This window comes from Xanthomonas sp. AM6, from assembly GCF_025665335.1.
Lineage (GTDB): Bacteria > Pseudomonadota > Gammaproteobacteria > Xanthomonadales > Xanthomonadaceae > Xanthomonas_A.
On sequence record NZ_CP106869.1, the window covers coordinates 3,531,927 to 3,589,250 of the forward strand.

Annotated in this window: 48 protein-coding genes and 1 pseudogene (2 of these 49 running past the window's edge); 20 read left to right on the forward strand and 29 right to left on the reverse strand. The window is 66.8% G+C overall.

The genetic code is table 11. From position 1 onward, the window contains the following. From OCJ37_RS14970 to OCJ37_RS14990, 5 genes are all read left to right on the forward strand, one after another. On the forward strand, positions 1-112 hold the 3' portion of the coding sequence (locus OCJ37_RS14970) for an NAD(P)-dependent alcohol dehydrogenase (protein WP_263113701.1). It extends 902 nt beyond the left edge of the window; only the last 112 of its 1,014 coding nucleotides appear in the window; its start codon lies off the left edge, out of view; it ends in the stop codon at positions 110-112. A 162-nt stretch (positions 113-274) separates the two neighbouring features. Further along, positions 275-556 (forward strand): hypothetical protein, encoded by a 282-nt coding sequence (locus tag OCJ37_RS14975; RefSeq protein WP_263110513.1) that lies wholly within the window; start codon positions 275-277, stop codon positions 554-556. 41 nt (positions 557-597) lie between these two features. Beyond that, positions 598-957 (forward strand): TonB family protein, encoded by a 360-nt coding sequence (locus tag OCJ37_RS14980; RefSeq protein WP_263110514.1) that lies wholly within the window; start codon positions 598-600, stop codon positions 955-957. 211 nt (positions 958-1,168) lie between these two features. Further along, complete coding sequence (locus OCJ37_RS14985) at positions 1,169-1,768, forward strand: hypothetical protein (protein ID WP_263110516.1); 600 nt, start codon at positions 1,169-1,171, stop codon at positions 1,766-1,768. Positions 1,769-2,025: 257 nt separating this feature from the next. Then, complete coding sequence (locus tag OCJ37_RS14990) at positions 2,026-4,311, forward strand: glycoside hydrolase family 3 N-terminal domain-containing protein (RefSeq protein ID WP_263110517.1); 2,286 nt, start codon at positions 2,026-2,028, stop codon at positions 4,309-4,311. 629 nt (positions 4,312-4,940) lie between these two features. On the opposite strand, the gene OCJ37_RS14995 is transcribed toward OCJ37_RS14990, so the two are convergent. From OCJ37_RS14995 to OCJ37_RS15005, 3 genes are all read right to left on the reverse strand, one after another. Next, positions 4,941-7,457 carry an excinuclease ABC subunit UvrA gene (locus tag OCJ37_RS14995; RefSeq protein ID WP_263110519.1) on the reverse strand — a complete coding sequence of 839 codons (2,517 nt, stop codon included), beginning with the start codon at positions 7,455-7,457 and terminating at the stop codon, positions 4,941-4,943. A gap of 626 nt (positions 7,458-8,083) precedes the next feature. Continuing rightward, positions 8,084-8,389, reverse strand: a complete 306-nt coding sequence (locus OCJ37_RS15000) for a UBP-type zinc finger domain-containing protein (RefSeq protein ID WP_263110521.1) — start codon at positions 8,387-8,389, stop codon at positions 8,084-8,086. Further along, positions 8,386-10,092 (reverse strand): FAD-dependent oxidoreductase, encoded by a 1,707-nt coding sequence (locus OCJ37_RS15005; protein ID WP_263110522.1) that lies wholly within the window; start codon positions 10,090-10,092, stop codon positions 8,386-8,388. The genes OCJ37_RS15000 and OCJ37_RS15005 overlap by 4 nt, the downstream gene beginning before the upstream one ends. 493 nt (positions 10,093-10,585) lie before the next feature. On the opposite strand from OCJ37_RS15005, the gene OCJ37_RS15010 reads away from it, so the two are divergent. Then, complete coding sequence (locus tag OCJ37_RS15010; RefSeq protein WP_263110523.1) at positions 10,586-11,116, forward strand: DUF1993 domain-containing protein; 531 nt, start codon at positions 10,586-10,588, stop codon at positions 11,114-11,116. Between the two features lie 411 nt (positions 11,117-11,527). On the opposite strand, the gene OCJ37_RS15015 is transcribed toward OCJ37_RS15010, so the two are convergent. Then, complete coding sequence (locus OCJ37_RS15015; RefSeq protein WP_263110524.1) at positions 11,528-12,178, reverse strand: HD domain-containing protein; 651 nt, start codon at positions 12,176-12,178, stop codon at positions 11,528-11,530. Between the two features lie 65 nt (positions 12,179-12,243). Then, a complete protein-coding gene (locus OCJ37_RS15020; RefSeq protein WP_263110526.1) occupies positions 12,244-12,828 on the reverse strand; it encodes an alpha-ketoglutarate-dependent dioxygenase AlkB in 585 nt (194 codons plus the stop codon). Positions 12,829-13,032: 204 nt separating this feature from the next. Between OCJ37_RS15020 and OCJ37_RS15025 the strand changes: the two genes are divergently transcribed. After that, the gene (locus tag OCJ37_RS15025; protein ID WP_263110528.1) at positions 13,033-13,311 is read left to right on the forward strand and encodes a hypothetical protein; all 279 of its coding nucleotides are present in this window, start codon (positions 13,033-13,035) and stop codon (positions 13,309-13,311) included. A 286-nt stretch (positions 13,312-13,597) separates the two neighbouring features. On the opposite strand, the gene OCJ37_RS15030 is transcribed toward OCJ37_RS15025, so the two are convergent. Beyond that, on the reverse strand, positions 13,598-14,110 hold the full coding sequence (locus tag OCJ37_RS15030) for a hypothetical protein (RefSeq protein WP_263110529.1): 513 nt from the start codon (positions 14,108-14,110) through the stop codon (positions 13,598-13,600). A 68-nt stretch (positions 14,111-14,178) separates the two neighbouring features. Between OCJ37_RS15030 and OCJ37_RS15035 the strand changes: the two genes are divergently transcribed. The 4 genes from OCJ37_RS15035 (at position 14,179) to OCJ37_RS15050 (ending at position 17,686) form a co-directional block, all read left to right on the forward strand. Continuing rightward, on the forward strand, positions 14,179-15,282 hold the full coding sequence (locus tag OCJ37_RS15035) for a sensor histidine kinase (RefSeq protein WP_263110530.1): 1,104 nt from the start codon (positions 14,179-14,181) through the stop codon (positions 15,280-15,282). Then, the gene (locus OCJ37_RS15040; protein WP_263110531.1) at positions 15,279-16,046 is read left to right on the forward strand and encodes a LytR/AlgR family response regulator transcription factor; all 768 of its coding nucleotides are present in this window, start codon (positions 15,279-15,281) and stop codon (positions 16,044-16,046) included. Before OCJ37_RS15035 ends, OCJ37_RS15040 begins: the two co-directional genes overlap by 4 nt. 254 nt (positions 16,047-16,300) lie before the next feature. Then, positions 16,301-16,660 carry a hypothetical protein gene (locus tag OCJ37_RS15045; protein WP_263110532.1) on the forward strand — a complete coding sequence of 120 codons (360 nt, stop codon included), beginning with the start codon at positions 16,301-16,303 and terminating at the stop codon, positions 16,658-16,660. A 27-nt stretch (positions 16,661-16,687) separates the two neighbouring features. Continuing rightward, entirely contained in the window at positions 16,688-17,686 is a 999-nt protein-coding gene (locus OCJ37_RS15050; RefSeq protein WP_263110533.1) for an XVIPCD domain-containing protein, read from the forward strand. Between the two features lie 205 nt (positions 17,687-17,891). Here OCJ37_RS15050 and OCJ37_RS15055 read toward each other — a convergent pair whose 3' ends face one another. Next, positions 17,892-18,761 carry a LysR family transcriptional regulator gene (locus OCJ37_RS15055; RefSeq protein ID WP_263110535.1) on the reverse strand — a complete coding sequence of 290 codons (870 nt, stop codon included), beginning with the start codon at positions 18,759-18,761 and terminating at the stop codon, positions 17,892-17,894. Between the two features lie 359 nt (positions 18,762-19,120). Between OCJ37_RS15055 and OCJ37_RS15060 the strand changes: the two genes are divergently transcribed. Together OCJ37_RS15060 and OCJ37_RS15065 are read left to right on the forward strand one after the other, a co-directional pair. After that, the gene (locus OCJ37_RS15060; protein ID WP_263110536.1) at positions 19,121-20,470 is read left to right on the forward strand and encodes an MFS transporter; all 1,350 of its coding nucleotides are present in this window, start codon (positions 19,121-19,123) and stop codon (positions 20,468-20,470) included. Positions 20,471-20,516: 46 nt separating this feature from the next. Then, a complete protein-coding gene (locus OCJ37_RS15065) occupies positions 20,517-21,281 on the forward strand; it encodes an SDR family oxidoreductase (protein ID WP_263110538.1) in 765 nt (254 codons plus the stop codon). A 338-nt stretch (positions 21,282-21,619) separates the two neighbouring features. On the opposite strand, the pseudogene OCJ37_RS15070 reads toward OCJ37_RS15065, so the two are convergent. Beyond that, positions 21,620-21,835, reverse strand: a pseudogene (locus OCJ37_RS15070) (transposase); the annotation flags it as partial. A 159-nt stretch (positions 21,836-21,994) separates the two neighbouring features. Continuing rightward, a complete protein-coding gene (locus OCJ37_RS15075; protein WP_263110539.1) occupies positions 21,995-23,206 on the reverse strand; it encodes a hypothetical protein in 1,212 nt (403 codons plus the stop codon). Between the two features lie 418 nt (positions 23,207-23,624). On the opposite strand from OCJ37_RS15075, the gene OCJ37_RS15080 reads away from it, so the two are divergent. From OCJ37_RS15080 to OCJ37_RS15090, 3 genes are all read left to right on the forward strand, one after another. Then, positions 23,625-24,194, forward strand: a complete 570-nt coding sequence (locus OCJ37_RS15080) for a hypothetical protein (protein ID WP_263110540.1) — start codon at positions 23,625-23,627, stop codon at positions 24,192-24,194. A 461-nt stretch (positions 24,195-24,655) separates the two neighbouring features. Further along, positions 24,656-25,153, forward strand: a complete 498-nt coding sequence (locus tag OCJ37_RS15085; RefSeq protein ID WP_263110542.1) for a hypothetical protein — start codon at positions 24,656-24,658, stop codon at positions 25,151-25,153. 5 nt (positions 25,154-25,158) lie between these two features. Next, a complete protein-coding gene (locus tag OCJ37_RS15090; RefSeq protein ID WP_263110543.1) occupies positions 25,159-26,979 on the forward strand; it encodes an XVIPCD domain-containing protein in 1,821 nt (606 codons plus the stop codon). Positions 26,980-27,129: 150 nt separating this feature from the next. Here the strand turns inward: OCJ37_RS15090 and OCJ37_RS15095 are convergent, their stop codons facing one another. The 15 genes from OCJ37_RS15095 to hflK all read right to left on the reverse strand — a co-directional run bounded on the left by OCJ37_RS15095 (position 27,130) and on the right by hflK (position 47,286). Beyond that, positions 27,130-27,426 (reverse strand): XAC0095 family protein, encoded by a 297-nt coding sequence (locus OCJ37_RS15095; RefSeq protein WP_263110544.1) that lies wholly within the window; start codon positions 27,424-27,426, stop codon positions 27,130-27,132. Positions 27,427-27,594: 168 nt separating this feature from the next. After that, entirely contained in the window at positions 27,595-30,708 is a 3,114-nt protein-coding gene (locus OCJ37_RS15100) for a type I restriction endonuclease subunit R (RefSeq protein WP_263110545.1), read from the reverse strand. 32 nt (positions 30,709-30,740) lie between these two features. Further along, entirely contained in the window at positions 30,741-31,262 is a 522-nt protein-coding gene (locus tag OCJ37_RS15105; protein ID WP_263110547.1) for a DUF4411 family protein, read from the reverse strand. Continuing rightward, a complete protein-coding gene (locus tag OCJ37_RS15110) occupies positions 31,262-32,425 on the reverse strand; it encodes an ImmA/IrrE family metallo-endopeptidase (protein WP_263110548.1) in 1,164 nt (387 codons plus the stop codon). The genes OCJ37_RS15105 and OCJ37_RS15110 overlap by 1 nt, the downstream gene beginning before the upstream one ends. A gap of 145 nt (positions 32,426-32,570) precedes the next feature. Further along, positions 32,571-33,485: a GIY-YIG nuclease family protein gene (locus tag OCJ37_RS15115; RefSeq protein WP_263110549.1), complete on the reverse strand. Its 915-nt coding sequence runs from the start codon at positions 33,483-33,485 to the stop codon at positions 32,571-32,573. Then, positions 33,482-34,837, reverse strand: coding sequence for a restriction endonuclease subunit S (locus tag OCJ37_RS15120; RefSeq protein ID WP_263110550.1), 1,356 nt, complete (start codon positions 34,835-34,837; stop codon positions 33,482-33,484). The genes OCJ37_RS15115 and OCJ37_RS15120 overlap by 4 nt, the downstream gene beginning before the upstream one ends. Continuing rightward, the gene (locus OCJ37_RS15125; RefSeq protein ID WP_263110551.1) at positions 34,834-36,675 is read right to left on the reverse strand and encodes a type I restriction-modification system subunit M; all 1,842 of its coding nucleotides are present in this window, start codon (positions 36,673-36,675) and stop codon (positions 34,834-34,836) included. The genes OCJ37_RS15120 and OCJ37_RS15125 overlap by 4 nt, the downstream gene beginning before the upstream one ends. A 61-nt stretch (positions 36,676-36,736) precedes the next feature. Next, positions 36,737-37,045, reverse strand: coding sequence for a type II toxin-antitoxin system RelE/ParE family toxin (locus tag OCJ37_RS15130; RefSeq protein WP_263110552.1), 309 nt, complete (start codon positions 37,043-37,045; stop codon positions 36,737-36,739). A 6-nt stretch (positions 37,046-37,051) separates the two neighbouring features. After that, entirely contained in the window at positions 37,052-37,315 is a 264-nt protein-coding gene (locus OCJ37_RS15135; RefSeq protein ID WP_263110553.1) for a YlcI/YnfO family protein, read from the reverse strand. Between the two features lie 239 nt (positions 37,316-37,554). Continuing rightward, complete coding sequence (locus OCJ37_RS15140) at positions 37,555-40,212, reverse strand: M1 family metallopeptidase (protein WP_263110554.1); 2,658 nt, start codon at positions 40,210-40,212, stop codon at positions 37,555-37,557. A 285-nt stretch (positions 40,213-40,497) separates the two neighbouring features. After that, entirely contained in the window at positions 40,498-42,729 is a 2,232-nt protein-coding gene (locus OCJ37_RS15145) for a diguanylate cyclase (RefSeq protein ID WP_263110555.1), read from the reverse strand. Positions 42,730-43,324: 595 nt separating this feature from the next. Further along, a complete protein-coding gene (locus OCJ37_RS15150; RefSeq protein WP_263110556.1) occupies positions 43,325-44,617 on the reverse strand; it encodes an adenylosuccinate synthase in 1,293 nt (430 codons plus the stop codon). Between the two features lie 252 nt (positions 44,618-44,869). After that, entirely contained in the window at positions 44,870-45,055 is a 186-nt protein-coding gene (locus OCJ37_RS15155; RefSeq protein ID WP_263110557.1) for a DUF2065 domain-containing protein, read from the reverse strand. A 219-nt stretch (positions 45,056-45,274) separates the two neighbouring features. Beyond that, positions 45,275-46,138, reverse strand: a complete 864-nt coding sequence (locus tag OCJ37_RS15160) for a protease modulator HflC (RefSeq protein WP_263110558.1) — start codon at positions 46,136-46,138, stop codon at positions 45,275-45,277. Then, entirely contained in the window at positions 46,135-47,286 is a 1,152-nt protein-coding gene (gene hflK, locus OCJ37_RS15165) for an FtsH protease activity modulator HflK (protein WP_263110560.1), read from the reverse strand. The genes OCJ37_RS15160 and hflK overlap by 4 nt, the downstream gene beginning before the upstream one ends. A gap of 144 nt (positions 47,287-47,430) precedes the next feature. Between hflK and OCJ37_RS15170 the strand changes: the two genes are divergently transcribed. Beyond that, entirely contained in the window at positions 47,431-48,435 is a 1,005-nt protein-coding gene (locus OCJ37_RS15170; protein ID WP_263110561.1) for an acrylyl-CoA reductase family protein, read from the forward strand. 82 nt (positions 48,436-48,517) lie between these two features. Further along, positions 48,518-48,892 (forward strand): twitching motility response regulator PilH, encoded by a 375-nt coding sequence (gene pilH / locus OCJ37_RS15175; RefSeq protein ID WP_263110562.1) that lies wholly within the window; start codon positions 48,518-48,520, stop codon positions 48,890-48,892. A gap of 189 nt (positions 48,893-49,081) precedes the next feature. Here the strand turns inward: pilH and OCJ37_RS15180 are convergent, their stop codons facing one another. Next, complete coding sequence (locus OCJ37_RS15180) at positions 49,082-49,966, reverse strand: DnaJ C-terminal domain-containing protein (RefSeq protein WP_263110563.1); 885 nt, start codon at positions 49,964-49,966, stop codon at positions 49,082-49,084. A gap of 136 nt (positions 49,967-50,102) precedes the next feature. After that, positions 50,103-50,570: an Hsp20/alpha crystallin family protein gene (locus tag OCJ37_RS15185; RefSeq protein WP_263110564.1), complete on the reverse strand. Its 468-nt coding sequence runs from the start codon at positions 50,568-50,570 to the stop codon at positions 50,103-50,105. A gap of 167 nt (positions 50,571-50,737) precedes the next feature. Between OCJ37_RS15185 and OCJ37_RS15190 the strand changes: the two genes are divergently transcribed. Together OCJ37_RS15190 and OCJ37_RS15195 are read left to right on the forward strand one after the other, a co-directional pair. After that, positions 50,738-51,220, forward strand: coding sequence for a peroxiredoxin (locus OCJ37_RS15190; RefSeq protein WP_263110565.1), 483 nt, complete (start codon positions 50,738-50,740; stop codon positions 51,218-51,220). Between the two features lie 35 nt (positions 51,221-51,255). Beyond that, entirely contained in the window at positions 51,256-51,831 is a 576-nt protein-coding gene (locus OCJ37_RS15195; RefSeq protein ID WP_263110566.1) for a ferritin-like domain-containing protein, read from the forward strand. Positions 51,832-52,233: 402 nt separating this feature from the next. Here OCJ37_RS15195 and pbpC read toward each other — a convergent pair whose 3' ends face one another. The 3 genes from pbpC to OCJ37_RS15210 form a co-directional block, all read right to left on the reverse strand. Beyond that, positions 52,234-54,672, reverse strand: a complete 2,439-nt coding sequence (gene pbpC / locus OCJ37_RS15200) for a penicillin-binding protein 1C (protein WP_263110567.1) — start codon at positions 54,670-54,672, stop codon at positions 52,234-52,236. A 352-nt stretch (positions 54,673-55,024) separates the two neighbouring features. Further along, entirely contained in the window at positions 55,025-55,531 is a 507-nt protein-coding gene (locus OCJ37_RS15205) for an ATP-binding protein (RefSeq protein WP_263113702.1), read from the reverse strand. 805 nt (positions 55,532-56,336) lie between these two features. Next, positions 56,337-57,324, reverse strand: partial view of a sigma-54-dependent transcriptional regulator gene (locus OCJ37_RS15210; RefSeq protein WP_263110568.1) — the 3' portion only. Its footprint extends 407 nt past the window's final position; 988 of the gene's 1,395 nt are visible here — the last part of the coding sequence; the start codon falls outside the window, past its right edge — the gene reads right to left on this strand; its stop codon occupies positions 56,337-56,339.

The following is a 57,324-nucleotide window of genomic DNA, read 5'->3' on the forward strand; positions in this document are numbered from 1 at the left end:
CGCCGACGTGGAAGTGATCGCCATGGAGCAGATCAACGACGCCTTCGCGCGCCTGGCCAAGGGCGACGTGCACTACCGCTTCGTGATCGACATGGCGCGCTCGGCGCTGTAGCCGGGGCCGGCCCGCACGCCCCCGGGGGCGAGGACAGCTTGACTGGCCCAGACGCGCGGGCAATGCTCAGTGGAAGCCGGCTGTCACCATGCCCCTGCCGGCCTGTAGCCGTGGCCCTGATGGCCGCACGACCGTCCTGGACAATGCAAAGGGAGAGCAACCATGTCCGTCGGCAAACACGTAACACCCGCTGCCTTGTTGTTCTGCGTCAGCAGCCTGTTCGTGGTCCTTGGCGTGCTTGCCAATCCGCTTTACTTCGGGGCGGCATTCGCGTGCCTCGCGGCCAGCGCGGCCATGCGCGGCGACGCGCGCCAGCGCGGCATGTTCGCCGCGCTGGCAATCGTCTTCCTGCTCGTCGTCCTCGGTTACGGCATGGGCAAGGACCTGGCGCAGCGCGACAATCTGCGCGACGCGCAAGCCGCCGCCAGCATCGGCCAACAGTAGATCCGCGACCGCGGCAAGCCAACGGAAGCCAACCGACGTCGATGCAAACGCCGCTGATAGCGCTGGTGCTGGCATTGGCTGGCACACCGCAGCAACAACCTGCCCCCGCGCGTGCAACGCCGCCGGAACCCTTGTCCGCCACGCCACTGCGGATTCCCGCCGACTTTTGCTTCGGCGCGTCCGCCACGGACAAAAGCTGCACTGCCGCGGTGTCATTCGAGGTCCTCGACAGCGGCGCCGTCGGCAAACTCAAGGTCATCCGCTCGTCCAGAGACCGTATCTGCGATCGAGCCGTGATGGAAACCGTCCGCAGTCGCCGCTATCCATCCGGAAAGCCGTTCGCTGTCGTCCATGAAACGCTGCGCAGCCCGAGTTGCAAGGCGGACGGGCTGAAGCGCTGAGTTCACCGCACACGGGCGCACGCACAGCCGTCGGCAGACGGTGCGGCTTGGCACGGTTCGACCCGATAGTGGACTGTATGGCGACAACCAGGTCGCCCAGCGTGCGACTGCCTGCTGCTGTTTGCGCGTGGGTGGCATTGCGCAGCGGCGCGCGACATTTGCATGCGTCGCACGTACAGTGCCGAGCACATTGATTGCCGCAAGGACGCCGATGCACTACGCCGCGCTTCGCACGCTGCTGGAACCCTGGGGCGAGCTACGCCCGCAACCGGCCTCCGATTGGCAGGGTGCGATCCCGTTGCCGGCGGCGCTCGCCGAGTTCTATGCGCAGGTGGGGCCGTGGGGCGAGACCCACCATGCGCAGGTGGGTCCGACCGGCGTGTCGCTCGACATCGGCGGCAATCCGGTCGACATCCCGCCGCTGCACAAGCTGTGGCAGCGCCAGGCCGGCTATCGCTGGAATGCGGTCAGCGGCGAGCGGATTGCGGACTGGTGCGAGCAATGGCTGGTGGTCGCGGACCAGGGCGCGGACCCTTTCATCCTGGACACCGCCAGCGGCGAAGTCCTCTTCGCGTTCCACGGCGCCGGCACGTGGCAGCCCAAATTGCTGGCCGCTACGCTGGAAACCGCATTCGGCGGCCTGGCGACCATGGCCAATGCCATGGCCGAGCTGGGGGATGACGCGTTCGACGACACCGGCGAACTGCTCGCAACGGCGCGCGCCGCGGTCGCGGCGTCCCTGGCCTCGTATCTGGGCAGTGCCACCCAGGCCGCGCAGTTCCTGGACGTCCTGGAGTGGTATCAGGCCTGAGTTCGAAAGGTCTCGTCGGATCGGCTTCGCCCATCGCCGGGGCTGTGCCGATCCCGGCATGGCTCACCTGCCGGCGTCGCCCAGGCTGTTCGCTAGGAAAGGCGCGCTGCGCGCGCTCACGGGGTTACGCCCAGCCTTCCCGCCAGCCCTGGCAGCAGCGGGGACATCCCTCATGCATGCAGAACATCGTGCACCGCATCACAGCTTTTGCCGGTCGATCCGTTAGCGTTTGCGCCTGGACCGACGGGGGCTCACACATGGGGATACGCACCACGCGGCGCGGGCTGTTGCTCGGCGCCGGTTCGTTCGCATTGCTGTCGCAGGTGCCGGTGGGCTTCGCGCTGCCGCGCGGCGCGGCGGCGAAGACGCCGGCCTTCATCGATGCGCTGATCGCGCGCATGACGGTGGAGGAGAAGGCCGGCCAGCTGACCCTGTCCGGCTCGGCGCAGCAGACCGATGCCGCGGCGGCCGCCAATCCGGTCAACGTGCGCCCCACCGCCGAGGGCCAACTGGCCGCCGCGCGCGCCGGGCGCCTGACCGGCATCTTCAACGGCTCCAACGTGCGCTGGCACCAGCAGCTGCAACAGGCGGCGTTGCAGAGCCGGCTGCAGATCCCGCTGCTGTTCGCCGCCGACGTGATCCACGGCTTCACCACCGTGTTTCCGGTGCCGCTGGCCGAAGCGGCCAGCTTCGAGCCGGAACTGGCGCAGCGCACCGCCCGCGCGGCGGCGCTGGAAGCAAGCGCAGTGGGCATCGACTGGACCTTCGCGCCAATGGTGGACATCGCCCGCGACGCGCGCTGGGGCCGCGGCGTGGAAGGCAGCGGCGAGGACGTGCTGCTCGGCCGCCGCTTCGCGCAGGCGCGGGTGCGCGGCTTCCAGGGCGAGGGCATCGGCCATGCCGATGCGATGGCCGCCTGCCCCAAGCATTTCGCCGCCTACGGCGCGGCCGAGGCCGGGCTGGACTACAACACCGTCGACATCTCCGAGCGGACCCTGCGCGAGGTGTACTTCCCGCCGTTCCAGGCCGCGTTCGACGCCGGCGCGGTGACCACGATGGCCGCGTTCAACGAGATCGCCGGCATCCCGGCCACCGCCAACCCGTGGCTGCTGCGCGAGGTGCTGCGGGGCGAATGGGGCTATCGCGGGCTGGTGGTGTCCGACTACACCGGCGACCAGGAGCTGATCGCGCACGGCGTCGCCCGCGATGCGCGCGACGCGGCGCGGCTGGCGTTCCTGGCCGGCGTGGACATCAGCATGCAGAGCGGGCTGTACCTGCAGCACCTGCCGGGCCTGGTCGCCGACGGCGCGGTGACGATGGCGCAACTGGACGCCTCGGTACGCCGCGTGCTGCGGTTCAAGGCCGACCTGGGCCTGTTCGACGACCCGTTCCTGCGCATCGTGCCCGAACGCGCGCAGGCGCGGCAGCGGCGCCCGCAGACGCTGACGCTGGCGCGCGAGGCGGCGCGCAAGTCGGTGGTGCTGCTGAAGAACGAGGGCGAACTGCTGCCGCTCAAACGCCAGGGCCAGCGCATCGCGCTGATCGGGCCGATGGCCGCCAACTGGGTGGACAGCGCCGGCCCGTGGACGCTGTTCGGCGGCGACGACAGCGGCAACGACCTGGCCACCGCGCTGCGCGCGCAACTGGCCGATCCGCACGCATTGCAGGTGGTGGAAGGCTGCGCGTTCGAACACAGCCTGCCCGGCGGCGTGCAGGCCGCGGTCGCCGCCGCGGCCAGCGCCGACGTGGCGGTGCTGGCGATCGGCGAGCCGCTGCGCTATTCCGGCGAAGCGCAGTCGCGCACCGAGATCGTCATTCCGCCGGCGCAACAATCGCTGCTGGCCGCGGTGGCGGCGACCGGCACGCCGGTGGTGGTGGTGCTCAGCAACGGCCGCGCGCTGGTGCTCGACGGCGCGGTGCTGGAAGCGCCGGCGATCCTGGTGGGCTGGTTCCTGGGCTCGGCGTCCGGCGCGGCGCTGGCCGACATCCTGCTCGGCGCGCACGGTCCGTCCGGGCGCCTGCCGGTGAGTTTCCCGCACGAGGCCGGGCAAGTGCCGTACAGCTACGCGCACAAGCCCAGCGGCCGCCCCGACCCGCGTCCGGACGCGCTGCAGCCGTACAAGACCCACTACCGCACCACGCCCAATGCCGCGCTGTTCCCGTTCGGTCACGGCCTGACCTACGGGCGCATCGAGTATGGCGAACTGGCACTGAGCGAGGCGCGGCTGGCGCCCGGCGGCACGCTGCGGATCGGCGCGCGCATCCACAACCGCGGCACGCGCGACGCGGAGGAAGTGGTGCAGCTGTACGTGCGCGACCGCAGCGCCAGCGTCACCCGCCCGGTGCGCGAACTGAAGGATTTCCGCAAGGTCGCGGTGCCGGCCGGCGCCAGCGTCGGCGTGGAGTTCGTGCTGCGTCGCGAGGATCTGCTGTTCGTCGGGCAGGCGCTCAAGCCGACCGTGGAGCCCGGTGTGTTCGACCTGTGGGTGGCGCCGTCGGCCGAGGCGGCGGGTGTGTCCGCCAGCTTCGAACTGACCGGCTGAGCAGCGAAACAGTTTTCCCCGCGGGCCCGCAAGCAATGCCCCCTGTAGGAGCGGCTTCAGCCGCGACAGACCCCATCGGTAAAGCCCGTCGCGGCTGAAGCCGCTCCTACAGAGTTCAAACAGATGAGTGGAAGAACGCGCCAACCCTGCAGCGCCTGCCCCAGGAACGGCGCAGTGCGTTGCCGGCATGCACCCAACCACCGTCGGTTGTGCATGTCGGCAGCCGTCGCATCGGCGACGCGATGCGCTTGCGGGCGCCATCTGCGGCACACAAACCAGTGTGGGAGCGACTTCAGTCGCGACGGGCTCTACCGGTAACGCCCGTCGCGACTGAAGTCGCTCCCACAAGGTTCACCGCCTGCAAATAGATTAGAGAGAAGGCGCCAGCCCTGCAGCGCCTGCGCCAAGAACGGAGCAGTTCGGCTGCCGGCATGCACCCAACCACCGTCGGTTGTGCATGTCGGCAGCCGTCGCATCGGCGATGCGATGCGCTTGCGGGCACCATCCGCGGCAGACAAACCAGTGTGGGAGCGACTTCAGTCGCGACGGCCTCTACCGGTAACGCCCGTCGCGACTGAAGTCGCTCCCACAAGTTCGCCGACTGCCGCCGAATGAAAGGGAAAGGCGCGCTAGCCTTGCATCGCCTCAGCAAGAAACGGCGCAGTCCGGCTGCCGGCATGCCGTGCCACTGCCTGCGGCACGCCGGCGGCGACCACCGCGCCGCCTGCGTCGCCGGCGCCCGGCCCCATGTCGATGATCCAGTCGCTGGCCGCGGCCACGCGCATGTCGTGCTCGACTGCCACCACGCTGTTGCCCGCCTCCACCAGGCCGTGCAGCTGGCGCAGCAGCGTGTCCACGTCGGCCGGGTGTAGGCCGGTGGTCGGTTCGTCGAGCACGTACACGGTGTCGCGGCGCTGCGCGCGCTGCAGTTCGGTCGCCAGCTTGATGCGCTGTGCCTCGCCGCCGGACAGCTCGGTGGCCGGCTGGCCCAGCCGCAGATAACCGAGTCCCACCTCGCCCAGCACCTGCAGCGGGCGCGCGATCGCCGCGTCGTCGGCGAAGAAGTCCGCCGCCTGCGCCACGGTCATGCGCAGCACCTGCGCGATGTTGTGCCCGCGCAGTTCGATCTCCAGGGTCTTGGCGTTGTAGCGCGCGCCGTGGCAGGTCGGGCACGGCGCGTACACGCTGGGCATGAACAGCAGTTCCACGCACACCGCGCCCTCGCCCTCGCAGGTCTCGCAGCGGCCCTTGGCGACGTTGAACGAGAAGCGGCCGGCGTCGTACTTGCGCTTGCGCGCGGCCGGCGTCGCCGCGAAGCGCTTGCGCACGTGGTCGAACAGGCCGGTGTAGGTGGCCAGGTTGGAACGCGGCGTGCGGCCGATCGGTTTCTGGTCCACCTGCACCAGGCGTCGCACGTGCTGCAGGCCGTCGGCGATGCGCCCGTCGGTCGCGGCCTGCGTGCCGCGCTCCAGCGGATCCACGCCTTCTTCGGGATCGACATGTTCCTGGCCAAGATGCGCGCCGAGCAGTTCCACCAATGCCTGGCTCACCAGCGACGACTTGCCCGAGCCGGATACGCCGGTGACCGTGGTGAACACGCCCAGCGGGATGTCCACGTCCAGCGCGGCGACGTTGTTGCGGGTGATCCCGCGCAACTGCAGCCATGCGCTCGGCGCGCGCGGCGCGTGCGCGACCGGCGTGTGCTCGGCGAACAGGTAGCGGCGCGTGGACGAAGCGGCGACCTGCGCCAGACCGGCCGGCGGTCCGCTGTACAGCACCTGCCCGCCCTGCTCGCCCGCGCCGGGACCGACGTCGACGATCCAGTCGGCATGGCGGATCACGTCGATCTCGTGCTCGACCACGAACAGCGAATTGCCCGCGGCCTTGAGCTGGTCCAGCGCGGCCAGCAGCGCCTGCGCGTCGGCCGGATGCAGGCCGGCCGACGGCTCGTCCATCACGTAGACCACGCCGAACAGCTGCGAGCGGATCTGCGTGGCCAGGCGCAAGCGCTGCAGCTCGCCCGGCGACAGCGTCGGCGTGCTGCGTTCCAGGGTGAGATAACCCAGGCCCAGCTCCTGCAGGATCTGGATCCGCGCCAGCAGGTCCTGGGCGATGCGCTGCGCGGCGATGGCCTGCTCGGGATGGCGCTTGGCGTCGCGGGTGCGGCCTGCCGCGGCGGGTCGCAGCAGTTCGGCCACCTGCGTGAGCGGACGCTGCGACAGCGCGCCGATGTCCAGCCCGGCGAAGGTCACCGACAAGGCCTCGCGGCGCAGGCGCTTGCCGTCGCAGGTCGGGCATGGCGTGCTCAACAGGTATTGCGACACGCGCTTCTTGATCAGCGCGCTCTGGGTGCTGGCGAAGGTGTGCAGCACGTAGCGGCGCGCGCTGCTGAAGGTGCCCATGTAGGCCGGCTCCTGCTTGCGCCGCAGCGCGCGCTGGGTCTCGGCGAGGGTGAAACCGGGATACACCGGCACCGTCGGCTGCTCGTCGGTGAACAGGATCCAGTCGCGGGTCTTCTTCGGCAGCTTGGCCCACGGCACGTCGACGTCGTGGCCGAGCGTGGTGAGGATGTCACGCAGGTTCTGCCCGTGCCAGGCCGGCGGCCATGCGGCGATGGCGCGCTCGCGGATGCTCAGCGAGCGGTCCGGCACCATCGACGCTTCGGTGGCGTCGTAGATGCGGCCCAGGCCGTGGCAGGTCGGGCAGGCACCGGCCGGCGTGTTCGGCGAGAAGCCGTCTGCGTAGATGATGTCCTGCCCCGGCGGATAGTCGCCGGCGCGCGAATACAGCATGCGCAGCGAATTGGAGATGGTGGTGACGCTGCCCACCGACGAGCGCGTGCTCGGCGCGCCGCGATGCTGCTGCAGCGCCACCGCCGGCGGCAGGCCCTCGATTGAATCCACGTCCGGCACCCCGGCCTGGTCGATCAGGCGCCGCGCGTACGGCGAGATCGAATCCAGGTAACGGCGCTGCGCCTCGGCGAACAGCGTGCCGAACGCCAGCGAGGACTTGCCCGAGCCGGACACGCCGGTGAACACCACCAGCGCATCGCGCGGCAGCTCCACGTCCACGTCCTTGAGATTGTGCTCGCGGGCGCCACGGACGCGGACGAACCCGGAGGCACTGGAAACGGCTGATTTTGGCATTGGCTGGAAGGACGCCTGCGAGAGTTCGTGCAAGCTTAGCGGGTCGGCCGGAAGCGCCGTGTACAGGCCGGCGGGGTGGAGGTGAAGTCGCATTCCGCATCGCGTCCGCTTGCCGATCGATATGGGCTTCTGGAGGAGGCGCTTCAGCCCCGGCACTGTTCACGGCCGTCGAGCCCGTTGCTTCGCCTGTCGCGGCTGAAGCCGCTCCTACAGGGGGCTTGCAGCGAGCGGGCCGGGTGCACTGCAGGAGGGGCTTCAGCCCCGACGGCGTCCGGAGCCATCAGGTCCACTGCTTCGCCTGTCGCGGCTGAAGCCGCTTCTACAGGGGGCCTGCAGTGAGCTGGCTGGGTGCACTGTAGGAGGGGCTTCAGCCCCGACGGCGTCCGAAGCCATCAGGTCCACCGCTTCACCTGTCGCGGCTGAAGCCGCTCCTACAGGGGGCTTGCAGCGAGCGGGCCGGGTGCACTGCAGGAGGGGCTTCAGCCCCGACGGCGTCCGGAGCCATCAGGTTCACCGCTTCGCCTGTCGCGGCTGAAGCCGCTTCTACAGGGGGCTTGCAGTGAGCCGGCTGGGTGCACTGTGGGAGGGACTTCAGTCCCGACGCGGCCGCAGCCGTTGGCCCAGCGCTACACGTAACGCGGAATCGGCCCCAGTTGCGGCGTCTGGTCCGGCAGTTCCACTTCGGTCTCGTCCACGTAGCACCAGCCCCAGCCCTCGGGCGGGTCGTAGCCTTCGATGATCGGATGCGCGGTCTGGTGGAAATGCTTGGTGGCGTGGCGGTTGGGCGAATCGTCGCAGCAGCCGACGTGGCCGCAGCTGCGGCACAGGCGCAGGTGCACCCAGGGGCTGCCGATCTTCAGGCACTCTTCGCAGCCGCGCGCACTCGGGGTGACCTCGGCGATCGTTGAAAGATGGGAACAACGCGCGGTCATCGGCTGCCTCTCTCGGTAGCGGCGGGCGCACTGCGCCGCGCCAGGAATTGATGGATCTGCGCGACCACCGCCGCGCCTTCGCCGACCGCCGCGGCCACGCGCTTGACCGAGCCGGCGCGCACGTCGCCGATCGCGAACACACCCGGCCGGTCGGTCTCCAGCGGCAATGCCGGCACCTGGCCGAGCGCCGGCTCGGCGCCGGTGACGACGAAGCCGGCGTGGTCCAGCTGCACGCAGCCGTCGACCCAGCCGCTGTTGGGATCGGCGCCGACGAACAGGAACAGGTGGTGCAGGTCGCAGCGATGGGTGGCGCCGGTGGCGCGGTCGCGGAACTCCGCGCTGGCCAGGCGCTGCGACGCGTCGGCCTGCAGCGACACCACCTCGGTGCCGGTATGCAACTCGACGTTCGGCAGCGCGGCGATGCGCTCGATCAGGTAGCGCGACATCGACGCCTCCAGCCCGGCGCCGCGCACGATCAGGTGCAGGCGCTTGACCTTCGGCGCCAGGAACACCACCGCCTGCCCCGCGGAATTGCCGCCGCCGACCAGCGCCACCTCCTCGCCTTCGCACAACCGCGCCTCCACCGGCGAGGCCCAGTACGACACGCCGTTGCCCTCGAACGCGGCCAGGTTGGCGATGTCCGGGCGCCGGTAGCGCGCGCCCGAGGCGATCACCACCGTGCGCGCCTGCACGCGCAGGCCATCGCGCATCTGCAACTGCAGCGGCGCCGCGCTGCACTCCTCGGCGGTGGGCGCATCGCAATGCAGTTGCGTCACTTCCAGCGGCAACGCCAGCTCGGCGCCGAACTTCAGCGCCTGGTTGTAGGCGCGTCCGGCCAGGGCCTGGCCGGAGATGCCGGTGGGGAAGCCGAGATAGTTCTCGATCCGCGCCGACGCGCCGGCCTGGCCGCCGATCGCGCGCTGGTCCAGCACCAGCACCGACAGCCCTTCGGAGGCGGCGTACACCGCGGTCGCCAGGCCGGCCGGGCCGGCGCCGACGATGGCCACGTCGTAGCGCTTGTGCGGATCCAGCTCCGGGATCATGCCCAGGCAATGCGCGGCCTCGGTGTCGCTGGGACGGCGCAGCACCTCGCCGCTGGGGCAGACCATCAACGGCAGTTCGTCGTGATGGATGCCCAGGCGCTCGACCAGCGCGCGGCCCTCGTCGTCGTTGGCCGCGTCCAGGAAGGTGTTGGGATAGCCGTTGCGGGTCAAGAAGCCCTGCAGCCGGGTCAGCCGCGCCTCGCCCGGCTCGCCGATCAGCACCGAGCCGGCGGTATCGCCCTCGATCAGCCCGACCCGGCGCAGGATCAGCGCGCGCATCACGATCTCGCCGACGTCGGCCGAACTGATCATCAGCGAGCGCAGGTGCGCCGCATCGAACGGCACCGCGACGCAGCCCTCGGCGCCGGCGCGCCCGCCGGCCAGCGAGGCGCGGCCGGCCAACTGGCTGACCTCGCCGGTGAACTGGCCCGGGGTGTGCTCGGTGACCGGCTTCTCATGGCCCAGCCCGTCGCGGCGCACCACCACGATCGTGCCCTGCAGCACCAGCCACACCGGCGCCGGATGGTCGCCGACGGCGAAGACTTCCTCGTCCGGCGCGAACGTGCGCGGCGCGCCGCTGGCGAAGCGGCGCGCGGTCTCCACCTGCGCCGGCTCGAGCACCGGGAACATCTGATGGCGACGGGTATCGGCCAGGCTCATCGGCATCCTTGTGGGTAGCGGCAACAACGCGCACAGCATGCGATGCGGCGGCGCTGCGGGCAATCACCCATTCTGGGAGGGCGTACCCGTGGCAGCGGCGCATTCGACGTTCACGGCCGGCACAACGGGCTCGGCTCGCACAGTCGATCAACGGCGCGCTTCGCGCCGTACCCTCGCCCCACCCCTGTCCCGGTGGGAGAGGGGCTAAAGCGCGCCGCGACTTTTCCTTCTCCCATGAGGGCCATGGCTCCTCTCGGAGAACGGCGGCCCGCTGGGCCGGATGAGAGGGCAGACGGAACTCCGCATCGGCGGACGATGGCCCTCCGCCACCGTGCAGCGGCGCCGTCGTGCTGCCAGTACGCGCGCGTATGGCACGCAACGCACTCAGCCGCGGCGATGGTCGCCCTTGTGTTCGATCCGCGACGCCCCATCCATTTCGTGCTTCGCCGCCGCCGGCCTCCGCCCGGCCCATTCGTTCTCAAGGAAACCGCTCATGTCCGTCTCGATGTACCGCCTTTCCGTCCCGGTGTTCCTGCGCGGCCTGAACGTGTTGCAGCACTACGTCGCACTGGCCGAACGCCACGCGCAGGACACCGGCCAGGATCCGCAGGCGCTGGTCGACGCGCGCCTGGCGCCGGACATGTTCGGCTTCGCCGGGCAGATCCAGCGCGCCTCGGACACTGCGAAGAACACCATCGGCCGCCTCAGCGACATCGTGCCGCCGAAGATGGCGGACGACGAAACCACCCTGGCGCAGCTGCGCGCGCGCATCGCCGCCACCCAGCGCTTCCTGGAAAGCGTGGACGCCGCCACCCTCGACGGCGCGCAGGATCGCGCGGTATCGCTGAGCGCCGGCAAGTTGAAGGCCGACTTCAACGGCAGCGACTACCTGCTGACCTTCGCCCTGCCGAACTTCTTCTTCCACGTCGCCACCGCCCACGCGATCCTGCGGCAGCAGGGCGTGGCGGTAGGCAAGCTCGACTACCTGGGATCGTTCAATACGGTGGAAGCGGACGCCGCTTGAAGCCCCTCCCCGGAAGAGGGGCTGGGGTGAGGCTCCGACGCGAAGCGCCTCGCTGCGTCTGAGCACACGAGGCTTCGCCCGAACCCTCATCCGGCCCTGCGGGCCACCTTCTCCCGATGGGAGAAGGAAACAGCCGCGGTGCATGGTCCCCTCTCCCTCGGGAGAGGGTTGGGGTGAAGGTACGACGCGAAGCGTCTCGACCCTCCAGTCGGGGCTGAACCCCCTCGCACAACGCACCGGTTGGCTTCCAAAACCCCACTGTGGGAGCGACTTCAGTCGCGACGCGCGAAACCATGCAACAGGGGTGCACGATGCACCGCCCTACCAGCAGCCAGCCCTACGCACACCATCCCCGAAAGGGGGCCACGGTGCCGATGGAAGAAGGGTGTCGCCCGTCGCAGCAACCTGGCACTACGCCAACGACGGTGCCGCGCGCGCATCCGTACCATCCACCGCAAACGCCTGGCCCGCCAACGCATGCATCCGCGCCACCGCCACCGCGAACGGGCGCAACACCGCCACGCCACGCTCGGCGAACACCGCATGCAGCGCGGCGTAGTACCACAAAGTACCCTCGCGGCCCGCAGTAAAACGTTCGAACACCTCCGCACCGACCTGCGGGCCCTCCAGGTCGGCGACGATGCTGCGCGCGTTGTACAGCTTGTCGCAGGCCGAGACCAGCAGCACCGACGCCGGCGCCTCGCGCAGATGCGCCAGATACGCCTGCTTGCGGATGCGCCAGTCGCGGCGCCTGGCCGGCACGTCCTCGTGTCCGGCCTTGCGCTCGGCGCTGGCGTCGGTGCAGCCCATCACGATCGCAGCGACTTGGTCGCCGAACTGTGCGCGGATCACCGCCTCGTGGCCGGCGCCGCAGTCCTCGATCACGTCGTGCAGCAACGCGGCGATCGCCTGGTCCTCGTCGCCGCCGGCTTCCAGCACCAAGGTCGACACGCCCAGCACGTGGCTGAAGTACGGTACCGTGCCGCCCTTGCGGAACTGGCCGGCGTGGGCGATGCGCGCGTAGTCCACGGCACGTGCATAGAGTTCGGTGAGAGCGGTCATGCGGCCTTCCTGACGGAACAGGACCGCATTATCGCGGAATCCGCCAGCCGCCGCGCCATCGCGGTTCAGTCCGGCAACGGCCGCACCCGGAACACCACGCTCATCCGCGGCGCCACCGGCCGGGCGGTCTTGGGGATGCCGTGCTCGTGGGTGAGCTGCGACGCGTAGCTCATCGCCAGCAGGCTGCCCGGCGCCAGCTCCACGCCGATGCTGCGGCGATCCCCTTCCTTGGCGCGGATGTTCATGCGCCGCGGCGCGCCCAGCGATACCAGCGCGATCGGGTGCGGCGCCACCAGCGTATGCAGCTTGTCGTTGTGCATCGCCACGCTGTCGCGGCCGTCGCGGTACAGGTTCAGGCCCACCGCGGTGTACGGCGCCGGCACCCGCGCCTGCACCGCCGCATGCAGTTCGCGCAGCGGCAGGTCCTCGGGCAGCGACTGCAGCCGATACGACGCCAGCAGCCGCGGCACGTCCACCACCCGCTCGTACATCGGCCGGCGCAGGCTCTGCCAGTGCGCGCCGTCGCGCAGCGCCTCGAACCACGCCTGCGCCAGCTCCGGATCGAGCAGCCGCGGCCAATAGCGGATGCCGCCCTGCGCATCGTGCAGCAGGCATTGCGGGGCGTCGTCGGGATGGGCGAACAGATCCATGGGCAGAAGATGGGGGCGCGGCGGAAGAAGCGCCATCCCAGCATCTGAACGGATCAGCGGCTGCGACGCGGCGCCACGCCGACGACGCGAAATGCAGGAATTCTTACCTTTCGCCCGCACCGCGTTAACGTCCGGCTTGGGAGCATGCACAATGTCACGACCCCACAGCACAGGCGATACGCACGCATGACAGCAGCGCGCAGGATGACGGAAAGCACGACCACGGCAGGCACGGCCACCGCGTACGGCGCCCATGACGCGACCAACGGTGCCACCCAGGCGCGTATCGCCGCACCGCCCACACGCGGTACGCCGAGCGCTCACGGCAATGTCTTCCAGCCACCCTTGTCCGCTGGCGGCGCGGACAGCGCGAGGCGCCAGCGCGCGCAGCGCAAGCAGCTGGCGACCCAGGCCGCCGCGGTCGGCACCATTGCCGCCTTGGTCACGGTTGCGTTCTTCGCCTGGCGGCGCGCGCGTCGCTAGCCTACGTCGGTGGCGGCACCCTGCCGCATTGCTGCGGCGGCATCATGAGCGCGAGCACGCGTCGCAGCGGTTCGCGATGCGGGAGACGGCAGCCCATCTGGCGATGCGCCGCGGCCCCGCCGGCGCTCAGCCCCAGCACCATGCACGCAGCCACGCCATAGCACCCACGCCGTAGAACCTAAGCTCGAGCCCGCCCAGCGCGTGCTGATAGCCCTCTCCCACCGAGAGAGGAATTGGGGTGAGGGTACGGCCCAAGCGCAGCGGCGTGCGGCACGGCGTTGCTCGGCTAGCGCGTCATCGACACCGTGAAGCGCAGGGACGGATCCATTTCCCTGCGCGGCAGCGGCCGGATCCGCACCAGCCCGTAGCGGCACACGTCCAGATCCTGGTAGACCAGGGTGCGACCGTCCTCGAACGCGAAGCGCACGTCGTAGCGGCAGCCCGCGCCCTGGACGCCGACGGTCGCCGAGTCGCCGCCGCCGCGCAGCGGGTCCAAGGCCACGTCGCGGAATACCGCGCTGCCGGTGTCGGCCACCGCCACCGCCGTCACGCTGTCGTGCGCGCGATTGACCACGGTGAGATAGTGCTTGCGGCCTGCGTCCTGTGCCTGGGCGGTGGCCGCGGCGGCGAGCAGCGCGCTGGCGAGGCAGGCGGTACGGAATGGGTGCATGGCGACGATCTCCGGCAGGAAGGGATACCGCACGCTGCGCAGGCGGTGCGCATATCTGGCGCGCCCCCCCGGCCCCGCGCCCAGCGATCCGGGACGAATCGTCGTGCCGGCGTGACCAATCGTCGCCATCGGCCACCGCGCTTCTCAGCGCGTGCAACCACGCTTAGGATCGGCGCATCCCGTCCGAGCATCGCCCGATGAAGATCCGCCTGGGTTCCACGGAAATCGGCCTGATCCGATACCTGACCCTGTGGACGGCCGTGGTCGTGGTCTTCGCCATGCAGGGCTACGTGTACGACGTGTTCAACAGCGGCGACCACCGCTGGGCGATCAGCGACTACCTGCGCTGGTCGATGATCCAGTGGTACACCTGGGCCGCGCTGGCCCCGCTCGTGTTCCAGCTGGGCGAACGCTTCCCGATCGTCACGCCGTTGCGGCTGCGCTCGCTGGGGCGGCAACTGCTCGCCAGCGGCGGCGTCACCGCGCTGGCGATGCTCATCGGCGCCATCGTCTCGCCCGGTTCGTTTTCCGAGCAGCTCGGGCAGTTCATCGGCAAGCACTTCGCCATCGGCCTGCTCACCTACTGGAGCCTGCTCGCGATCCAGCAGGCGCTGCACTACCGCAGCGAGAGCGACCGCCGCGAACTGGAAGCCGGCCGCCTGGCCACCGAGCTGGCGCAATCGCGGCTGCAGGCGCTCAAGACCCAGCTGCAACCGCATTTCCTGTTCAACACCCTGCACGCCATCGTGACCCTGCTCGAAGAGGACACCGCCTCGGCCGAGGACATGCTGCTGCGCCTGAGCGAACTGCTGCGCGCATTGCTGGAAGAATTCGACGGCCAGGAAATCACCCTGCGCCACGAACTGAAGCTGCTCGACCTGTACCTGGGCATCCAGCGCAAGCGCTTCGGCGACCGCCTGACCACGCGCATGTACATCGATCCGGCCACCCTGGACTGCGCGGTGCCGAGCCTGCTGCTGCAACCGATCGTGGAGAACGCCATCCAGCACGGCATCGGCCGCCACGCCGGCGCCGACCAAGTGGAGATCGAGAGCCGCCACGAGGACGGCCAGCTGCGCATCGAAGTCCGCAACCGCAACAGCACCCTGGACAACCGCAGCGGCGCCGCCGGCCACGGCATCGGCCTGTCGAACACGCGGCTGCGGCTGCAGGAACTGTATGGCGACGCCGCCGAGGTCCGCCTGGACATGCTCTGGCCGCAGGGCGTGGTGTGCCGCATCCGCATGCCCTCGCGCGAGCTGGAGGATACCGACGGCGCGCCGGAGCACCAGCCTGCATGACGATCACCGCGCTGGTCATCGACGACGAACCGATCGCCCGCCACGCCGTCGTGCGGCTGCTGCGCGAAGATGCCGACATCGCCCTGCTCGGCGAATGCGGCGACGGCGCCGCCGCGGTGGCGGCGATCCGCGAACACTCACCGGACCTGGTGTTCCTGGACATCCAGATGCCGGAAATGACCGGCATGGACGTGGTCGCGCGGATCGGCGCCGAGCGCATGCCCGCCACCGTGTTCGTCACCGCCTACGAGCAATACGCGGTGCGCGCCTTCGAAGCCAACGCGCTGGACTACCTGGTCAAGCCGTTTAGCCGCGACCGCTTCGCCGCGACACTGCAACGCGCCAAGACGCGGCTGGGCGGCACCGGCAGCAACCCCGCGCAGCTCCTGCAGGCGCTGGAAGCGCTGCGCCAGCGCGACGCCTACCTGCAGCGCATCGCCGTGCGCGTGGACGAACACGTGGTGTTCGTCGCCGTCGACGACATCGTCTGGATCAAGGCCAACCGCAACACCGTGCAGCTCCACCTGCCCGGCGCCGTGCACGAACTGCGCGAGACCATGGCCGCCCTCGGCGCGCGCCTGGACCCGCGCCACTTCGCCCGCGTGCACCGCTCGGCGATCATCAACGTGCGCCGGGTCAAGGCCATCCACCCCTGGTTCAACGGCCACCACGTGGTGACCATGGACAACGGCCAGCAATTGCGCATGAGCCGGTACCAGCACGAGGTGTTCCTGCGGTTGGTGACCAACGGCGGCGGGGAATGAGGCGGGCGCGGCGGCCGTAAGCGCAGGACCACGGCCTGGCTCCGCGCCAGGCGCTCGCCGCACACCCTCCGGCACCGGCTCGCGGCGGCCCAGGCGCCGAATCGACAGGCGCAGCCGGCGCAATTACAGTGGGCACATCGCCTCGCCGCAGCACCGCAGTGCGACACGCCGGGCCACACAAGGAGAAGCACATGAAGCCGTGGCTCGTCGCCGCCCAGATCGCCGGCCTCTTGTTCGTCGCAGGAGCATGCAGCATGTCCGCCGCCGCGAAGAAGACCCCGATGGCCTCCGATGTCCTGGTCGTGCCCGCCGACCTGCCGACCCAGCGTCTGTTCGACTGCGCCGAGACCAGCATCAGCAAGTTGTCCGAGACCAGCAGTTCCTGGCCCAAGGTCACGCGCAAGGACGACGCCAAGGGCGTGCTGGAATCGGGCAACTTCGAGGAAGAGAACCGCAGCGGCTTCCGCATGCGCATCGAGCGCCCGCAAGGCGCCGGCCAGGCCAGGATCACCCTCAAGGGCGCCGGTGCCTACTTCGTGGATCTCGGCGTGGAGCAGGCGATGAAGGACCTCAAGGCCTCGCTGGACAGCTGCGTCGCCACCCAACTGCATTGACCCCGATCACCAAGGAAGGAGACAGACATGCCCGATTATTCGATTGAAGCACGCTCGCTCGGCGTCGCCGGCGTCGCCGGCCACGACTACTGGGTGCTGCGCGACGAGCACGGCAAGGCCCTGGCCGAACTGCACGGCCTGGCGACCGACCGGCAGACCGGCGAAGCCATCCCGATCGGCACCGACGAGAGCAAGCACTCGCTGCGCGCCTGGCACTACCCGCACGACGCCGGCTACGCCAACGCCATCGGCGCCAAGGTCGACAGCACCAGCTACATCCAGGAAGGCCAGCCTTCGCGCACCGTCCTCACCGGCGACAAGGACCAGATCCTGGCGCGCTGGAACACGGCGGTCAGCGCCGTACCCGAACTCAATGCGCAGGACCTGAACTACCCCAACTACGGCTTCAAGGTGTTCGGCGAGACCGTCAACAGCAACTCCGCCTACCGCACCTTCGGCGAACTGATGGACGTGCCGGTCAACGACTTCCCCGGCCGCATCGAACCGGGCATCGGCAACCGCATGCTGTCGCAGGAACGCACCGAAGAGTTGCGCTACCGCGCGCAACCGGACCAGGACCGGCAGCGCGCACCCGCACCCGCCGACGTACCTGCGCGCGAGCCCCAAGACCCCGCCATGCTGCAGCAGATCCGCGGCAAGGTCGAAGGCCTGAACGGCCCCGGCCAGTTGGACCCGGCCGACAACGACCGCGTCAGCGCCAGCCTGTACGCGCTGGCCAAGCAGCACAACTTCAGCAGCGTCGACCAGATCGCCCTCAGCCAGCAGACCAGGACCGCCGCGGCCGGCGAGAACATCTTCATCGTGCAAGGCGCGTCCGGCGACCCGGCCAAGCTGCGCGCGCACATGTCCACCGCCGAAGCCGCGCAGACCCCGGTCGAGCAGTCGTTCGACAAGGCGCACGCGCAGCAGCCCAACCCGCAGGTGCAGGAGCGCGAGCAGCAGCAGGTGCAGAACCAGGTCCAGGCGCAGGAAGCGCAACAGCGGCCGATGGTGCAGGCGTTGTAGCGGTGCGGCTCGCAGCCGCCGGCCACCCTAGGCAACAGGTGGCCGCAGGTCGTCTGCCAGCCCGCATACTTATCTGATCGCAAACAGGCAACGTGTGACTCAGCGCAAGCATGGGGAGCCCAGCGCCGTCATCCTGGACGGCCGTCCCTGCCACCATCGGTCAAGTTCATAACACGCTCCAGGCATGGCCTTGGAGGCATGCAGATCATCGTGCCGCAGTCGCGGAATCGGACAGCATCGTGTCGGCGATATCCAGCATCGCCCGCAAGCGATCCATGTGTCGCAGGTCATGGTGATAGCCCACCCATATATCCCGCGTCGGAGGTTGATCCGGCGTGTCGATGCGCTGCAATCCGGAGACTGCATCGCCAAGTGGCCTTGGCAGCACCGCGATGCCCATGCCCCTCGAGCACATCTGCGCCTGGACCGAACGGTTCGTGCTTGTGAAAGCACGTCGGCAGAGCGGAAACCTCTCCAATACCCAAGCCACATCGGGGAAATGCGATTGTGCGGTATTCATGAGGATGACGCCCACGGATGCTGGATCGTCCTGCAGTACCCGGGTGGTTGCCGCCGACGCATACACCCCATATGAAATTCGCATCAGCCGGCGCTGAACGATATCCGGCTCGCTGAAAGGCACGATGCGAAAGGCCACGTCGGCCTCCCGACGTGACAGATCGAGTAGCCGATGGCTTGCAATCACTTCCGGCACGACAGCGGGATGACGGCGTGTCAACTCGACCAAGACCGGCGCCAGGACATAGCCGGCGAACCAGTCCGCTGACGAGATCCGCAGGATGCCTTCGAGGCGCTGGTCGTTGCCGGTCAGACGCCTTTCCATGGACAGCGCGGAATCCTCCATGGACTCCGCCAATGCCCGCACGGTGTCCCCGGCGTCAGTGAGCACCAGTCCATCCTTTGTCCTGCGAAAGAGCGGTTGCCTGGCTTCGTCCTCAAGCACCTTTATTCGGCGGCCCACTGTCGGATGGCTCACGCTCAGCACCCGGGCGGCCTCGCCGAAGGAGCCGCTGCGGGCGACTGCCAGGAAGATGCGAACGTCGTTCCATTCCATGCCAGGCACATCCGTACAAAAATGCACGAGCAATATACATAACTGTCAGTTTCCGAACAATACTGCAAGGATCATCATGCGGCTCGATGTCGAATGTCCTCGCGAACCGACTGCGCGCCCACACGGCCAGTCTGATTTGGAACCTCAACAGATGACTATTGAACCTCGGCACGCCGCAGGAGCACTCGAAGCCGCGTTTGCGTCACCCGAACTCTCCGCTGGAATGACGATGTCCTGCGCTTCGCTGCCATTTGCTCCGCTGCGTCTTCGCCTGACTGCGGCTTGAAGACCTACACGCCATGAATGGATTGACTCAAACCACTGGGACAGCGGCCCCCGACCCCCGTCGCTGGCTCGCCTTGGCCGTCCTGCTGACTGGCACCCTCCTGCCACCGTTGGACTTCTTCATCGTCAACGTGGCGCTACCCGCCATACGCACGGACCTGCAAGCGTCTTCCGACGTCTCGCAGTTGGTGATCTCGGTGTATGCCGCAGCCTATGCCGTCACCCTGATCCTGGGCGGTCGCCTAGGTGATCTCTATGGCCGGAAGCGCGTATTCGTCGCTGGCATGCTCGGCTTTGGCATCGCGTCGGCGTTGTGCGGACTGGCGCCGTCGCCGGGGATGCTTGTCGTCGGTCGGCTGCTGCAAGGGATATCGGCAGCGATCATGGCACCACAATCATTGGCCTCGATACACGCCATCTTTCCGGCAAGCGAGAAGAATCGCGCGCTGAGTCTGTACGGCGCCACATTCGGCTTGGCCTCCGTGGGCGGTCAGCTGCTGGGGGGCGTACTGGTTTCGAGCAGTCCGTGGGGGCTGGGGTGGCGCAGCGTCTTCTTGATCAACCTTCCCATCATCATCGTCGCCGTTCCAGCTGCAATGATGCTGCTGCGCGAGAGCCGAGCCGAACGTTCGCCTCGCTTGGACGTGCCGGGGGCGATGCTGCTGGCGGTCGGCTTGCTGGCGCTCGTGGTTCCGCTGATCGAAGGGCAGGAACACCACTGGCCATGGTGGTGCATCGCGCCGCTGGTGTTGAGCATGCCGTTGTTGTGGCTCTTCTGGCAGTATGAAAAGGCACAGGAGAGCGCCGGCAGAACTCCCCTGGTTCTGCCATCGCTTCTGGCCGTGCGTGGGTTGCGACGCAGTTTGGCGTCGACGTTTTTCTTCTATGCGCTCGCCGCGTTCTTCCTGGTGTTCGCCGTGTACGAACACGCCGGACTGGACCACGATGCGTTGACGGCCGGCTTGGCCATCCTGCCGCTCGGCATCGGGTTCTTCCTGGGCCCACTGTGCAGCCCGCACATCGCCCGGCGAATGGGCTCACGCACCGCCGGGCTTGGCATGGTGCTGGAAGTGCTCGGCCTGGTCATGGTCGCAACGCTGGCTTTCGCCGGTGCGCCGTCGTGGCTTGCGTTGCCCTTGTTTCTGATTGGCGCCGGGCAAGGCATCGCGCTTCCTGCGCTCGTGCGCTTGAACGTGGACCACGTGGAAACACGCTGGGCGGGGCTGGCGTCGGGCTTGGTCAACGCCACCTTGCAGATCAGCGCTGCAGTAAGCGTCGCCTTGTTCGGCGGCCTATTCATCGCGATCGCGCCGGATGGCGCAAGCGCTCAGGACGTGCAGCTCGGCTTTGCGGCGGCTTCATTGGCCATAGGCGCATCACTGGCACTGGCCGCCGCACTGAGTTGGAAACGCCAAGAAACATGAAAAATCAAAAAATCCTTTTGCATCGTGGATGAGAGAACGCCCCGTCATGAATACTGCCTTGAAGAACCCCTCGCCTGGTCTCGCCCATAAGCGGGCGCTTGTTACCGGTGCAGCGCGTGGCATCGGCGCGGCTATCGCGCTCAAGCTGGCCGAAGACGGCGCGGACGTCGCCATCACCTACGAGAAATCGGCCGGGAAGGCTGCGGCGCTGGCTGCCGAGATTCGCGCCCTTGGCCGCAACGCCGTCGCCATCCAAGCCGATGCGGCCAGCCCCGATGCCGCGAAGGCCGCGGTAGAGCAGACCGTGGGGGAGCTAGGGGGGCTGGACATCTTGGTCAACAACGCCGGCGTGCTGATTCCAGGCCCGTTTTCCGAGCAGTCGCTGGAAGAGATAACCCTGCAACTCGACGTCAATGTGCGCGGCGTTTTCATGATCACCCAGGCCGCATTGAAATACCTTCCCAATGGCGGTCGCATCATCACGATTGGCAGCAACGCCGGCCTATCGGTGCCATTCGCTGGCATCGCAGTCTATGCGGCTACCAAATCCGCGATGGAGAGCTTTACCCGCGGGCTTGCCCGCGAGCTGGGTCATCGCGACATCACCGTCAACCTGGTTCGTCCCGGCCCCATCGACACCGACATGAACCCAGCCGACGGCCCCCTTGCTTCCTCCATCCTGCCAAGCCTGTCGATTCCCCGCTACGGAAAGACCAGGGAGGTCGCCGAAGCCGTCGCCTTCCTGGCAGGGCCTGGCGCCGCCTATGTCACCGGTTCGGGGATTCTTGTCGATGGCGGCATAAGTGCCTAGAGCGGCAAATCCTAAACGGAAAGAAAGCATGAGCAAGATGTTGTTGTGTGCACCGGCAACACCAGCGTGAGGTTTGATCGCGACTACTACGCGAATGATCATTTCAGGCTGGCAAGGCACGCTGGGAACGCCATGGACCTCAGTCTGTAGAGGTGTTCTTCCCGAACTCTGAAAACGGCGACTGGAGATCCATTGGCGTTTGCGCATTCCCCTCGCTACAAGCTGTGAACGACGCGCTGGAGAGCCCAGAGACAGAGCAAGTGACGGCAGACGTGAAGAAATCACCGACACCCCAGCCGTGTTGGCAGTCTATTCATCCCGTTTCTAGCAAACATCGGTTGTGCAGCCTGCATCCGCTCCAATACCTGATCCAGCACGCTGGCTTTGGCCCAGCGATTTATGCGGATATAGATCGTATGCCCATTGCCGAAACGCTTGGACAGGGCGCGCCATCTGTGCCCGTTCTCGGCTACAAACAAAATGGCGTTGAGTACCTGTAGGTCACTCAACGTCGCGTTGCCCCGTTGGCAAGGTAGTCTCCGATGATGTCGAATTGACGAGCGTCAGTTCCATGCGCATAGCCCAGCAAATAGTGTTAGCAGGCCCTCGCGGGCAATGTGGCAGGAGTCAGCACTGCGGTATGCAGCGCATCGGAGTGACCACATGCGACCGTCCTGTCAGGATCGAACGTCTGCTCGCGAACGGGCAATCGATCACTTGACGGATGGCGCGGTGATGGCCGGGCCGGCAGCCTTCTTGGCCACCTCGACCCTGCTCCAACTCAGCACTTGACTGGCAGGAATCAAGAAGCGCGGCTTGTGCTCATCACTAAGCCCACCAGGCGGCGATACATAGAAATCCGACCCCAACCGGGTCAATACATCGACTGACGGCAACACATACACGTTCGATCCGGGTTGCGCCCGCTCGCAGCGCGCTTCCGGCCAGGTCGCCTTGACGATCTGGCAGCCCTGCTCCGTCAATTGCAACTGCACGCTCGGCAGCATGCCGATGCCGAGCTTGCGCACGGTGACGTCTACTGTGCCAAGCAGCGCGCCGCTGTATGCCAAAACCATCAGTACCGCGGCACCTAGAACGCGAAAGCGTTTGGAAAACTGCACACGATGCGTTGCATACACCAGCCAATGAAAAAACACGACGATGAATACTACAACTGCAAGATAGAACCAGTCTGATCCTTTAGTCGGAGGCGCCACATAACCCACGGCAAATGCAGCGAGCGGCCAGAATGCCAAGTACACCAGCAGCATCAACGAAAGGGTGCCGCGAGGCCTACGCAGTACCGGCCAGTACCGCCGCACTCGATCCACATCCCAGACCACAGTCAATAGCGCCAGAGCAAGCGCACCAAGGCCAAAACCGAAAACAACTCCATAGGCCGCGAACCGAACGAATCCCCAGTGCTCGCAAAGCAGCAAAAATGCGTAGTACATAGCGCTAAGCAGGGCCGCTCCCGCGAACATCCATAGTCTACCGAAGACGCGCTCCCTCCTCCGACCCAATGCAAGCTGTGCGCGGCGGTAGTAAGACTTCAGCCCCTTACGCGGTGCATCGTCCTGTTTCGGCCGCAGTGGGACAACCAGCAGATGCTGATCGACCAGCAACCCGATCACCCACGCCGGCAACGCAAGCACCGCCAGGAAACCTAGCAGCGCGATCGCACCGAACAGCGCCACGGCGCTCAACACCACGCCAAGATCGCCGAGCGACAGCGACGGCACGTAACCGATGCGCAAGAAATGCGCCAGCACCATGCCGCCGCCCCAGCACGGTACCCACCATTTCAGGTCCACCCCGAACGTCTGGCGCAACATGCGCAACAACGGCGTGCCAGGCGCATCGCGCTTTACCGGCCGCTCACCAGCCTCACCACCGCCAGAGGCGGCCTCCTCGCTCTGCTGCATCGTGGTTCCTTGGCGCTTGGCCGCACTGTTTCCTGGCAGAGGTCAAGCATACTCAAGCCGCGCCCAAAGAATAGATGCAGCCCCACGCAACGGGAAGGACGTCGCTCACGCATGTCCGCGCGCGCTATCCAGCAATCGATCCGTGGCGGCGCCGAAGAACTGTCGGTTGCCTCCATGATCTACAACAGCGGCACGGTGGCGCAGTATCCTTTCCCCACCCAGCCAACGGTGGCACAGCCACTGATCCGATGTCATACAAGCAAGCATTAACGCGAGCCTGCCGAAGTGCTATTCCCGCCAACAGGGACAGGAGGCATCATCAACCGGATACGCGTAGAGCGCCGACATGAAAAGACCGAATCCCACGACTAGGCACAGGACGCGCCAGTTTCGCGAACCGCGGGAAGGAGCAGGCAACGTGAAAAAACGCACAATTGTTCCATTGGCCCTCGCACTCATTTTTTCGTCCACATCTTGTGCAACCACCGGCCTGACGACCGACAAAAACCAAGGAAGAGACATGAGCGAGCAAAGCAGAATTGACCCAGCCGAGTTGGGTCGTCGCTTTCTAGCGGTGATAAAGAGTGTCGACGGCTTCGACGAGCTATCAGCTGATTCCGTGCAACGCCTCATGGGAGTCCCGTTCACTACGGACGGGAGCAAAGGCTCCGGATTCTACGTGTTGAAATCCCCAACCGACGACCGGGAATACACCCTCACGTACAACTTTGACAAAAAATTTCCCAGGTACTCGAATGTAAAACTCGAAGTTTCTGAATCAGGAACCGAAAATGAGGCAACGCCGAATCCGTGCGACTTAGCGCTGAAAGATTACGATGCGTCGTTAAAGCAATTAGGCTTCAAAGCCGAACCGACGTCATACAACGAATTCGGTTGGGCACTCGCTTTCTATTATTCGCGCAACGACATATACGCCCAGGTCGTCCCGCAGAACAAGGCATTGAAATCCCCCCGAAAGCGCAGATAAAAGTTGCGTCGAAGAGATCAGCATTCACGATGCCAAGGAATGACGAGGATGTCGACTGCCAATGTGTCTCCATTGTCGGGCGCCTCCACTGGCAGTCAACGCCGAAAGCGCCATCCCGTAGCAGATCCATAGCAAGGCCGAAGGACTGACTGGACAGCCGGTCATTCGATCGGTTCGTGGCCTTGGTCTACGACAACAACCTGGTAGCGCAGTACCATGTCGCCACCTGTACCTCCGCCATGACCCTTTCGACGCCATGAACATCAGATTTGGTACCCGCCGGGACGCTGAAGCATGAAGATAGAACTTGGCATTGGACACGCCCACTTTCGCGGCAGCGACACGAAGGAGCACGCGACGTGACAAGAATTTCAAATATCTTACTAGCCTTAGCGTTCACTACCTCTTCAACCTCTTGTGCAACCACGGGTATGGCAGCCGATGAAAGCCAAGGAAGAAACATGAACCAGCACACCGAAATGAGCCCGAACGAATTGGGGCGTCGCTTTCTAGCGATGATAAAGGAAGCAAAGAGCTTTAAGGATCTATCGGCGAATGCCGTGCAACGCTCAATAGGAACGCCATTCAATCCAAACAAGACTGAGGAAAAAGGATTCTATACGCTCAACCTGCCCGGGGGCGAATGGCAATATAGCGTAATTTACAATTTTGATGAAAAATTTCCTGAATATTCCAACGTCTCATTTAAACTAATTGAGTCGAAAAATTCAACAAATCCCCCACACCCCCCCTGCGACTTACTAGTTGAAGAATATGCCAGAGAATTGAAGTCGGCCGGATTTACAACTCAACCAGAGTCCCACAACGAAATCGGCAGACTATTGTCTGTGCAGTACACACGCAACGATATGTTTGTTCAAATTATCCCGCAAGACCAGGCTTCCAAAACCGGACAACTTTGCATCGAGACGATCAGCGTTCGCGAATTTGAGGAGTGACGGGGATGGCAACCGCAAATGCACAATTGCAGACTGCATTGGCAAGTTTTTCCAGCCAGCCGGGCATGACGCCTGATCAAGAGGCGCAATTGCGAGCAGCGCTCTCGGTCGATCAAGACCTTGTAGAACGCCTAAATCAACAAGCTGCCAGTGGCCACCTCAATGGATTCGCATTAAGTCCGAGCGGCGCAGACTCGTTGATTGGCTCTTACGACAAGTCGTCCGGCATCGTGACCCTGCCGGCACTCCAGGCCGGACCAGCCGCAGCCGCCGATTTGCGCGCTGCATTGCGCCTGCAGGAAATGAGCATACGCTTCGCTCATAGCACCTACATCGATGGCCATCAACAAAGCCAGGCCGTGACGCCGGACATGGTCACCAACCTGCAAGCGACCATCAACAGTTCGCCGGCTTTGGCAAACGAAATGAAACGCGCTGTCACGACGATCGACAGCAGCAACAGCCGAGATAGACAGCAGCATATGCTGCTCGAGAATTTCGCACCGCTCAGCGGCACGGTCGCGGGCGGCACGTTCAATCCGGCAGACAAGACGATGAGCATTCCACCCAGCACGCTGGGACCATCGCCAAGCCAATTCAACCGGCATAACGCCGTCGACCTGACATTTGTACTGGGGCACGAAACCCAGCACGCCTTCAACCAAGTGTCGATGGCACCTGCTTACCGGCAGTTCGACGAAGCCGCCAAAGCGATTGCGAGAGACGACAACCCGATCAACGACTACACCGTACCGATCGAAAATTTGGTTGAGAGCAATCGCCAGGACGAAGCCAAAGCACAGATTTCAGGGTGGAACGCGTTGTTAGATAGGGTACGACAGCACGATCCTGCAGCGAACTTGACCACAATGATGAACGTCCCGAGCAATCGCATGAAGGACTTCGTCAAACCCGACCCATCCAATCCCGGCCAAGCCCAAGCACGACCGGGCTTGAGCTTCGACGCCGATGGCTCACTCCCGATGACACCGGAGAATATTGCCACGCAGGGACGCTATTACTTCGACAAAGCCGCAAGAGGCACCCCTGGCCTGCCGTTGGACCAGACGACCAGCATCGGCTTCCACGGCGATTCGGACTACCCCAATTACTACGGCGCCGGCGCCGTGAGCCGCGCGATTGCGATCGATCGCGCCTATGCGCACCCGGTCGGCGGCGTCGCGCCGCAAATGCACCTGAACATGCAGCGCCTGCATTTCAATGAGACCTTGCTGGAGCACAACGGCATCACCTTGCCACAGGCCACCGCGACTACCCCACAGGCGTACTGGGATACCAGCACTACCCCGCCAACCAGCGGCCTGCTGCAACACACCCGGGACTCGCACCAGCACATCAGTCCAACGCCGGAGCTTGATCCTCCGCAGGCAGGACGTGCCCAGCCGGGCGACCCTGGACATCCCAACACCCCCTTGTTCGAGAAGATCCGCGATGGCGTGCGCGGGCTGGATCAACAGGCCGGCAAACCGTGGGACGAGAACAGCGAACGGCTGAGCGCGAGCCTGTTGCTGTTGGCTGGCGAAAAGGGCTTCACGGCGAAGGACGACCTGAAGATCGCGGCCAACACGCCCACCGCTACCTTGGGCAGCGGCGAGGTGGTGCACCTGTGGCGCACCGGCCATCCATCGCCCGATCCCGCCGCGCACCGAGCGCACATGCCCATGCAGGAAGCGCTCGCGGTACCAGCGGAACAGCGCTTCGTACAACTGGATGTGATGCAACAGCAAGCCAGGACAGAGGAACTGCAGCGCAGCCAACAGCAAGAGACCGTGCAGGCGCAATCGGCGCCGGTGCGTTCGATGTAGACACCGCAAGCCCTCCTCTCGTGCGCCAGTGCGGGCGGCATCGGCCCAGTCGCGGTGGCGCTAGCAGCTGCGAGCGACGGGCTGCACAACAGCGGCGACTCCATCGACCAGAGACTGCACGCAGGGGCGAATGGCGACTCGTCTACCCGGTCATGGCGCCCCGCTATCGGCGCCGTAGCCCTGTGGATGATACGAAGACTGACGTTGCGCCGGCCACGACACCTCGCGCAGCAACATGTCCAGCTGCTCCGCAAGCAGTTCCATGCATACTGCCAGTTCGCCCGCACGCACCTTCGGTGCGGCCTCGCGCTCTTCGTCCACAGTACGTGGCTGCGCTAGTCGCGCTAGGAACCGCATGTGATCGCGCAGCTGCTGCAGGCGGCACTGCGCTTCTTCTGGCAGGTAATAGCCAGGATCCGAATCGGGATGACGGGCGGCCTCGGTCATAGCATCTCTCGCCAAACGGCATGAAGATCCACCCGTTGTCGGAGGTGGTAGCCCGCTGTACGAGGAGTTTCTAGGCTCCGTTTAGTAATATTGCTACTTGCAGTAGGGAACGTCAAGGTGCTTGAAAGCAAGTGGTAGATAGCCAACTTGAGCCAACCATCTACCTACTTAGGGGAGTCGGGGCGGTTCTCCAGACAGCGATCGTGCTCGCAGCGCCTCATACAGCTGCGCCGGACCGAGAAGGATGTCCTTCAACCCATCGCGAACGCGCTCAGAGTCCAACGCCTGCGTGCTCATCGTCTGGTGTGCTTCGAATGCATCCATGATGGCGTGCATCAGCGCCTCTTTCAGGTCGGGCGAGTTGGCGAACTGCTCCTTGCTGTTGCTGCCCGCCTGCTGCACCAGCGTGTCGTTCTCCAGAAGCTTTCCCTTGATGACGCCATTAACGTAGACCAATTGATCATCATCGGTCAGCTCCCCTTGGAAAAGGCCATTCACCTTCTCGATGATTTCCACCAAGTAGGCCTGTTGCTTCTCCTGTACTGATCCACTGCCTACCGCATCCATCGGCGCCAGCTTGTAACTGCCGTCCTGATTGAGGCCCATCGGCTGCTTGCCGCGACCCTTCAACGTGTGGTGCGTGAGGACGACCTTGGAAAGGTCCACTGTATCGCGCTCCCGCCCGAATTCGAGCAACGGAATCAGGCGTCGGAAGAACAGAAAGCGCTTTTCGATGTCGGTGTTGCCATAGTCGAAGATCTGGCCAAGGAATGCGTAAAGACGCATATAGGCGCCCATGTCGTTCTTGAACAGGATCAAAGCGTCCAGCTGATCCTTGGCGGCCTTCGCCGTCTTCTGGTCATCCCGGGCTTCGGATTCGATCTTCTCTTGCTGCAAAGCCTTGTATCGCTTCAGCAGGCGATCGGCCACAGGCGCAATGGCAGCATCCAGCTGCTTCTGCGTGCCCGCAGAATCCATTTCAACACGCGCTACGCGCTCGACCTCAAAGCTATCGTAGTAACCTGCTGCATCCAGCTTCGCACGCAAGTCATACACCTGATTCGGATCAGTGACCGACGCAAGCTCCGCGGTCTTGTAGTAGGTTCTGAAGGCCTTCAGGATCTCGGCAGGATCGTTGACGAAATCGAGCACATACGTCGTGTCCTTTCCAGGATAGGAACGATTGAGCCGCGACAACGTCTGCACCGCCTGGATCCCGCCCAGCATCTTGTCCACGTACATGCCGCACAGCAGCGGCTGGTCGAAACCCGTCTGGAACTTGTTAGCCACCAGCAGCAGGTGATAGTCCGGCTCCTTGAAGACCTCGCGGATGTCACGCCCACGCAGGCCCGGGTTCAGCAGCTGATTCGATTCGGCGACTGCATCGGGGAAGCTATCCGGGTCATTGACCTCACCCGAGAACGCCACTAGCACGCCCAACGCATAGTGCTGCCGCTCAATATAGCTGCGGATGGCCTTTTGCCAGCGCACTGCCTCCTTGCGACTGCCGACCACGACCATCGCCTTGGCTTTCCCGCCAAGCAACGGCTGCACGTTCTCGCGGAAGTGCTCTACCACTACCTGCACCTTGCTGGCGATGTTGTAGGGATGCAAGCGCACCCACTGCATGATCCCTTTCAACGCCGAACTTCGCTCTACTTGGAGCTGGTCGTACTCTTGCCCATTGTGTGCAAGCTTGAAGGCCAGGTTATAGGTGGTGTAGTTCTTCAGCACATCGAGGATGAACTTCTCCTCGATTGCCTGCCGCATCGAGTAGACATGGAAGGGCTTTGGCAGTCCGTCTTCAGCTTTGCGGCCAAACAGCTCCAATGTCTTGGCCTTGGGTGTGGCGGTGAAAGCCACGTACGTCAGGCCTTTCACGCTCGCACGTGCTTCCATCTGCGCGGCGAGCAGCGCTTCGGTATCGACTTCCCCACCATCCTGCAGTTGCGCCCACTCCTCTGCGGAAAGCACCTGCTTGAGCTTGACCGCGGCCTCGCCGGTCTGCGAGCTGTGCGCCTCGTCGGCGATCACTGCGAAACGCTTGCCCTCGGTCGCCGCAAGCTCCTGCACGGCCTGCAGTGCAAAGGGGAAGGTCTGGATGGTGCAGACAATGATTTTCTTGCCGTCCTTCAATGCCTGGGTCAGCTGCGCGCTCTTGCTGCCGGATTCGTTGGTAATGCTGGCCACCACGCCAGTGGTACGCTGGAAGTCAAACAAGGCCTCTTTCAGCTGCGCGTCTAACACCGTGCGATCGCTCACCACCAGTACGCTGTCGAACAGCTTGGTGTGGAGTTTGTCGTGCAGATCCGCCAGGAAGTGCGCGGTCCAGGCGATGGAGTTTGTTTTGCCCGAACCGGCCGAATGCTGGATCAGATAACGCCCACCCGCGCCATTAGCAAGCACATCGGTGACCAGTTGTCGTGTCGCATCCAGCTGGTGATAGCGGGGAAAAATGACGCTGGCCAGCTGCTTCTTGTCGTCGCGCTTGCCAATCAAATAACGATGCAGGATGTCCAGCCAGCTTTCGCGCTGCCAAACTTCTTCCCAAAGGTAAGCTGTGGCGTAGCCGTGAGGATTGGGCGCGTTGCCCGCGCCACCGGCATTACCGCGATTGAACGGCAGGAAAGAGGTTTCGGTGCCCGCCAGCCGCGTGGTCATCATCACCTCGGACTGGCTCACCGCAAAGTGCACCAGCGCGCCGCCAGGGAATCCCAGCAATGGCTCCTGCACCCCTCCCTTAGGCTGCGGATGCCGGTCGAATCGGTATTGGTCCACGGCATCGTCCACGCTCTGGGTGAAGTCGCTCTTCAGCTCGGCGGTGGCAACCGGGATGCCGTTGAGGAACAGCACCAGATCCAGTTCGTCACCGGAATTGTTAGGCGAATGGCGGACCTGCCTCACCACACGCAGCCGGTTTGCCGCATACCTGGCCTGGATGTCCGGGTTGATCGCGAGTGCCGGCTTGAACTGCGCCAGCTCCAGCGGCTCGCGCAAGCCCAGCATCTCCACGCCGCGGCGCACCACATCCAACGTGCCGCGCTCGTTGAGGTTCTTGCGCAGGCGCTCAGCCAGCACCTGCGGCAGTGCGGGGCCGTGCGTCTTGCCCAGGCGCTGCCAGCTGTCTGGTTGCGTCGCCTCGATCCATGCCAGCAGATCGGGCAGGAACAAGCCGCTCGCTCGGTCGAACAAGTCCGCATCGCCCTCCTCGTGCAGCCAGCCACTGGCCGCAAGGTGCGCGCAGATCTCTCGCTCGAAATGGTGTTCCTGGTGCAGATTCATCCGATCCCCTGTTGGCATTCTTTGCTGCTTATTTAAATCAATGGTGCCGGCGCCGCCGGAAGCGCGGGAGGCCCCAGCACGAATCGCGCGCGTTCCTGTCGAAGCATCTGGTATGGCGTCAAGAAGCGCACGCCAAGCCCTACACAGACGTTGGGAATCTTGATCTTCCTTGTTGAATTGGCTGGCACTTCATGCGTCACCACGGCGTGGCCTGCCGCCAACGCGAACGCCACCAGCCAGTAATCGGCGACCTGCAGAAAGGTGTTCACCGCGACCGGCTCGTATTGCTGGCTAGCAACCCATGCGCTGACCCGCGCAGCAGCAGCCAACACCGCATTGTCAGGCGGAAGGAAGAATGCATCGCCGCGCGCGTGCGCCCACACGGCCAGATCGTCCTCACCGGCCTGTAGCTCTTCGCCAACCTGGCGAATGCTGAAAACATTCCCGGCCGCATGCTTCATCACCAGCCAATCCCAGAACGCCGGGCAGAAATCGAACCCGTATTGCAGGTTCTTGGCCTGGATAAAGACATTTGCATCCAGCAGATAAGCCATCAGGTCGGCAGTCCCAGTGAGCGGCCAAGCTCGTTGAATGTTCCTGTCTTCGCGATTCCCAGCATCTGGAAGGCGTCGCGATATAGCGTACGGCCTTCGAGCGTGCTCTCCACCAGGGAACGGGCAAAACGCTTGCCCACCCGCGCGGTTGTCGTGCTATAAAAATCGCCACCACCACTGCTTGTTGCCTGGATCGCCGCCAACCGAGCCTGCTCGGCACGAAATGCCTGCCAGAAGGCATCGCGGCTTAGCCTGCCGGCATCTAGCATCCTGCGCAGCACCACCAGCGTGCTGACCTTGAACTCCCGCGCGAGCCTGCGCAGCGCTTCTTCCAACAGCTCGCCATCACGCAGGGCCGCAACAAACACGGGCAAAGGCACCAGCAACTCGGCGGCAACCTGGTTGCACCAGCGTTCAACGTCAGCGCCATGTTGCGGCCGGCCGGCTCCCTCGACGCCGGCATCGCTCAACGCCGATTGCCCAAGCCACAGATGCGCCAGTTCGTGTGCCAGCGTGAACATCTGCGCGGACTTGCTATCCGCTCCATTGATAAACACCAGCGGCGCCAGCGCGTCCGTCAACGCAAACCCGCGAAATTCCTCAGGATTCAGAATACGCGTGTTGTTACTGCCCACCACGCCGCTGACCATCACCAGCACGCCAAGCGCGTCGGCCTGGGCAATGAACAAGCGCAATGCCTCGGTCCAGCTGGGACATTCCCGTCGCGCCTGCACGCTGAACCCCAGCGTCAGCCGCAACTGCTCGGCGGCACGTTCTGGCGTAATGGAAAGGTCCATGCTTCCGATGAACGGCAACGGCCGCTGGCCCGTGACTAGCGCCTCATCGCGATACCAGGCCTGTCGAGCTTGGCAGGCATAGAGCGTGTCCAGCAGGTCGGCGCCCGGCCGGGCGACGGCACGATCCCCGATGGTACGAAAGTCCGGAATGGGAAGCGGTTCCTCGGGCGGCCTCGGCAGGAAGAAGTAGCCCACGGGCGCGTGCGTCGCACGCGCATAGCTTTCAAGCTGCCGCAGCGTGGGCTGCAGATCACCCGCCTCCCACTCCGGCAGCTTTGGGAACCGCACTGTCAACGCCCGCGCATCCAGACCCGCGCGGTCCCGCGCCCAGCGCAACAATTCAGGTTGGACATCAACTCGTATCATTTGAAGAGTTTAACCAAGACGCCGCGAGCGGCTCCATGTGATCGCCAGTGTTGCCTAAGAAAATCAAAGTGGCCTATGTTAAAGCCAGCCTAGAACATGGATGGCTCATCGGCGCTGCCTTGCCCCCTCCTGATTGCCGCTCCAGTCACCCAACAACGACTTCGCCCGAATGGCGACCGCTCACAGCACCCACACCATCCTGCACTGCCTGTCGCTCAACCGTATCTAAGGAACGGCCGGAAGCATCTTTCCAATCGTCCCAGCCGTTGGACGAGCGACCCAGCAGCAATCCAGATGCAGCACTGGGCGACCGGAACAGGTGGTCGACCTCAAACCGGATCTGAGCCCCCCGAGCGGATAGCACCCCCTGCTCCAGCAACTCCTTACGCGTCGCGATCAACCGATCAGGGACTGATGCGACCGTTTCAAAGCGTCCAGTAGAGCCCTTCAGGACCACCATGCCCTCGGTGGTGTACTCGCCAAGGCCTTCGGTCTCTGGACCACGGCAGTGATAGCGAGGCTTCTGAACCGCGGCAGAGGCCTGTAGCTTTCGCAGTGGCTCGAAGATCGGATAGCCCATCGTCGCCAGCAGCACTCGGAGTGTCTGGTGGATCTCGCGGCAATCCGCTTCCATCGGCGCAGGCGCGTGCGGCCGTCCACCACCGGTCCCATTGTGCAATTGATAACGCCCGGCCTCTTTGGCTTGCTGGATGGAACACCACTCAAGGTAAATTGCATGCGTGTTGGTCAGGCTCTGGGTCAACGAGACCGCCACCACTGCACGGTTCCAGAAATCCTTTTTTGTGTTGTGCTCGGACAACCGTTGCCTCAGCAGTCCACTCTGTCCGATATAAGCCTGCTCGCGACCACTCGTCTCATCCTCGCCAAAAAGGAAATACACGCCCACCTGCTCAGACTCCGGCATCGCCAAAAATTCGGCCACGAGGCTGCGCGGCACTTCGATCATCCGCACAATGCGCGTGGTGATCTCGGCAACACGCACGCCCTGCGGATCCCCGGAGGGGAGAAAGATCTGGATGGTCTGTGGATGACTGTTCATATGGCGATGTTCTCAACTTGGCCGCGCACGTCGATCTTGCCTGTGACGGCGGCGGCGATTAGGGCGCTGCGACGCTCCTTGAGAAGGCCAATACCAGTTTCGGCCTCATCTTTGAGGGTGTCCAGCTTGCTTACCTTGATCTCAAGAAAATTAATAATCTCTTGCTGCTCCTCAACTGGAGGCTTGGCCATCATGAGCCTCGCGATATCCGTCATATAAATCGTCTGATGGGTGGATCCCATCATCAACCGATTAAACTCCGGCTGCATACCTCGAAGTACATAAAGAAGAAATTCCGACAAAAGATCCTGCTTGCAAATCCAATTCACGAAATCTTGAGTGGTAGCCATCTCGCAACCCATGATGGCGGAATAACCGACCGAGGCGGTGCGGGACAGAATTACAGTTCCCCTTGGAAGCAACCTTGCTGAGGAATTGGCAAGACCGAGCTCGCTCACCAACTCTTTCGTTTCGTTCACGTACTTGACCTTGCCCGATCGAATTTGCCACACATCCGCAAGTGAGAACCACGGAATGGTGCATCCTTCCCAGTATTCCGGGTGCTGCCGGCTTGGCGTATGCCCAGACTCACGCTTGGCAAAAGATTGAATCTTGCCGACATCCCAATGCGCCGGCACATCGCCCAGCCAGACGATGCCGGAATCCTTCATTGGAGCGTCTGGGTTCAGGCCTTTAGTGACGGCGTGGGAGATGGTGGCTTGGCGCTTTTCGGCCAGCAGGGCGATGAGTTTTTCCTGCTCGGCAATCAGCGCGTCGATCTTGGCGGTTTCGCGATCGAGGAAGGCGGCGATGGCGGCCTGCTCATCCGTCGGAGGAAAAGCCCAAAAAAGATTACGCACGAAATCATCAGGCACACGCTTTTGTCCGCCTGCGCCATACATGCTTGCCGTTCCCTGTTCACGAAAATTTGGTGATCGAAAGATCCAGTTCACCAATGGGCCGCTGACTTCTGACGGATTTGGGCGCACGACAATCAGCTCGGTAGTGCCAAAGCCGACGCCGTAGTGCAACCCAGCCATCAAAGCGCCTTTGCCGTTCTCGAAACACGGAGTGATTTTTGCAACCGACACGTCGCCATCGCGAAAGTATGTGTAGCCGGTTTCCACCTCGGAAATAGGACGCGTCCTTTCAAGATTGAGACTACCGTTGTCACCGATGGCCTCCATCGGCAAAAAAGAAACTTCTGAGTCACGGTCCATCGAGGAAATCTCTGCCTTCGACGGATTGAGCTGCATGGCGAAGCGCATCCGCTTCACTCCCCAATGCGCTGGCACCTCGCCAAGCCAATCGAAGCCACTGTCCCTGTACTCCGGATACATCGGCAACGTCATTCCGCCAGTTCCCCCAGCATTTTCATGATGCTGGCCGTCACCGCCTTCAGTTCCTCATCGATGGTGTGCAGGCTGCGCGGCGGCTCGAACACGTAGAAGTGGCGGTTGAATGGGATCTCGTAGCCTACCTTGTTCTTGTCCTCGTCGATCCACGCATCCGGCGCATGCGGCAGCACTTCGCGGGCGAAGTATTCGCTGATATCTTGATCCAAGGGCACGTTCTCGGTATCGCGCAGGGCGCTGTCCGGCTGCGGCTTGCCCTTCTGCTTGCCCTTGAGGCCCAGCACCACGTTGCCGGCCTCGTCCTTCAACGGGCGCTCGACGGTGATGGTGGTGTAGCCGAAATCCTCGTTCTTGAAGATGCGCGCGATGGGAACGCGCTTGAGGCGGCCGCCTTCCGGGGGCTGCGGTGCGGCCTGCGTATTGGTCACCAGCTGCGGCTGGCCCAGCGCGTTGCCGGCGGCGTCGAGCACGCTGACCAGCTCGGCCTCGGCAAAGTCGCCAAACAGGCGGGTGACGGTGTCGATATGGGCCGGCGCCATCTCCTTGCGCTTGGAACCCAGGCTCTTGCGCATCTTCTGCCAGAAGCTGCCGGCATCGATCAGCTGCACCCAGCCCTTTCGGTCGTCGGGCTTCTTGTTGGACAGGATCCACACATAGGTGGCGATGCCGGTGTTGTAGAACATGTCGGTGGGCAGGCCGACGATGGCTTCCACCAAGTCGTTTTCCAGCACATAGCGACGGATCTCGCTTTCGCCGCTGCCAGCGGCGCCGGTGAACAATGGGGAGCCATTGAGCACGATGCCGAAACGGCTGCCGCCGTCGCGCGCCGGGCGCATCTTGCTGAGCAGGTGCATCAGGAACAGCATCGAGCCATCGGACACCCGCGGCAGGCCGGGGCCGAAGCGGCCATCGAAGCCCTTGGTTTCGTGCTCGGCACGCACGCTCTTTTCGACCTTCTTCCATTCCACGCCGAACGGCGGGTTGGACAGCATGTAGTCGAACTTATGCCCGGCGTGGCCATCATCACTGAGCGTATTGCCGGGGACGATGTTCTCCACCGCCTGGCCTTTGATCAGCATGTCGGCCTTGCAGATGGCGTAGGACTCGTCGTTGAGCTCCTGGCCGTACATGGTCAGCCGCGCCCGCGGGTTGTGCTCGGCCAGGTATTCGCCGGCGATGGACAGCATGCCGCCGGTGCCAGCGGTGGGGTCGTAGATGGTGCGCACCACGGCATTGCCGGGCGTCAGCACGTCGTCGTCCTCGATGAACAGCAGGCCGACCATCAGCCGGATGACCTCGCGCGGCGTGAAGTGCTCGCCGGCGGTCTCGTTGGAGATTTCCGCGAACTTGCGGATCAGTTCTTCGAACACCGAGCCCATGGTGGCGTTGTCCACCGCATCGGGGTGCAGGTCGATATTGGCGAACTTCTCGGTGACCAGGTACAGCAGGTTGGCCTTGGCTAGTCGGTCGACCTGGGTAAAAAAATCAAATCGCTCGAAGATATCGCGCGCCGCCGGCGAAAACGCCTTCATGTAGGTATAGAGGTTCTGGCGGATGTTGTCCTGGTCGCCCAGCAGCTTGGCCAGGTTCAGCGGCGAGGTGTTGTAGAAGCTTTGCCCAGCCTTACGCAGCAGGAAGGGCTCAGGATTCAGGCCAGCTTTGGTCTTGGCATCCAGTTCTTTCAGGACGGCAGCCTTGGTTGGCGCGAGCACGCAGTCCAGACGGCGCAGCACAGTGAACGGCAGGATGACCTTGCCATACTCATGCGGTTTGTAATCACCGCGCAGCAGGTCAGCAACAGACCAGATGAAGGCGGAAAGGGAAGCGTGGTTCAAAGTAATGTTTCCAGAGGGAGAATGGTGCATCCGTAGGATCGAGTCGGGTGCAGCAGGGATATCAGTGATAGTCGTCTTCGCGCTGATGCCGAACTGCCAGTACGGTGACGCATTGGCTGTCCTCGACCTCGAACAGCAGCACATAGCCGCTGGCGCCAAAGCCGATGACCAACTCACGCAGAAATGGATCACCCAGGCGGGCTTTGCGGCAGCTCAATGGCGCAAGTTCAAGCACGGTGATGCCGTCTCGGATGGCCTGCAGCGCACGCTCGGCCACGGTGAAGTCGCCCTCTGCACGTTGCAGCAGCCAGTCGTAGAGGCGCGAGAGGTCTTCGCGCGCTTCCTCCGTGAAGCGGACGGTAAATCTCACGCTGGCTTAGCCCTTCCGGGCCGTATCCAGCTGGGACTGCAGTCCAGCCAGCACGTCTTTCGCTTCAATGTAGCGGCGCGACTGCCGGGCGCTGTCGCGCGATGCCAGGCCACGCGCGACAAACGCATCCTGCTGTTGCCGCAGCTGCACTTGGGCGCGCACGGACTGCTCGACGAAGCTGGACAGGGTTTCGCCCTTTTGCAACACCGCCTCGGCGGCCTCGCGTAGCGCAGGATCGACCCGAAGCGAAGGAAGGGATGCGGATTTCATGCGACACCTCATGCATTGCAATTGCAACGCATGATGGCAGGTGGGTGCTGCGACTTCAACTTCGCCGCTGTCCTCGGCAAGCGACGCGGGCCTTACAACCCGCGCGCACCACCCGCCCGCCCTCTACCCCAATTGGGTAGATTTCTACCCAATCTGGGTATTTGCAAAGCCTTTTGGCCGGGCCGGGCAAAGGCTCCCTGATCGGGAGCCAGCCGCACTCAACCAGCCACCGCCCACCCTCACCCCTTCCGCCCCCCCAACCACGCCTTGATCTCCGGCACCCGCTGCGCCCGCAGCTTCACCCGCGTGCGGATATCGGCAATCGCCGCCTCCGCATCCCGCCGCGACGTTGCAGCGAGGTAGCGCTCGGCATAGGCCTGGATCTTGTCGACCATCTTCAGGTCGTCGGAGCCGGCGCCCAGGTGCGGGTAGTAGCGGGCGCGGGAGGTAGTGTCGATCAAGGTGTCCACGCGGGTGCGGTGGGCCACGGCGAAATCGAAGGCCAGGTCCGGGTGCTCGCGCGCGACGCTCGAGATCATGGAGGCGCTGTTGGTGGCGCCGGGCTCGTCGGTCAGCGCCATGTCCAGGGCGCGTTGCGCCAGGGCGTCGTTCTTGGCGGCGGCCAGCAGCAGGTAGTCCTGGTCGCGGATCATCGCGGCGGTTTCCTGCTGCGCCATGCGGTGCAGGGCGTCCCAGGTGGCGGCGTCGGCGTTGCGCGCGACGATGCCCAGCACGCTGTTGCGCAGTTCCGGCGGCAAGGCCTTGGGATCGGCCTGGAACGTGGCGAAGCGGCGGTGCGCTTCGGCGATCACGTTGGCGTCGCCCATGCCGCCGAGGGTGTCGATCAGGCGCGCGCGCAGTTGCTGGACCTGGGCGGAATCGCCTTTGCGGTCGTCCCAGCCCAGCGTGGCGAACTCGGGCGCCAATCGCGACAGCGCGTAGCGGCGCCAGGCCGCCTGGGCCTGCGGGTCGCCCTGGAACATGTCGTCGATGTCGGCGTAGATGCCGGACACGGCGGCCCACAGGTCCGGCGCGGCGCCCACCGGCACCTTGTCGGCCAGGCCGAGCAGATCCGCTTGCGGTTGCAGGCCGACGCTGGCCAGTGCGCTGGTATCCAGCAGCACGCCGAGCTGGTCCACCACCGGCAATGTGCCGAACCCGTCGGTCAGCGCCTTGAACTGCGCGGGCGCGTACAGCGTGCGGTAGTAGCCCTTCTGCCCGGCGTTGACCAGCACCGGAGCGGCGCAGCCGGGCAGTTGCAGCTGCGCGTTGCCGTCCACCAGCACGCGCACGTCTTTGTCGCCGCTGCGCACGGCCACCGGCACGTGCCAGTGCAGCGGTTGTTTGTCGGGGCGGTCGAGGGTGTATTCGCCCTGCTCCAGGCGCACGACGGTGGTGCCGGCGTTGCAGCTTGTCGCGACTTTGATCAGCGGCACGCCGGGCTGCAGGGTGAAGTCGTGCGCCACCTGCAGGAACTGCTTGCCGGGGGCGGCGGCGTCGATTTCCTGCCACAGATCGCCGGTGACGGCGTTGCCGTAGGCGCGCTTGCCGATGTAGCGGCGCACGCCGTCGCGCCATGCCTCGGCGCCGACGTAGTCCTCGAGCATGCCGATCACCGCCGCGCCCTTCTGGTAGGTGATGCCGTCGAAGGCCTGGCTGGCCTGTTCGACGGTGGCCACGGTCTGCACCACCGGGTGGGTGGTGGCGTAGGCGTCGCGGCCCATGGCCGCGCGGCTGTCGTGGGCCGGGCCGGTCCTGTCGATGTCCCACTCCGGATGCAACTTGGCGGTGGTGCGGCCTTCCAGCCAGGTGGCGAAGCCTTCGTTGAGCCACAGGTCGTCCCACCAGGCCATGGTCACCAGGTCGCCGAACCACTGGTGCGCGATCTCGTGCGCGGCGGTGGTGAACACGCGCTGGCGGTCGGTGACGTCCGACACGGCCGGGTCCAGCAACAGCGAATGTTCGAAGGTGAAGATGGCGCCCCAGTTCTCCATGGCGCTGAAGAACTGGCTGCTGCCCGGCGCGGCGATGTTGTCCAGCTTGGGCAGCGGGTACGGCACGCCGAAGTAGGCGTTGTACTCGCGCAGCACGTCGCGGCCGGACTCCAGCGCGAAACGCGCCTGCTCGGCCTTGCCCTGCTGCGCGATCACGCCGATCTCGGTGCCGTTGTCGCCGGTGAGCGCGGTACGCTCGAAATCGCCCATGCCCAGGAACAGCAGGTAGGTGGACATCTTCGGCGTGGTCTGGAACGCCACGCGCTTCAAGCCATGGCCGAGGTCGGTGGTGCTGGCCACGGGCATGTTGCCGACCACGCTCTGCGCGGCCGGCGCGATCACCGCCAGGTCGAAGGTGGCCTTGAAGTCGGGTTCGTCCCAGGACGGCAGGAAGCGGCGCGCGTCGGAATTCTCGAACTGCGTGTACAGCGCGCGGCGCTGACCGTGCGGCGTGGCGTAGTCCAGCGCGAACAGGCCGTTGGCCTGGGTGTTGATGATGCCGCTGTAGGCGATGGTCAGCACGTAGCTGCCGGGCGCCAGCGGCTTGGCGAAGACGAAGCTGGCGGTCTGCGCCTCGGCGTCGGCGACGACCTTGGCGACCAGTGCGGCCTTGGCGTTGCCGCCGGTGAGGGTGCTTTGGCCGAAGCGCAGGTCGGCGGCCTGCAGCACGATGCGGTCGGTGGGCTGCAGCACGTCGAGTTCGATCCGGACCTTGCCGTCGAAGCTCATCTTGTCGGCGTGCGGGGTGATCTCCAGCGCGTAGTGGCGCGGCCTGGCGGTGCGCGGCAATTGCGTGGTGACCGCGGCGGCGACGCCGGGCGCGGGGCCATCCGGCTGGGCCAGCGTGCACGGGGAAACGCTGGCCAAGGCCAGGGCAATGGCGGTCGTCAGGATCTGGCGCATGGGGGTCCTTGAATGGGCCGGCGCAGGATACCGAGGTGGCGCAACGATTGGCGCAGCCGCCTGGACCGGAGACAGCGGAGAATCAGGTCGCTCGCGGCGCTTTCGCACACCGCCGTTCGCATGCGGCCGCGGGAGACCGGGCGCACCGCGTCGCCGCGACAACCGTTGCCGAGGCGCAGGAGCGTGCAGGGGCGATGCGGCACCGCCGCGCGTTGCCGGCCGCAAGCGCATCCATGCGGCGCCCCACGCCGCCGCGGCCGCGATCGAATGCGCGGGCAGCGCGCCCTACTCCATCGTCCGCGCTGCGGCTCGGCTGTCCTCGCCGGTGCCGCCGCTCTGGCGCACGCGGCCCTGGGCCTGCAGCGCATCGAGGGAGAGGTCCGCGCCGGCATCGGCCGGCACCGACGCGTCGTGATCCAGGGCCAGCGCGACCCAGCGATCGCGGCCGGCATGCTTGGCGCGGTACAGCGCGGCGTCGGCGATGCGCAGGCTCAGCAGCCAGTCGCCGCCGGGCTGCGCCGGGAACAGGCTCGCGCCCATCGACACGGTGAGCGCGACCGCGCCGGTGGGGCGCAGCAGCGGCTCGGCCTGCAGGCGTTCGCGCAGGCGCTGGAACAGCACCGGCGCGTCTGCCAGGGTACCGCCTGGACAGAGCCACAGGAATTCCTCGCCGCCCCAACGGGCGATGACGTCGGAACCGCGTGCGCACTCGCGCAGCAGATCGCCCAGGTGCATCAGCGCATGGTCGCCGCCCTCGTGGCCGTGCAGGTCGTTGACGCGCTTGAAGTGGTCGATGTCCAGCAACGCCACCAGCAGCGGCTCGTGCGCCGCCGCCGGCGCGGCAGCGCGCGCCTGCAGCCAGGCCGTCACGTAGCGGCGGTTGCGCAGCCCGGTCAGCGCGTCCTCCTCGCTCTGGCGACGGATCGCCGCGTTGAGCTGCTCCAGTTCGCGGTGCTGGGCCTGGATCTCGCCGTTCTTGTGTGCCAGCTCGGCGTTGATGCGGCGGCGCGCACGCGCCTCGCGCACCGTCCAGGCGACGAACGCGGCCAGCGTCAGCAATGCGGCGAACAGGCCGTAGACGATGGTGCGCTGGCGCTGTTCGCGCGCCTGCAGTTGCGCGTAGGCGGCCTGTTCGGCGGCACGCGCGCGGCCGACCGCGGCCAGTTCGCTTTCCTTGCGCGCCAGGTCCACCGCCGATTCGAGTTCGGCGATGCGGGTCTTGGACTCCACGTTCACCGCGTCGTCGTTCACCTGTTTGTACTCGCGCATCAGCGCCAGCGCCTCGCGGCTGCGGCCGAGCGCGTCGAGGTTGTCGATCATGCGCGGGTACAGTTCCAGGCGCCGCGGCACGTTGTCCGACTGCGCGAACAGGGCGCGCGACCGTTCGAACTCGGTAGCGGCCGCCTCGCGCTCGCCGAGATCGGCCAACGTCACGCCGATGTTGGAATGGACGATGGCCGCCTCGCCGTTGTCGCCGTTCTCACCGCGCGTGCCGGCATCGATCGTGGCGGCCGCCTCGCGCAGCAGCGGCAGCGCCTCGCGCGGGCGTTGCTGCCGGCGCAACACGTTGGCGAGGTTGTTCAACGGGCCGGCCAGCGATGCGCCGCCTTCGGCGCGTGCGCTGGCCAGCGCCTGCCGGTAGATCGCCTCGGCGCGTTGCAGTTGGTCGGCGCCTTCGTAGGCCGAGCCGAGGTTGTTGAGCACATCCGAGCGCGCCAGTCCCTTGCGCGGGTTCGCGTCGTAGGCGGCCAGCGCACGCTGGCCATGGTCGATCGCCTTGGGCCATTCGTGGGCATAGACGAACAGGCCGGTGGCGTTGTGCAGCAAGGCCGGATCGGCCGGCTTGCCCAGCGCCTTGCCGACGCGCTCGACCTCCAGCAACGCGGCGATGGCATCGGGCAGCCGTCCCTGCTGTGCGGAGACGATGAAGACGATCTGGTTGGCGTTGTACTCGACCAGGTCCGGGTGGCGGCGGACCTTGGACAGCGCCAGGCGCGCGACCCGCAGCGCATCGTCCTGGTCGCCCATCCGGTAGTAGGACGCGGCGAGTTGCCGCCACAGCTCGGCGAGGGCAGGCTCCGCCGGCAGCGCGCGTTCGAGTTTGCCCATCTCGGTCTCGAGTTCGGCGATGCGCGCGGCGTCGCGGCTGTGCCAGATGGCGCCATTGAGTCGCTTGAGCAGGCGCAGCCGCTGCGGCGGCGACAGGTCGGTCCGCGCGCGCAGCGCCGAGCCGATGGCGACGACGCGTTCGGGGCGATTGGCCGCCGCGGCCGCCTCCACGAGTTCCAGGCCGAGCGCGACGCGGCCGGGCGCGTCGCCGCCGGCCTGCCAGGCGGGTTCGCCCAACCGCAGCGCCGCGGCGGGATCCTGCTTGCGCAGGTCCGCCACGCAGGCGGGCAGTTCCTGCGGCTGCGCGCAGGCCGGCGGCACCGGCTCCGTCGCGGCCCCCGCCGGCAGCGCAAGCGCGACCGACCACAGCAGCGCGCCGAGCGGCTGCCAAACGAAACGACTGCGCACTGCTGCTCTCCCCGGATCCTGCGGCGCACGGGGTCGGACCTGTGCCATTCCGCCATTGACGTGATGCGCTGGACCGTGTCGCTGCACTACCACCACGCCAGCCTGTTGGCCCATTAGCGGCGACAGTGCGCTTTTCTTGAGCGCGACCGGCACCGGCACAAGGCGCCATGCCACGCCACCGGCGGGCGCGTCGCCTGCCCTGCCGGTTGCCGCGGCACACCTCGCGGGCAGCCAGGCGTGCCCGGGCGACGACGGACACGACGCCCCCGCCGCGGCGGGGCCTTGCGCGTTGCGGACCGTTTGCCGCGGCTCGCGCAAGCGGGCACGCACCGGGACGCGCGACGGCACGGTTGCGCATCGCCCATCTGCGGCATTTCGTACAAGGACGCACGGGGCCAGGAGCGCCCCTGCTCGAGCGCCCGCGCGTGCAGCGCCATGCGCTTCGCGCCTTGGCTCCACGGCGCAGTCCTGCTGCCGCTTCCGGAAGATGCAGCCTCCGCGCCTGAGCCGTGCGCGCAGCGCATTGCCCAAACGAGAAAGGCCCCTTGCGGGGCCTCTCTGCACGACAGGTCCCGGCATGCGCCGGGACGCCGGATCAGGCGAACGGATCCTGCAGCACCATCGTGTGGTCGCGGTCCGGGCCGGTGGAGACGATCGAGATCGGGCAGCCGGCCAGTTCCTCCAGCGCGCGCAGGTAGGCGCGGGCGGCGGCGGGCAGCTTGTCCCACTCGGTGATGCCGTGGGTGTTCTCGGTCCAGCCCGGGAACTCCAGGTACACCGGGGTGCACTCTTCCCAGCCCTGCGCGTCCAGCGGGGCGTACTCGGTGCGCTTGCCGCGGTACTCGTAGGCGATGCAGATCTTCAGCTTCTCCATGCCGTCGAGCACGTCGAGCTTGGTGATGCACAGGCCGGAGATGCCGTTGATGGCCACGGCGCGCTTGAGCGCGACGATGTCCATCCAGCCGCAGCGGCGCGGGCGGCCGGTGGAGGCGCCGTACTCGGCGCCGCGGTCGCGGATGCCCTGGCCGACTTCGTCGTCCAGCTCGGTCGGGAACGGGCCGCCGCCGACGCGCGTGGCGTAGGCCTTGGCGATGCCGAGCACGTAGTCGATGGCATCGGCGCCGACGCCGGTGCCGGCCAGCGCGCCGCCGACGGTGGTGTTGGAGCTGGTGACGTACGGGTAGGTGCCGTGGTCGATGTCCAGCAACGCGCCCTGCGCGCCTTCGAACAGCACGCGCTTGCCCTGCTTGCGCAGGTCGTGGAGGATGCCGGCCACGTCGTACTTCATCGGCTGCACGTACTCGCCGAAGGCCAGCGCTTCGTCGAAGGTCTTCTGGAAATCGACCGCGTCCACGCCCAGGTACTTGGTCAGCACGAAGTTGTGGTAGTCCAGCGCGGTGCGCAGCAGTTCTTCCAGCTGCGGCGGGTAATGCAGGTCGGCGATGCGGATGCCGCGGCGCGCCACCTTGTCTTCGTACGCGGGGCCGATGCCGCGGCCGGTGGTGCCGATGGCCTTGCCGCCGGCGGCCTTCTCGCGGGCCTGATCCAGGGCGATGTGGTACGGCATGATCAGCGGCGCGGCCGGGGAGATCTTCAGGCGCGAACGCACTTCCACGCCGGAGGTTTCCAGCTCCTCGATTTCCTTGCGCAGCGCGGCCGGCGAGATCACCACGCCGTTGCCGATCAGGCACAGCGCGTCTTCGCGCAGGATGCCGGACGGGATCAGGTGCAGGACGGTCTTCTTGCCGTTGATGACGAGGGTATGGCCGGCGTTGTGGCCGCCCTGGAAGCGCACGACGGCGCCGATTTCCTCGGTGAGCAGATCGACGATCTTGCCTTTGCCTTCATCGCCCCACTGGGCGCCGAGCACGACTACTGACTGACCCATGGCTGGGTAACTCCTGGTTTGCTGCGCGGCCATCGGGGCCGCACGGGTATGGTGGCCATGCAGGGGCAGCTGGCGATACCGGCGGCCGCTCCATCGGGGAGCGTCCAGGCGGCGACAGGCCCCTACACGGAAAAAGCCGGTCGAGACGCTCGCATGGAGCGGGCCCGGCCGGCTTTTGTGCATTATCCGGGTTTTGGGTGACCGTCACCACCCCCTGCGGCGACGCGTTCAGCGGACGCGGGACGGCGCGGCTCAGCCGCGGACCCACCACAGGGCGAGCAGCCCCACCGCCAGCGCCACGCCGCCGGCGATCCGCAGCTGCGCCGCCGGCATGGCCAGCATCTGCTGCACCAGGCGCTTCCAGGCGTCCGGCGCGACCAGCAGGAACAATCCCTCGAAGATGACGACCAGGCACACGGCGGCGATCAGATCGTGCATGGGAGTTCTCGCGGTAAGGGGCGGATGAGTGAGCGCAGCAGGGTGGCGCTCCGCAACCTGTAGGAGCGGCTTTAGCCGCGACGGGCTTTCTCCGGAACACCTGTCGCGGCTAAAGCCGCTCCTACAAGGGCCGCACGCAAGATGCGGCTACCCTTGCCGAACGGGGAATCAGGACCCGCTCTTGCGAATCCCGAATCTCCAATCCCAAATCCCGGCCTCTCAGCGCTCGCTCTTCAGGTACTGCAGGAACGGATCGTTCTTGTCCAGCACGATCACCGCGTTGCCGTCGGCCATCGCGCCGCGATAGGCCTCCAGGCTGCGGTAGAACGCGTAGAACGACGGGTCGGCGGAGCCGGCCTTGCCGTAGATGCTGGCGGCCTGCGCATCGCCCTCGCCGCGCAGCTTCTGCGCGTCGCGCTCGGCCTCGGCGACCAGCACGGTGCTCTCGCGGTCGGCCTGGGCACGGATGGTCAGCGCCTGCTCCTCGCCCTCGGCGCGCAGCTTGCTGGCTTCCTGCTTGCGCTGCGCGCGCATGCGTTCGTACACGTCGGTGATCACCTGGCTGTCGGTCGGCAGGTCGATCTGCTTGATGCGCAGGTCGGTGATCTGCATGCCCAGGGTCTTGCCGCCGGCATTGATCGCCTTCAACTGCTGCGCGATCAGCTCGCTGCGGTCGCCGGAGACCAGCTGCTGCAGGGTGCGCGCGTTGATCTGGTTGCGCAGCGAATCGATGATGATCGGCGCCAGGCGCGCGTTGGCCACCTTCTCGTCGCCGCCTGTGGCGCGGTAGAAGGCGCGCACGTCGGAGATGTAGCCGATGGCGAAGAAGTCGACGCTGACGTCCTTCTGCTCGGCGGTGAAGTAGCGCGCCGGCGGCGTGTCCAGCACCTGGAAACGGCGGTCGAACACGCGCGCGGTCTCCACCAGCGGCAGCTTGAAGTGCAGGCCCGGCTTGAGGTCGGCGCGGACCACGCGGCCCAGGTTGAGCACCATCGCGGTCTGGTCCTCGCGCACCACGAACACCGAGCTGAGCAGCGCGAACAACGCGACCACCGCAACGCCCGCCCACAGGGAAATTCTCATCGCTGCACCTCCTCACGGCCGTTCGGGCGCGGGCTGCGCTCCGGACTGCGGATACTCTCGGCCGGGCTGCTGGACAGCGACGGCATCAGGACCTCCTGCGGCAGCGTCGGCACGCCGCCGCTGTTGGACGCCGGCGGCGCGGCGCTGCCGGCGCTCTTGCCGCCGTCGGCCGGCATCGGCACGTAGATCAGCTGGCGGCCGTCGCCGCCGATGACCTTGCGGTTCTCGGCCAGCACCTTCTGCACCGTCTCCAGCCACAGCCGCTTGCGGGTGACCTCCGGCGCGTTCTGGTACTGCTGCTGCAGCAGGGTGAAGCGCTCGGCGTCGCCCTGCGCGCGGGCGATGGAGGCTTCCTTGTAGCCCTCGGCCACGGTGCGGGTGCGCGCGGCCTGGCCGCGGGCTTCCGGCACCACCTTGGCGGCGTAGGCCTGGGCCTCGTTGATCAGCCGCTCCTTGACCTGCTGGGCGCCGTTGACCTCGTCGAAGGCCGGCTTCACTTCTTCCGGCGGGCGCGCGTCGGGCAGGGTCAGCCCGGTCACGATCAGGCCGGTGCGGTAGGCGCTGAGCGCGGCCTGCAGCCGCTCGCGGGCGGCGGTGGCCATCGGCCCGCGGTTGTTCAGCACCACGTTGAGGTCGGCGCGGCCGACCTGCTCGCGCACCGCGCTCTGCGCGGCCTGCTCCAGCACCTGGTCGGCGTTGCGCGAGCCGAACACGTACATGCGCGGGTCGTCGATGCGGTACTGCACGTTGAGTGAGACGCTGACGATGTTCTCGTCACGGGTCAGCACCGGCACCTGGTTGCTGAAGGTCTTGATCTCGGTGGCGTTGACCTTGCGCACCGACTCGATCGGCCACGGCAGCTTGAAGTTCGGGCCCGGCTGCAGGATCCGCGAGAACTGGCCGAAGCGCAGCACCACGCCGCGCTGCTGCTCGCCGATCAGCTGGAAGCTGCTGAACAGCAGCAACAGCACCGCGCCGCCCAGCACCCAGCGGCCGATGTTGCCGCCGTCGCCGCCGAACAAGTCCTTCAAGGGCCCGGGCATCCCGCCCCACCTGCCGCCGCCATTGCCGCCACGCGGCTTCCAGGGATTGCGCCCGTGATTGTCCGGGCCATCTGTGCCCTTGCCGCCGGGTGTATTCCAGGCCATGCATGCTCCAAGAAGGAAAGGTGGCGGCGCGTCGGTCCGCGCCGGTCACCGTAAGTGAGTCGCCGATTCTACAAGATGGGGCAGATCGGACGTTTCGAAAGGGCTATCTTGGTGCATTCCTTCGTGCCAACCAAGGTGTTTGCCATGTCCGTCCCCGCCCGCTTCCCCGCCTTCCGCATCCACCAGGACGACGCCGGCTACCGTGCCGCGGTCGAGCCGGTGGGGCTGGACCAGCTCAGCCCGGGCGAAGTGGTGATCCGCGGCGCCTGGTCGTCGGTGAACTTCAAGGACGCGCTGGCCGGCACCGGCCAGGGCAAGATCCTGCGCCGCTTCCCGCTGGTCGGCGGCATCGACGTGGCCGGGCACGTGGTGGCCTCGACCGACCCGGGGTTCAAGGAGGGCGACGCGGTGCTGGTCACCGGCTGCGGCCTGAGCGAGACCCGCGACGGCGGCTACAGCCAGTACGCGCGGCTGGAGGCCAAGTGGGTGGTGCCGCTGCCGGCCGGGCTGAGCCTGCGCGAGAGCATGGTGCTGGGCACCGCCGGCTTCACCGCGGCGCTGGCGCTGCTGCGCCTGCTCGACAACCGGCAGACCCCGGACCACGGCCCGCTGTGCGTGACCGGCGCCACCGGCGGGGTCGGCTCGCTGGCGATCGACATCTTCAGCCGCGCCGGCTTCGAGGTGCATGCGGTCAGCGGCAAGGCCGACCGCGTCGAGCACCTGAAGGCGCTGGGCGCCAGCCAGGTGCTGGGGCGCGAGGCGCTGCAGAGCAAGCGCCCGCTGGAATCGGTGCGCTTCGGCGGCGGCCTGGACAACGTCGGCGGGGCGATGCTGACCAGCCTGCTGGCGCAGACGGCGCCGTACGGCAACGTCGCCAGCGCCGGCCTGGCGGCCACCCCGGGGCTGGACATGACGGTGATGCCGTTCATCCTGCGCGGCGTGTCGCTGCTGGGCATCGGCTCGGCCGGCACCGCGCGCGACCTGCGCGACCGCATCTGGCAGCACTTGGGTAGCGACTGGAAGCCGCGCCACCTGGAGGCGATCTGCACCCGCGAGGTGGACCTGTCCGGGCTGCCGGAGGTGTTCGCGACGATGCTGGCCGGGCAGTCGTTCGGGCGCACCGTGGTGCGGCTGGATCCGGCCGCGTAGACGCGGCCCGGGGTTTGTGACGCGCACCGCTTTCCGGGTGCGCGGCGCTGCCACTACACTCGTGCTTCCAAGGGGGAAACACATGGCACGCATCCTGATCGTCGACGATTCGCCGTCGCAGCTGCTCGGCATCCAGCGCATCGTCGAGAAGCTGGGCCACGAGACGCTCACCGCCACCGACGGCGCGGCCGGGGTGGAAGCGGCCAAGGCGGCGCTGCCGGATCTGGTGCTGATGGACGTGGTGATGCCCAACCTCAACGGGTTCCAGGCCACCCGCACCCTGCGCCGCGAGCCGAGCACGCAGAACATCCCGGTGATCCTGGTCACCACCAAGGACCAGGACACCGACCGCATGTGGGGCATGCGCCAGGGCGCCCGCGCCTACATCACCAAGCCGTTCTCCGAGGACGAGCTGTCGGAGGTGATCGAGCGGGTGTTCAGCGGCGAGGGGCGCTGAGGGGCCGGGATTGGGGATTGGGGGATTCGGGTTGGGAAGCCGGGGCTAGCCTGCGCTGCCGGCCCCGCGCTTTTTGTGGAGGGCTTCGGCCCCGGCGCATTGCCGGGAAGGCGTCGGGGCCGAAGCCCCTCCCACAGCGGTGGGAAACTCACCGAATCCCCAATCCCGGCATCCCGCCATCCCGGCCCCTCAGACCGCCTCGCCGAACGCCTTGGCCAGATTCCGGTACGCCTTGCGCTGCGCTTCGGTCTCCGGCGCCGGCGCCAGCACTTCCAGTTCGACGATCTGGTCGCCCTGCTGGGTACCGGGCAGGCCGCGGCCGCGCAGGCGCAGCTTGCGCCCGGCGTCGGAGTCCGGCGGGATCTTCAGCTCCACCGCGCCGCCCAGGGTCGGCACGCTGATGCTGGTGCCCAGCGCCGCCTGCCACGGGGTCACCGGCAGCGTGTACAGGATGTTGAGCCCGTCCACCTCGAACTGCGGGTGCGCGGCGTATTCGATCTCCAGCAGCAGGTTGCTGCCGCCGTTGCCCTGCCCGCTCAGCCGGATCACCTGGCCCGGGCGCACGCCCTTGGGCACGCGCACGTCCAGCTGCTTGCCGTTGATGGTGATGCGCACGCTGTCGCCGCTGTAGACCGCCTCCAGCGGCACCGCCAGCTTGGCGCGGGTATCGCCGCGCGGCGCCGCGCCCGGGCCCGGGCCGGGACCGCCCTGGCGCGCGCGCTGCTGGCGCGCGAACAGGCTCTCGAAGAAATCGCTGAAGCCGCCGCCGGCGCCGCCGTTGCCGAACACTTCCTCGAAGTCGAAGCCCTGCGCGCCGCCGTAGTTGGGCGGCGCGTGGAACTCCTCGCCCGGGCGGTAGCCCTGCGCGCGCAACTGGTCGTAGGCCGTGCGTTTCTGCGGGTCGCGCAGCGCCTCGTAGGCTTCGTTGATCGCCTTGAACTTGTCCTCGGCGCCGGCCTCCTTGCTGACGTCGGGATGGTATTTGCGCGCCAGCCGCCGGTACGCGGTCTTGATCTCGGCGTCGCCCGCGCTGGGCTCCACGCCCAGGGTGGCGTAGTAATCCTTGAATTCCATCCATCACCTCAAAAAGAGTCGGCCCGCCGCCTTGCGGCAACGGGCCGGTTGCATGCTGCGCACCATCGCCCGGCCATTCTACCGGCCGGCCGCGAAGGCGCGGCGACGCCATGGCGCCGCCGCCGCGGGCGGGCGCTTACTGCACGATCGTGGCCCCGGTGTCGACCTGGATCCGGCGCGGCGTGCTCGCCGGGCGCTTGGGGATGCGCACTTCCAGCACGCCATGGTAGCCACTGGCGGAGATGTTGTCGGGATCGGCGCTGTCGGGCAGCGCGAAGCGGCGGTGGAAGCTGCCGTAGCGGCGTTCGACGCGCGAGAAGCGCTCGCTGTCGGCGGTGGATTCGCTCTTGCGCTCGCCCTTGATCGACAGGATGCCCTTGTCCATCGACACCTCGATCTCCGACGGGTCGATGCCGGGCAGGTCGGCGTACAGCACGAAGCGCTCGGCCTCCTCCTTGATGTCCACGCGCGGCACCCACTGCGCGGTGACGACGGCCGATTCGTCGGTGCCGCCGTTGGGGTCGAAGAAGCGGTCGAACACCTGCTTGATCTCGTTCTGGAACGCGGCCTGGGCCGGCAACTGGCGATAACGGACGATGCTCATCGTAGTCTCCTGCAACGTGAATTGAGGTAACCCTGACGGGTGGTGGGCGGTGGCGGGCCGGGCCCGCCGCCATGCCTGCCAGATAGGAATGGGCCCGCGCTTTTCAAGGGCCTTGACGCTGCCTTTCCATGCCGATTCCTAGACTCGGTTCACCCAAGGAGCCCGACATGTCCATCCAGCCCGGCGATCGCATTCCCGAAGTGGTCCTGCAGCGCATCCGCGAGGGTGTGGAGCAGGTGGACACGCGCAGCCTGTTCGACGGCCGCCGCGCGCTGCTGTTCGCGGTGCCCGGCGCGTTCACCCCGACCTGCTCGGAGAAGCACCTGCCCGGTTACGTGGAGCACTTCGAGGAATTCCGCAAGCGCGGCATCGAGGTGTACTGCATGGCGGTCAACGACCCGTTCGTGATGCAGGCCTGGGGCAAGAGCCAACTGGTGCCCGACGGCCTGCAGATGCTGTCCGACGGCAACGGCGACCTGGCCAAGGCGCTGGGCCTGGAAATGGACGCCAGCAGCTACGGCATGGGCGTGCGGGCGCGGCGCTTCGCGCTGTACGCCGACGACGGCGTGGTGCGCGCGCTGTTCGTCGAGGCGCCGGGCGAATTCAAGGTGTCCGCCGCCGACTACGTGCTGCAGCACCTTCCCGACTGACATCCCTTTTCCCACCACACAGGAACCGGCCAGCCATGTCCAATCAGCCAGCCAACGACGCCAAGCCGCTGCAGAACACCGCCGGCCTCACCGATACCGCCACGCTGCGCGCCAACGCCCGCCAGAGCATCGAGGACGGCGCGATCACCAAGAGCTACAGCGCCGATCGCGAGGCGGTGATCAAGCTGCTCAACGATGCGCTCGCCACCGAATACGTGTGCGTGCTGCGCTACTACCGCCACTACTTCATGGCCTCGGGCATGCTCGCCGATTCGGTCAAGGCCGAGTTCCTGGAGCACGCGCAGCAGGAGCAGGAACACGCGCACAAGCTGGCCGAGCGCATCGTGCAGCTGGGCGGCGAACCGGACCTCAATCCCGACACCCTGACCGCGCGCTCGCACGCCGAATACAAGGAAGGCGAGGACCTGCGCGACATGGTCAAGGAGAACCTGATCGCCGAGCGCATCGCCATCGACAGCTACCGCGAGATGATCAACTTCGTCGGCGACAAGGACACCACCACCAAGCGCATCCTGGAGCAGATCCTGGCCCAGGAGGAAGAGCACGCCGACGAGTTCTCGGACATGCTGGAAGGATGGATCGGGAAGTAACCGCCCGGTCGTACGCGATGCAATCCAGCGCCCGGCACTCGCCGGGCGCTTTTTTTGGTGGCGACCGCGGCGGGATTCGCCGGTAACGCCTTCGCGGCCGAACAGGATCGCGCGTCCGCATGACGCGCCGAGCACCCGCTCCATGTAGGAGCGGCTTCAGCCGCGACAGGATCCATCCGCAAGGCATTGGTCGCGGCTGAAGCCGCTCCTACAGAAGGCGCAAGCCCGAGAAGGCTCTTCCCGATGGAGCCGCGCGGGACGCACATCTGTAGGAGCGACTTCAGTCGCGACGGGCGTTACCGGCAAAGCCCGTCGCGACTGAAGTCGCTCCCACGACACACCTGCGACTGCAAGCAGCAAGGTCGAACGCTCCACATCCCGCGTCGCGCAATGCACGCGCACTCAATGCAACACCCGGAACCGCACCTGGGTCCAGGCGCCGTTGCTGGCCAGCGCGGTCAGGGTGTGTTCGCCGGCCTCGGCGAAATCGCGCTGGAAGTTGCGCGCGCCCTCGGTGCGGGCGATCCAGCGCCCGTCCAGCAGCCAGTCCACCGGCGCGGTGGTGCCCAGCGCGCGCACCTGCAGGCGCACACTGGGGCTGCCCGGCGCGCGCGCCAGGGTGGCGCGGTCGTTGAGCCCTTCGATGCGCAGCACGTCGTTGCCGCCGCGGCCGTCGTCGCGGCAGTCGGGCGCCAGCGCCGGCAACTGCCCGGCCTGGCGTTCGCTGGCATGCAGCCACGGCGTCAGCAGCGCCGGCCAGCGCGCGATCTCGCGCTGCACCGCCTGGTGCGGCCGCGCGCAGTCGGGCGACAGGCGCAGGCCGCTGCGCGCGTCCACCTGCACCGTGTCGCGGCCGGCGCTCCACAGCCGCGCGTCGCGCTCGGCGAAGGTCGGCGGCACCGCGCCGTCCAGCGCGTAGGCGGCGAAGCGCCGCTGGCACAGGGCGGGCGGGGTCTGTTCGGCGGCGATGCCCAGCGGCCAGCACACGTCCAGCTGCTGCACGTTGGCCGGCATCGGCCGCGGCGCGTTGTCGCCGCGCGCGCGCGGCAGGCTGTCGATGGTCTCGAACATCAGCGGCAGCGCGGTCACCGCGCCGTACTGGCCTGGCAGCGGGGTGCCGTCCGGGCGCCCGACCCAGACCCCGACCGTGTAGCGGCGGGTGCTGCCGATCGCCCAGGCATCGCGGTAGCCGTAGCTGGTGCCGGTCTTCCACGCCACCCGCGGGCGGGTGCCGACGTCGAAGGTGCCGACGCCGTAGCCGGGGCGCGGATTGGCCTCCAGGATCTCGCGCACGATCCAGGCCGCGCCGGGCGACATCAGCCGCCGGTCGATGGCCTTGTCGGCCGGGGTATAGCGCACGTGCCCGGCGATGCCGTCGCGATTGAGCGCGGCGAAGGCGCCGACCAGTTCCTCCAGCTGCGCGCCGGTGCCGCCGAGGATCAGCGCCAGGTTCGGGGTGCTGCCGCGCGGGAACTTCAGGCCGATGCCGGCGTTGTTCAGGCGCGCGGCGAAGCGCGCCGGCCCAACCCGTTCCAGCAGGTCCACCGCCGGCACGTTCAGCGACAGGCGCAGGGCGCTGGCCGCGCCGACCGGGCCGTTGAACGCCTCGTCGAAATTGCCCGGGCGGTAGTCGCCGAAGCTCTGCGGCGCGTCCACCAGCAGGCTCTCCGAATGGATCAGACCATCGTCCAGGGCCATGCCGTACAGGAACGGCTTGAGCGTGGAGCCGGGCGAACGCCAGGCCTGCACCATGTCCACGTCGCCGAGCCGCTTGCGGTCGCCGAACGTCACCGAGCCGATGTAGGCGCGCGCCTGCAGGTCGCGGTTGTCCACCACCAGCAGCGCGGCGGAGGTGCGCTCGGGCAATTGCGAGAAATACGCGCTGACCCGGTCCTCCAGGGTGCGCTGCAGGTCGGCGTCGATGGTCGAGACGATGTGCGCGGCGCGCGGCGACTGCCGGCGCAGGCGCTCGGCCAGCAGCGCGGCATGCATCGGCGATTGCAGCGAACGCGCCACCACCGGTTCGATGCGCGCATCGTCCACCTGCGCGCGCGACCATACGTGCAGGTCGACCATGCGCTCGAGCACCTTGTCGCGCGCCGCGCGCGCGGCTTCCGGATGCCGGTCCGGGCGCAGCCGGCTCGGCGCCTGCGGCAGCACCGCCAGCAGCGCCGCCTCGGCCTGCGACAGGCGCGCGGCCGGCTTGCCCAGGTAGGCCCAGCTCGCCGCCTCCACGCCCTCGATGGTGCCGCCGTACGGCGCGCGCTCCAGGTACAGCTGCAGGATCTGGCGCTTGCTCAGGTGCACTTCCAGCTGCAGCGCGCGCAGCAGCTGCTGCAGCTTGCCCAGCGGGCTGCGCGTACTGACGTTGTCCGGCATCAAGATCCGCGCCACTTGCATGGTCAGGGTGGAACCGCCGGAGACGATGCGGCGCGAGAACGCCCACTGCTTGCCGGCGCGCAGCAGCGCCCACGGATTGACCCCGGGATGGTGCCAGAACCAGCGGTCCTCGTAGTTCAGCAGCGCCTGCAGGTACAGCGGGGAAACGCTTTGTGGCGTGGCCGGATAGCGCCACACGCCATCGCCGTCGGCGAAGGCGCGCAGCGGCGTGCCGTCGGCGGCCACCACCAGGGTCGAGGTGTCGCGCGATTTCGGCAGCGGCAACGGGAACGCCAGGTCCAGCAGCAACAGCGTGGCCAGCAACGCGGCCGTGCCCCAGCGCAGCACGCGCCACTGCGGCATGCCCCAACGCAGCCGGCCCCGATGCAGCCTGGGCAGCAGGCGCGCCCCGCGCCAGCTGCGCCGCGCGGTGCGCGTGGCGGCGGTCTCGTCCTGCGACATGCTTGCTCCCGATGGAAGCGGCTATTTTGCCTGTTGCGGCGGCGACGTGGCGACGTGGCGCGCGCGGCGTTCGTCGAGGCCGGCGAACCGAGCCTGCGGGTGGACTGCGGGACATTGGTCGCGATGATTGCTCGGGAAGGCCCGTCGCGACTGAAGTCGCTCCCACAACGAGCGCTGCCCGTCGGACGTCATCCACGCGGCCGATCGTGGAAGCGACTCCTGGTGCCCCGGCCATCGCTCCCGACTGTCACCGAAACCGGATCCCTTCCGGCTTCGACGCCGCGACTGATCGCCCCGCACGGCCGCCGCAACGCCGTGCTGGCGGCGAGCGCTGCGGAAAAATCCAGCTACATCACGCGTCGTTGCCGCCGGGCGCCAGCGGCAGGCGCAATGTGGCGACGCTGCCGCCGGCCTCCCCGCGCGGCGCAAGGCTCAGGCTGCCGCCCTGCGCCTCCAGGATCTGCCGCGACAACACCAGGCCGATGCCCGACCCGCCGGGCTTGGTGGTGAAGAACGGCACGAACAGGTTGTCGCTGGGCGGCAGTCCGGCGCCGCCGTCGAGGATCTCGATCAGCGCGCTGGCGCCGTCGCGGCGCGCGCGCAGCGCCACCGGCGCGCTGCCGCCGGATTCCAGCGCGTTGCGCAGCAGGTTGATCAGCACCTGCTCGAGCTGGTCGGCGTCGGCGTGCAGGTGCAGCTGTGGCTCGACTTCGACCTGGACCCGCGCATCGTCCAGCAGCCGCTGCACGCGCGCGCACAGCGGCGCCAGCGCCACGGCCGCCGGCACCGGCGCCGGCAGCCTGGCCAGGCGCGCGTAGCCGCCGAGGAAGCGCTGCAAGGCCGCGCTGCGCTGCTCGATCAGCGCCAGGCCGTTGCGCAGGTCCGCGTGCAGGTCGGCATCGAGCGTGGCCGGCGCGGCCGCCAGCAGGCGCGCGAGGGTGTCGGCGATCGAGGCGATCGGCGCCAGCGAGTTGTTGATCTCGTGGCTGAGCACGCGCAACAGGCGGCGGAAGGCCTGCGCTTCCTCCTCGCGCAGCGCACGCTCCATCGGCTGCACCAGCAGCAGCTGCCCGGCCTGGCTGCGGCTGCGCAGCGCGGCGTGGCCGATCTGCCAGCGCCCCTGCTGGCCGGCGAAGGCATGCGCGTGGATGCTGCCCGACGGCAACGCGAACAATGCGGACAGGCCCAGCGCCTGCGCCGATCGCCCGATCAGCTGCTCGGCGGCGGCACCGAGCAGGCGCTCGCCGGCCGGGTTGACCAGGCGCAGGCGCTGGTCCTGCTCGAACGCGAACACCGCCCCGTCCAGCGCCGCCAGGGTCTTGCTCAGCAGTTGCAGGCTCTCGTGCGAGTCGCGCTGTTCGTCCTGCAGCCGCTGCGCCAGCGCGTTGAACCGCTGCAGCAGGCCGTCGGCATCGCGATCGCGCGCGTCCTGCGCCACGCGCACGCTGTAGTCGCCCTCGCGCAACGCCTCGAGCAGGCCGCCGAGGGTGCGCAGGCGCTGGCCGGCGTCGCGCTGCTGCCAGCGCCACAGCGCCGCGGTCAGCAGCAGCACGCACAGCAGCAGCACCGCCGCCTCCGGCGGCCGCGGCGCGCCGAACGCGAGGACCAGGATCAGCGCCAGCGACGCCGGCGCCGACAGCCACAAAGACCGCCAGCGCTGTCGCTCAGCCGCCGTCATCGCTGCGCAGGCCGTGCTTGCCCAGGCGCCGGTACAGGCTCTGCCGGGTGATGCCGAGCTGGTCGGCGGTACGTTGCAGGTTGCCCTGCTGCTGGGCCAGCGCCTGCCGCAGCAGCAGGGCCTCGGCTTCCTCGAGGGTCAGCTGGGTCGACAGGGCCGGCGCCGCGCCCGCGGCCGGCTGCAGGCGCAGGTCGTCGCTGCCCAGCGTCGCGCCGTCGGCGAGCAAGGCGGCGCGCTCCATTGCATGCGCCAGTTCGCGCACGTTGCCGGGCCAGGCGTAGCCGAGCAAGGCACGTTCGGCGTCGCGCGCCAGCGCCGGCAGCGGCCGCCGGTAGCGCGTGCAGGCGGCGGCCAGGTAGTGCCGCGCCAGCGGCAGGATGTCGGCGCCGCGCTCGCGCAGCGGCGGCACCCGCAACTGGAAGGTGTTGAGCCGGTACAGCAGGTCCTGGCGGAAATGGCCGGCGGCCACTTCCGCGTCCAGGTCGGCATTGGTCGCCGCGACGATGCGCACGTCCACGCGCTGCGTGCGCGAGGACCCGAGCCGCTCGAACTCGCCGTCCTCGATCGCGCGCAGCAGCTTGGGCTGCTGCTGCAGCGGCAGGTTGCCGATCTCGTCCAGGAACAGGGTGCCGCCATCGGCCAGTTCGAAGCGGCCGGCACGGTCCTGGCGCGCGTCGGTGTAGGCGCCGCGCACGTGGCCGAACAGCTCGGCCTCGAACAGGGTCGGCGCCAGCCCGCCGATGTTGACCTTGACGAAGGCCTGCGCGCGGCGCGGCGACCACTGGTGCAGCAGCTGCGCCAGCAGGCTCTTGCCGGTGCCGTTCTCGCCCAGCAGCAACACGTTGGCGCCGCTGCCGGCGATGCGCAGCAGGTCCTCGACCAGGCGCTGCATCGGCGCCGACTCGGCGACGAAACCGGCGGCGCCATCCTGCAGCAGCAGCGCCTGCGCCTCGCCGAGCCGCTGCGCGTTGCGG

Excerpts from the sequence above, each read along its gene's own strand:
- OCJ37_RS14975 (WP_263110513.1), top strand. The coding sequence starts at position 275 with ATGTCCGTCGGCAAACACGTAACACCCGCTGCCTTGTTGTTCTGCGTC.
- OCJ37_RS14980 (WP_263110514.1), top strand. The coding sequence starts at position 598 with ATGCAAACGCCGCTGATAGCGCTGGTGCTGGCATTGGCTGGCACACCG.
- OCJ37_RS14985 (WP_263110516.1), top strand. The coding sequence starts at position 1,169 with ATGCACTACGCCGCGCTTCGCACGCTGCTGGAACCCTGGGGCGAGCTA.
- OCJ37_RS14990 (WP_263110517.1), top strand. The coding sequence starts at position 2,026 with ATGGGGATACGCACCACGCGGCGCGGGCTGTTGCTCGGCGCCGGTTCG.
- OCJ37_RS14995 (WP_263110519.1), bottom strand. The coding sequence starts at position 7,457 with ATGCCAAAATCAGCCGTTTCCAGTGCCTCCGGGTTCGTCCGCGTCCGT.
- OCJ37_RS15000 (WP_263110521.1), bottom strand. The coding sequence starts at position 8,389 with ATGACCGCGCGTTGTTCCCATCTTTCAACGATCGCCGAGGTCACCCCG.
- OCJ37_RS15005 (WP_263110522.1), bottom strand. The coding sequence starts at position 10,092 with ATGAGCCTGGCCGATACCCGTCGCCATCAGATGTTCCCGGTGCTCGAG.
- OCJ37_RS15010 (WP_263110523.1), top strand. The coding sequence starts at position 10,586 with ATGTCCGTCTCGATGTACCGCCTTTCCGTCCCGGTGTTCCTGCGCGGC.
- OCJ37_RS15015 (WP_263110524.1), bottom strand. The coding sequence starts at position 12,178 with ATGACCGCTCTCACCGAACTCTATGCACGTGCCGTGGACTACGCGCGC.
- OCJ37_RS15020 (WP_263110526.1), bottom strand. The coding sequence starts at position 12,828 with ATGGATCTGTTCGCCCATCCCGACGACGCCCCGCAATGCCTGCTGCAC.
- OCJ37_RS15025 (WP_263110528.1), top strand. The coding sequence starts at position 13,033 with ATGACGGAAAGCACGACCACGGCAGGCACGGCCACCGCGTACGGCGCC.
- OCJ37_RS15030 (WP_263110529.1), bottom strand. The coding sequence starts at position 14,110 with ATGGCGACGATTGGTCACGCCGGCACGACGATTCGTCCCGGATCGCTG.
- OCJ37_RS15035 (WP_263110530.1), top strand. The coding sequence starts at position 14,179 with ATGAAGATCCGCCTGGGTTCCACGGAAATCGGCCTGATCCGATACCTG.
- OCJ37_RS15040 (WP_263110531.1), top strand. The coding sequence starts at position 15,279 with ATGACGATCACCGCGCTGGTCATCGACGACGAACCGATCGCCCGCCAC.
- OCJ37_RS15045 (WP_263110532.1), top strand. The coding sequence starts at position 16,301 with ATGTCCGCCGCCGCGAAGAAGACCCCGATGGCCTCCGATGTCCTGGTC.
- OCJ37_RS15050 (WP_263110533.1), top strand. The coding sequence starts at position 16,688 with ATGCCCGATTATTCGATTGAAGCACGCTCGCTCGGCGTCGCCGGCGTC.
- OCJ37_RS15055 (WP_263110535.1), bottom strand. The coding sequence starts at position 18,761 with ATGGAATGGAACGACGTTCGCATCTTCCTGGCAGTCGCCCGCAGCGGC.
- OCJ37_RS15065 (WP_263110538.1), top strand. The coding sequence starts at position 20,517 with ATGAATACTGCCTTGAAGAACCCCTCGCCTGGTCTCGCCCATAAGCGG.
- OCJ37_RS15075 (WP_263110539.1), bottom strand. The coding sequence starts at position 23,206 with ATGCAGCAGAGCGAGGAGGCCGCCTCTGGCGGTGGTGAGGCTGGTGAG.
- OCJ37_RS15085 (WP_263110542.1), top strand. The coding sequence starts at position 24,656 with ATGAACCAGCACACCGAAATGAGCCCGAACGAATTGGGGCGTCGCTTT.
- OCJ37_RS15090 (WP_263110543.1), top strand. The coding sequence starts at position 25,159 with ATGGCAACCGCAAATGCACAATTGCAGACTGCATTGGCAAGTTTTTCC.
- OCJ37_RS15095 (WP_263110544.1), bottom strand. The coding sequence starts at position 27,426 with ATGACCGAGGCCGCCCGTCATCCCGATTCGGATCCTGGCTATTACCTG.
- OCJ37_RS15100 (WP_263110545.1), bottom strand. The coding sequence starts at position 30,708 with ATGAATCTGCACCAGGAACACCATTTCGAGCGAGAGATCTGCGCGCAC.
- OCJ37_RS15105 (WP_263110547.1), bottom strand. The coding sequence starts at position 31,262 with ATGGCTTATCTGCTGGATGCAAATGTCTTTATCCAGGCCAAGAACCTG.
- OCJ37_RS15110 (WP_263110548.1), bottom strand. The coding sequence starts at position 32,425 with ATGATACGAGTTGATGTCCAACCTGAATTGTTGCGCTGGGCGCGGGAC.
- OCJ37_RS15115 (WP_263110549.1), bottom strand. The coding sequence starts at position 33,485 with ATGAACAGTCATCCACAGACCATCCAGATCTTTCTCCCCTCCGGGGAT.
- OCJ37_RS15120 (WP_263110550.1), bottom strand. The coding sequence starts at position 34,837 with ATGACGTTGCCGATGTATCCGGAGTACAGGGACAGTGGCTTCGATTGG.
- OCJ37_RS15135 (WP_263110553.1), bottom strand. The coding sequence starts at position 37,315 with ATGAAATCCGCATCCCTTCCTTCGCTTCGGGTCGATCCTGCGCTACGC.
- OCJ37_RS15140 (WP_263110554.1), bottom strand. The coding sequence starts at position 40,212 with ATGCGCCAGATCCTGACGACCGCCATTGCCCTGGCCTTGGCCAGCGTT.
- OCJ37_RS15150 (WP_263110556.1), bottom strand. The coding sequence starts at position 44,617 with ATGGGTCAGTCAGTAGTCGTGCTCGGCGCCCAGTGGGGCGATGAAGGC.
- OCJ37_RS15155 (WP_263110557.1), bottom strand. The coding sequence starts at position 45,055 with ATGCACGATCTGATCGCCGCCGTGTGCCTGGTCGTCATCTTCGAGGGA.
- OCJ37_RS15160 (WP_263110558.1), bottom strand. The coding sequence starts at position 46,138 with ATGAGAATTTCCCTGTGGGCGGGCGTTGCGGTGGTCGCGTTGTTCGCG.
- hflK (WP_263110560.1), bottom strand. The coding sequence starts at position 47,286 with ATGGCCTGGAATACACCCGGCGGCAAGGGCACAGATGGCCCGGACAAT.
- OCJ37_RS15170 (WP_263110561.1), top strand. The coding sequence starts at position 47,431 with ATGTCCGTCCCCGCCCGCTTCCCCGCCTTCCGCATCCACCAGGACGAC.
- pilH (WP_263110562.1), top strand. The coding sequence starts at position 48,518 with ATGGCACGCATCCTGATCGTCGACGATTCGCCGTCGCAGCTGCTCGGC.
- OCJ37_RS15180 (WP_263110563.1), bottom strand. The coding sequence starts at position 49,966 with ATGGAATTCAAGGATTACTACGCCACCCTGGGCGTGGAGCCCAGCGCG.
- OCJ37_RS15185 (WP_263110564.1), bottom strand. The coding sequence starts at position 50,570 with ATGAGCATCGTCCGTTATCGCCAGTTGCCGGCCCAGGCCGCGTTCCAG.
- OCJ37_RS15190 (WP_263110565.1), top strand. The coding sequence starts at position 50,738 with ATGTCCATCCAGCCCGGCGATCGCATTCCCGAAGTGGTCCTGCAGCGC.
- OCJ37_RS15195 (WP_263110566.1), top strand. The coding sequence starts at position 51,256 with ATGTCCAATCAGCCAGCCAACGACGCCAAGCCGCTGCAGAACACCGCC.
- pbpC (WP_263110567.1), bottom strand. The coding sequence starts at position 54,672 with ATGTCGCAGGACGAGACCGCCGCCACGCGCACCGCGCGGCGCAGCTGG.